Annotated in this window: 64 protein-coding genes, 1 tRNA gene, 1 pseudogene and 2 other annotated features (1 of these 68 running past the window's edge); of the genes and pseudogenes, 58 read left to right on the top strand and 8 right to left on the bottom strand. The window is 42.9% G+C overall.

Features of this window, described 5'->3' with window-relative positions; all coding sequences use genetic code 11:
* A protein-coding gene (locus AR442_RS01475; RefSeq protein WP_053285513.1) for a hypothetical protein crosses the window boundary here: on the top strand, positions 1-513 show its 3' portion. It extends 198 nt beyond the left edge of the window; the window shows 513 of its 711 coding nt (coding positions 199-711); its start codon lies beyond the left edge, outside the window; its stop codon occupies positions 511-513.
* A gap of 27 nt (positions 514-540) precedes the next feature.
* Here the strand turns inward: AR442_RS01475 and AR442_RS01470 are convergent, their stop codons facing one another.
* Entirely contained in the window at positions 541-1,524 is a 984-nt protein-coding gene (locus AR442_RS01470; protein ID WP_053285514.1) for a zinc-binding dehydrogenase, read from the bottom strand.
* Between the two features lie 115 nt (positions 1,525-1,639).
* Here AR442_RS01470 and AR442_RS01465 point away from each other — a divergent pair, with 115 nt between their 5' ends.
* From AR442_RS01465 to AR442_RS01450, 4 genes are all read left to right on the top strand, one after another.
* Positions 1,640-2,506: a LysR family transcriptional regulator gene (locus AR442_RS01465; protein WP_053285515.1), complete on the top strand. Its 867-nt coding sequence runs from the start codon at positions 1,640-1,642 to the stop codon at positions 2,504-2,506.
* A 107-nt stretch (positions 2,507-2,613) separates the two neighbouring features.
* Positions 2,614-2,838: a binding site (T-box leader), on the top strand.
* A gap of 34 nt (positions 2,839-2,872) precedes the next feature.
* Positions 2,873-3,098: a binding site (T-box leader), on the top strand.
* Between the two features lie 52 nt (positions 3,099-3,150).
* The gene (gene thrS / locus AR442_RS01460; protein WP_014418080.1) at positions 3,151-5,085 is read left to right on the top strand and encodes a threonine--tRNA ligase; all 1,935 of its coding nucleotides are present in this window, start codon (positions 3,151-3,153) and stop codon (positions 5,083-5,085) included.
* Positions 5,086-5,116: 31 nt separating this feature from the next.
* The gene (locus AR442_RS01455; protein WP_007407355.1) at positions 5,117-5,419 is read left to right on the top strand and encodes an ArsR/SmtB family transcription factor; all 303 of its coding nucleotides are present in this window, start codon (positions 5,117-5,119) and stop codon (positions 5,417-5,419) included.
* Positions 5,420-5,562: 143 nt separating this feature from the next.
* Entirely contained in the window at positions 5,563-6,738 is a 1,176-nt protein-coding gene (locus tag AR442_RS01450) for an MFS transporter (protein WP_014418079.1), read from the top strand.
* A gap of 46 nt (positions 6,739-6,784) precedes the next feature.
* On the opposite strand, the gene ggt is transcribed toward AR442_RS01450, so the two are convergent.
* Positions 6,785-8,560 (bottom strand): gamma-glutamyltransferase, encoded by a 1,776-nt coding sequence (gene ggt / locus AR442_RS01445; protein ID WP_014418078.1) that lies wholly within the window; start codon positions 8,558-8,560, stop codon positions 6,785-6,787.
* A 243-nt stretch (positions 8,561-8,803) separates the two neighbouring features.
* Here ggt and AR442_RS01440 point away from each other — a divergent pair, with 243 nt between their 5' ends.
* The 3 genes from AR442_RS01440 (at position 8,804) to AR442_RS01430 (ending at position 10,011) form a co-directional block, all read left to right on the top strand.
* Complete coding sequence (locus tag AR442_RS01440; protein WP_003153848.1) at positions 8,804-9,034, top strand: excisionase family DNA-binding protein; 231 nt, start codon at positions 8,804-8,806, stop codon at positions 9,032-9,034.
* 316 nt (positions 9,035-9,350) lie between these two features.
* Entirely contained in the window at positions 9,351-9,896 is a 546-nt protein-coding gene (locus AR442_RS01435) for a site-specific integrase (protein WP_003153850.1), read from the top strand.
* A gap of 42 nt (positions 9,897-9,938) precedes the next feature.
* Positions 9,939-10,011 (top strand) — tRNA-Arg (locus AR442_RS01430).
* 127 nt (positions 10,012-10,138) lie between these two features.
* On the opposite strand, the gene AR442_RS01425 is transcribed toward AR442_RS01430, so the two are convergent.
* The gene (locus AR442_RS01425; RefSeq protein WP_053285516.1) at positions 10,139-11,272 is read right to left on the bottom strand and encodes a tyrosine-type recombinase/integrase; all 1,134 of its coding nucleotides are present in this window, start codon (positions 11,270-11,272) and stop codon (positions 10,139-10,141) included.
* 242 nt (positions 11,273-11,514) lie between these two features.
* Between AR442_RS01425 and AR442_RS01420 the strand changes: the two genes are divergently transcribed.
* Entirely contained in the window at positions 11,515-12,615 is a 1,101-nt protein-coding gene (locus AR442_RS01420) for an AimR family lysis-lysogeny pheromone receptor (RefSeq protein WP_046559670.1), read from the top strand.
* A gap of 431 nt (positions 12,616-13,046) precedes the next feature.
* Here AR442_RS01420 and AR442_RS01415 read toward each other — a convergent pair whose 3' ends face one another.
* Positions 13,047-13,445 carry a helix-turn-helix domain-containing protein gene (locus AR442_RS01415; RefSeq protein WP_014305167.1) on the bottom strand — a complete coding sequence of 133 codons (399 nt, stop codon included), beginning with the start codon at positions 13,443-13,445 and terminating at the stop codon, positions 13,047-13,049.
* 164 nt (positions 13,446-13,609) lie between these two features.
* Between AR442_RS01415 and AR442_RS01410 the strand changes: the two genes are divergently transcribed.
* From AR442_RS01410 to AR442_RS01215, 45 genes and pseudogenes are all read left to right on the top strand, one after another.
* On the top strand, positions 13,610-13,816 hold the full coding sequence (locus AR442_RS01410; RefSeq protein WP_032858779.1) for a helix-turn-helix domain-containing protein: 207 nt from the start codon (positions 13,610-13,612) through the stop codon (positions 13,814-13,816).
* Between the two features lie 63 nt (positions 13,817-13,879).
* Positions 13,880-14,203, top strand: coding sequence for a DUF771 domain-containing protein (locus AR442_RS01405; RefSeq protein WP_017417255.1), 324 nt, complete (start codon positions 13,880-13,882; stop codon positions 14,201-14,203).
* A 17-nt stretch (positions 14,204-14,220) separates the two neighbouring features.
* Positions 14,221-14,451: a hypothetical protein gene (locus tag AR442_RS20525; RefSeq protein ID WP_053285517.1), complete on the top strand. Its 231-nt coding sequence runs from the start codon at positions 14,221-14,223 to the stop codon at positions 14,449-14,451.
* On the top strand, positions 14,444-15,310 hold the full coding sequence (locus tag AR442_RS01395; protein ID WP_053285518.1) for a hypothetical protein: 867 nt from the start codon (positions 14,444-14,446) through the stop codon (positions 15,308-15,310). Before AR442_RS20525 ends, AR442_RS01395 begins: the two co-directional genes overlap by 8 nt.
* Entirely contained in the window at positions 15,294-16,124 is an 831-nt protein-coding gene (locus tag AR442_RS01390; RefSeq protein WP_053285519.1) for a P-loop NTPase family protein, read from the top strand. Before AR442_RS01395 ends, AR442_RS01390 begins: the two co-directional genes overlap by 17 nt.
* Before the next feature lie 13 nt (positions 16,125-16,137).
* A complete protein-coding gene (locus AR442_RS20520; RefSeq protein ID WP_160315671.1) occupies positions 16,138-16,296 on the top strand; it encodes a type VI secretion system contractile sheath protein TssC in 159 nt (52 codons plus the stop codon).
* Complete coding sequence (locus tag AR442_RS20580; RefSeq protein WP_024085440.1) at positions 16,283-16,441, top strand: DUF6906 family protein; 159 nt, start codon at positions 16,283-16,285, stop codon at positions 16,439-16,441. Before AR442_RS20520 ends, AR442_RS20580 begins: the two co-directional genes overlap by 14 nt.
* Positions 16,438-16,986, top strand: coding sequence for a hypothetical protein (locus tag AR442_RS01385; protein ID WP_053285520.1), 549 nt, complete (start codon positions 16,438-16,440; stop codon positions 16,984-16,986). Before AR442_RS20580 ends, AR442_RS01385 begins: the two co-directional genes overlap by 4 nt.
* Before the next feature lie 108 nt (positions 16,987-17,094).
* Positions 17,095-17,235 carry a BH0509 family protein gene (locus AR442_RS20410; protein WP_015387918.1) on the top strand — a complete coding sequence of 47 codons (141 nt, stop codon included), beginning with the start codon at positions 17,095-17,097 and terminating at the stop codon, positions 17,233-17,235.
* A gap of 12 nt (positions 17,236-17,247) precedes the next feature.
* Positions 17,248-17,403: a hypothetical protein gene (locus AR442_RS20575; protein WP_162838278.1), complete on the top strand. Its 156-nt coding sequence runs from the start codon at positions 17,248-17,250 to the stop codon at positions 17,401-17,403.
* Between the two features lie 79 nt (positions 17,404-17,482).
* Positions 17,483-17,686: an XtrA/YqaO family protein gene (locus AR442_RS01380; RefSeq protein WP_024085436.1), complete on the top strand. Its 204-nt coding sequence runs from the start codon at positions 17,483-17,485 to the stop codon at positions 17,684-17,686.
* A gap of 140 nt (positions 17,687-17,826) precedes the next feature.
* A pseudogene (locus tag AR442_RS19695) lies at positions 17,827-18,069 on the top strand (hypothetical protein); the annotation flags it as partial.
* A gap of 281 nt (positions 18,070-18,350) precedes the next feature.
* Positions 18,351-18,725, top strand: coding sequence for a YopX family protein (locus AR442_RS19690; protein WP_044053314.1), 375 nt, complete (start codon positions 18,351-18,353; stop codon positions 18,723-18,725).
* On the top strand, positions 18,722-18,979 hold the full coding sequence (locus AR442_RS01365; RefSeq protein WP_043867112.1) for a hypothetical protein: 258 nt from the start codon (positions 18,722-18,724) through the stop codon (positions 18,977-18,979). The genes AR442_RS19690 and AR442_RS01365 overlap by 4 nt, the downstream gene beginning before the upstream one ends.
* Positions 18,980-18,983: 4 nt before the next feature.
* A complete protein-coding gene (locus AR442_RS01360) occupies positions 18,984-19,808 on the top strand; it encodes a DNA adenine methylase (RefSeq protein WP_053285522.1) in 825 nt (274 codons plus the stop codon).
* Positions 19,809-20,014: 206 nt separating this feature from the next.
* Positions 20,015-20,380, top strand: a complete 366-nt coding sequence (locus AR442_RS01355) for a hypothetical protein (RefSeq protein ID WP_053285523.1) — start codon at positions 20,015-20,017, stop codon at positions 20,378-20,380.
* Entirely contained in the window at positions 20,377-20,811 is a 435-nt protein-coding gene (locus AR442_RS01350; protein ID WP_053285524.1) for a hypothetical protein, read from the top strand. Before AR442_RS01355 ends, AR442_RS01350 begins: the two co-directional genes overlap by 4 nt.
* 105 nt (positions 20,812-20,916) lie before the next feature.
* Positions 20,917-21,093: a hypothetical protein gene (locus AR442_RS20570; RefSeq protein WP_162838279.1), complete on the top strand. Its 177-nt coding sequence runs from the start codon at positions 20,917-20,919 to the stop codon at positions 21,091-21,093.
* Positions 21,094-21,147: 54 nt separating this feature from the next.
* Positions 21,148-21,600, top strand: a complete 453-nt coding sequence (locus tag AR442_RS01345; protein WP_053285548.1) for an ArpU family phage packaging/lysis transcriptional regulator — start codon at positions 21,148-21,150, stop codon at positions 21,598-21,600.
* Positions 21,597-22,139 (top strand): tyrosine-type recombinase/integrase, encoded by a 543-nt coding sequence (locus AR442_RS01340; protein ID WP_038458303.1) that lies wholly within the window; start codon positions 21,597-21,599, stop codon positions 22,137-22,139. The genes AR442_RS01345 and AR442_RS01340 overlap by 4 nt, the downstream gene beginning before the upstream one ends.
* 230 nt (positions 22,140-22,369) lie before the next feature.
* The gene (locus AR442_RS01335) at positions 22,370-22,837 is read left to right on the top strand and encodes a hypothetical protein (RefSeq protein ID WP_053285525.1); all 468 of its coding nucleotides are present in this window, start codon (positions 22,370-22,372) and stop codon (positions 22,835-22,837) included.
* A 297-nt stretch (positions 22,838-23,134) separates the two neighbouring features.
* Entirely contained in the window at positions 23,135-24,469 is a 1,335-nt protein-coding gene (locus AR442_RS01330; RefSeq protein ID WP_044053308.1) for an AAA family ATPase, read from the top strand.
* Entirely contained in the window at positions 24,469-24,999 is a 531-nt protein-coding gene (locus tag AR442_RS01325) for a hypothetical protein (protein ID WP_053285526.1), read from the top strand. Before AR442_RS01330 ends, AR442_RS01325 begins: the two co-directional genes overlap by 1 nt.
* Positions 25,000-25,080: 81 nt before the next feature.
* A complete protein-coding gene (locus tag AR442_RS01320) occupies positions 25,081-25,446 on the top strand; it encodes an HNH endonuclease (protein WP_053285549.1) in 366 nt (121 codons plus the stop codon).
* A 229-nt stretch (positions 25,447-25,675) separates the two neighbouring features.
* Entirely contained in the window at positions 25,676-26,191 is a 516-nt protein-coding gene (locus tag AR442_RS01315; RefSeq protein ID WP_014418488.1) for a phage terminase small subunit P27 family, read from the top strand.
* Positions 26,188-27,894 (top strand): terminase large subunit, encoded by a 1,707-nt coding sequence (locus tag AR442_RS01310; protein ID WP_044802486.1) that lies wholly within the window; start codon positions 26,188-26,190, stop codon positions 27,892-27,894. The genes AR442_RS01315 and AR442_RS01310 overlap by 4 nt, the downstream gene beginning before the upstream one ends.
* Positions 27,895-28,082: 188 nt before the next feature.
* Positions 28,083-29,363, top strand: coding sequence for a phage portal protein (locus AR442_RS01305; protein ID WP_053285527.1), 1,281 nt, complete (start codon positions 28,083-28,085; stop codon positions 29,361-29,363).
* The gene (locus AR442_RS01300; protein WP_053285528.1) at positions 29,326-29,955 is read left to right on the top strand and encodes an HK97 family phage prohead protease; all 630 of its coding nucleotides are present in this window, start codon (positions 29,326-29,328) and stop codon (positions 29,953-29,955) included. Before AR442_RS01305 ends, AR442_RS01300 begins: the two co-directional genes overlap by 38 nt.
* Positions 29,956-29,993: 38 nt before the next feature.
* On the top strand, positions 29,994-31,286 hold the full coding sequence (locus AR442_RS01295; protein WP_053285529.1) for a phage major capsid protein: 1,293 nt from the start codon (positions 29,994-29,996) through the stop codon (positions 31,284-31,286).
* Positions 31,287-31,313: 27 nt separating this feature from the next.
* Positions 31,314-31,712 (top strand): collagen-like triple helix repeat-containing protein, encoded by a 399-nt coding sequence (locus AR442_RS01290; RefSeq protein ID WP_053285530.1) that lies wholly within the window; start codon positions 31,314-31,316, stop codon positions 31,710-31,712.
* A gap of 17 nt (positions 31,713-31,729) precedes the next feature.
* Positions 31,730-32,032, top strand: a complete 303-nt coding sequence (locus tag AR442_RS01285; protein ID WP_053285531.1) for a head-tail connector protein — start codon at positions 31,730-31,732, stop codon at positions 32,030-32,032.
* Complete coding sequence (locus tag AR442_RS01280; protein ID WP_053285532.1) at positions 32,022-32,339, top strand: phage head closure protein; 318 nt, start codon at positions 32,022-32,024, stop codon at positions 32,337-32,339. Before AR442_RS01285 ends, AR442_RS01280 begins: the two co-directional genes overlap by 11 nt.
* Entirely contained in the window at positions 32,336-32,734 is a 399-nt protein-coding gene (locus AR442_RS01275; protein ID WP_053285533.1) for an HK97-gp10 family putative phage morphogenesis protein, read from the top strand. The genes AR442_RS01280 and AR442_RS01275 overlap by 4 nt, the downstream gene beginning before the upstream one ends.
* Positions 32,731-33,114 carry a tail completion protein gp17 gene (gene gp17 / locus AR442_RS01270; RefSeq protein WP_053285534.1) on the top strand — a complete coding sequence of 128 codons (384 nt, stop codon included), beginning with the start codon at positions 32,731-32,733 and terminating at the stop codon, positions 33,112-33,114. Before AR442_RS01275 ends, gp17 begins: the two co-directional genes overlap by 4 nt.
* A gap of 14 nt (positions 33,115-33,128) precedes the next feature.
* Positions 33,129-33,743 carry a major tail protein gene (locus tag AR442_RS01265; RefSeq protein WP_053285535.1) on the top strand — a complete coding sequence of 205 codons (615 nt, stop codon included), beginning with the start codon at positions 33,129-33,131 and terminating at the stop codon, positions 33,741-33,743.
* A 58-nt stretch (positions 33,744-33,801) separates the two neighbouring features.
* On the top strand, positions 33,802-34,170 hold the full coding sequence (gene gpG / locus AR442_RS01260; RefSeq protein WP_053285536.1) for a phage tail assembly chaperone G: 369 nt from the start codon (positions 33,802-33,804) through the stop codon (positions 34,168-34,170).
* 206 nt (positions 34,171-34,376) lie between these two features.
* On the top strand, positions 34,377-38,864 hold the full coding sequence (locus tag AR442_RS01255; RefSeq protein WP_053285537.1) for a phage tail tape measure protein: 4,488 nt from the start codon (positions 34,377-34,379) through the stop codon (positions 38,862-38,864).
* Positions 38,858-39,706 carry a phage tail domain-containing protein gene (locus tag AR442_RS01250; protein ID WP_053285538.1) on the top strand — a complete coding sequence of 283 codons (849 nt, stop codon included), beginning with the start codon at positions 38,858-38,860 and terminating at the stop codon, positions 39,704-39,706. Before AR442_RS01255 ends, AR442_RS01250 begins: the two co-directional genes overlap by 7 nt.
* Before the next feature lie 14 nt (positions 39,707-39,720).
* Entirely contained in the window at positions 39,721-41,424 is a 1,704-nt protein-coding gene (locus tag AR442_RS01245; protein WP_053285539.1) for a phage tail spike protein, read from the top strand.
* Positions 41,425-41,472: 48 nt separating this feature from the next.
* Positions 41,473-44,037 (top strand): peptidase G2 autoproteolytic cleavage domain-containing protein, encoded by a 2,565-nt coding sequence (locus tag AR442_RS01240; RefSeq protein ID WP_053285540.1) that lies wholly within the window; start codon positions 41,473-41,475, stop codon positions 44,035-44,037.
* Positions 44,038-44,053: 16 nt separating this feature from the next.
* Entirely contained in the window at positions 44,054-45,286 is a 1,233-nt protein-coding gene (locus AR442_RS01235; protein WP_053285541.1) for a phage baseplate upper protein, read from the top strand.
* A complete protein-coding gene (locus tag AR442_RS01230; protein ID WP_053285542.1) occupies positions 45,283-45,645 on the top strand; it encodes a hypothetical protein in 363 nt (120 codons plus the stop codon). The genes AR442_RS01235 and AR442_RS01230 overlap by 4 nt, the downstream gene beginning before the upstream one ends.
* Positions 45,642-45,830, top strand: coding sequence for an XkdX family protein (locus tag AR442_RS01225; RefSeq protein WP_014305127.1), 189 nt, complete (start codon positions 45,642-45,644; stop codon positions 45,828-45,830). Before AR442_RS01230 ends, AR442_RS01225 begins: the two co-directional genes overlap by 4 nt.
* Positions 45,831-45,881: 51 nt before the next feature.
* Positions 45,882-46,304 carry a phage holin family protein gene (locus tag AR442_RS01220; RefSeq protein ID WP_053285543.1) on the top strand — a complete coding sequence of 141 codons (423 nt, stop codon included), beginning with the start codon at positions 45,882-45,884 and terminating at the stop codon, positions 46,302-46,304.
* Positions 46,305-46,346: 42 nt separating this feature from the next.
* Positions 46,347-47,360 (top strand): N-acetylmuramoyl-L-alanine amidase, encoded by a 1,014-nt coding sequence (locus AR442_RS01215; protein ID WP_053285544.1) that lies wholly within the window; start codon positions 46,347-46,349, stop codon positions 47,358-47,360.
* 105 nt (positions 47,361-47,465) lie between these two features.
* Here the strand turns inward: AR442_RS01215 and AR442_RS01210 are convergent, their stop codons facing one another.
* The 4 genes from AR442_RS01210 to AR442_RS01195 form a co-directional block, all read right to left on the bottom strand.
* Positions 47,466-48,146, bottom strand: a complete 681-nt coding sequence (locus AR442_RS01210; protein ID WP_053285545.1) for a hypothetical protein — start codon at positions 48,144-48,146, stop codon at positions 47,466-47,468.
* 194 nt (positions 48,147-48,340) lie between these two features.
* Complete coding sequence (locus tag AR442_RS01205; protein WP_053285546.1) at positions 48,341-48,781, bottom strand: SMI1/KNR4 family protein; 441 nt, start codon at positions 48,779-48,781, stop codon at positions 48,341-48,343.
* Between the two features lie 14 nt (positions 48,782-48,795).
* A complete protein-coding gene (locus tag AR442_RS01200) occupies positions 48,796-50,622 on the bottom strand; it encodes a T7SS effector LXG polymorphic toxin (RefSeq protein ID WP_053285547.1) in 1,827 nt (608 codons plus the stop codon).
* 342 nt (positions 50,623-50,964) lie between these two features.
* Positions 50,965-51,507, bottom strand: a complete 543-nt coding sequence (locus AR442_RS01195) for an IseA DL-endopeptidase inhibitor family protein (protein WP_014418077.1) — start codon at positions 51,505-51,507, stop codon at positions 50,965-50,967.
* A 228-nt stretch (positions 51,508-51,735) separates the two neighbouring features.
* Here AR442_RS01195 and AR442_RS01190 point away from each other — a divergent pair, with 228 nt between their 5' ends.
* The 4 genes from AR442_RS01190 to AR442_RS01175 all read left to right on the top strand — a co-directional run.
* Positions 51,736-53,124 (top strand): MATE family efflux transporter, encoded by a 1,389-nt coding sequence (locus AR442_RS01190; RefSeq protein WP_014418076.1) that lies wholly within the window; start codon positions 51,736-51,738, stop codon positions 53,122-53,124.
* A gap of 114 nt (positions 53,125-53,238) precedes the next feature.
* Entirely contained in the window at positions 53,239-54,207 is a 969-nt protein-coding gene (locus AR442_RS01185) for an aldose 1-epimerase (protein WP_014418075.1), read from the top strand.
* A gap of 18 nt (positions 54,208-54,225) precedes the next feature.
* Positions 54,226-55,701 (top strand): D-alanyl-D-alanine carboxypeptidase/D-alanyl-D-alanine endopeptidase, encoded by a 1,476-nt coding sequence (gene dacB, locus AR442_RS01180; RefSeq protein WP_014418074.1) that lies wholly within the window; start codon positions 54,226-54,228, stop codon positions 55,699-55,701.
* A gap of 480 nt (positions 55,702-56,181) precedes the next feature.
* Positions 56,182-57,671 (top strand): condensation domain-containing protein (locus AR442_RS01175; RefSeq protein WP_239689774.1); only part of this gene is annotated, 1,490 nt, incomplete at its 3' end.

The raw sequence follows: 57,671 nt of genomic DNA, 5'->3' as shown, positions 1-57,671 counted from the left end.
GCTGACAAAAGTTATCTGGAAGCGCTGATTTTATTTATTCAGGAAGAACAAAGGCATGCGGGTGAATTGGAAATATTCATGAACCGGCACAATATCCCAAAGCTGAAAAAGCATTGGGTTGATCAAATCTTCCGCAGACTGAGACGATTTGCAAGCCTTGAGCAGTCGATCACGGTGCTGCTGACGGCGGAAATCATCGCCGCCGTTTATTATGACGCCTTAAAAAACGTGACGGGCTCTGTGTGTCTGCGATCAATTTGCGGGCAGATTTTAATTGATGAAGAAAAACATATTGAATTTCAAGCGGAAGCACTGCACAAGTTCGGCCGGCGCCGCTTAAAGATCACCAATACGTGTGCTGTGTTTTCCCGCTTTATTTTATTGACGGGCACTTTACCCGTCGTGTGGCTCTATCATCGAAAAGTTTTAAAAGCCGGGGGTAAACACTTTTTTGTTTATTTGAAAGAAGCCTATCAAGAGTATGTCAGAGCGGAAAAACTCATAAACAAATAAGGAAACGGACGGGTCCGCTCCTCTTTTTTAGACATCTATACGAAAGCCGATATTGCCGAACTGCCGTCCTTCCCGCATTCTGTTAAAAGCGGCAGCTGCTTCACTGAGAGGGTACATGCGGTCGATAATGGGACGGATGCCGCAGCGGTTTATCAATTCCAGAATATCCGCGAATTCCTCATTGCTTCCCATTGATGTACCGAGAATATGAATCTGCGGAAAAAACAGCGAACGAATAGGAAATCCGAGCTGATCGCCTGAACTGGCGCCAAATGTTACGATCCGGCCATTCGGTTTCATAATGTCAAGATAGTGTTGAAACAAGGCGGGGCCTACACCGTCAAGTATGATATCTGCTTTTTCGCCATTCAGCGCCTCATTCCAGTCACCGTAGCTGTCAATCGCCCGGTCTGCACCGTATGACAGTGCGGTTTGTTTTTTGTTTTCGCTGCGGGAAGTGACGCTGACTGTCGCTCCGATAGCTTTTGCCATTAATAAGGCATATGTTGCCACGCCGCTTCCGATGCCCGGAAGGATAAGGTGTTCGCCTTTTTTTAATTGTCCTTTTGTAAATAAGGCGCGATAAGCGGTTAATGCTGATAACGGCAGCACGCCCGCTTCCTCCCAAGTCAGGTGTTCCGGTTTTAAAACGGCATTTTCCGCAGGAACAATGACATAAGGTGAAAATGTTCCGTCGCTCGGACCTCCTAAAATATCAGGGACGGCTGGTACGTCCTCAACAGTCTTCCAATTCAGCACCGGGTTGATGATGACTTCTGCATGCAGTAAATGAGACCGGACGCCATGTCCTATTTCGGTTACGATTCCCGCGCCGTCTGAACCGAGAGTAAATTCATGGTTTCCGGTTTCGTGTTTTTTCATTAAAAACAAATCACGATGGTTTAATCCGGCTGTTTTCAGCTTTATTTTTACTTCGCCGTTCCCCGGCCGTTTGTCAGGTGCCTGCCTGAAATCAAAGCCATTTTCGTGTATGATAAGAGCATTCGTCATTCTTCTCTCCTTTATGATTGATGAGAAAGATTTTACAGGCTGTATCAGCTGCAGTAAACAAATGAAAATTGATAGCCGGCTATCAATAAAAATCATAGCAAGAAGGTGCCCTTACATGGAAAGCGGAGACTTAAAGATTTTTCAGGCTGTCGCCCGCAAAGGAAGTATTTCAAAGGCGGCAGAAAGCCTGCATTATGTTCAATCAAATGTGACAAACCGGATTCAGCAGCTGGAACGGCAATTGCAAACACAGCTTTTTTACCGCACAAATCGGGGGATGACGCTGACGCCCGCAGGTGAAAACTTATTAAAAGACGCAGACAGAATCCTTCAATTGCTGCATGAGGCGCAAAAAACGGCGCAAGAGGCAGGCGATCCGAACGGCCCGCTTCGAATCGGTTCTCTTGAAACGGCGGCAGCCGTCCATCTCCCTCAATTTTTCACGGAGTATTGCAGCCGTTACGCGAAAGTACAGCTGTCTCTGTCAACCGGTGATACACATACCTTAGTGCAGCGCGTCTTACACTATGAGCTGGACGGCGCTTTTGTTTATGGACCGGTCGAATACGAAGATCTTGAGCAAGTCGCTGTATTTCAAGAAGAATTGGTCTTGGTCTCAAATAAGCGGGAAGGCAGTTTGCAAGACTTGTTGCGAGATCCGATTCTTTATTTTGCCGCGGGCTGTTCGCACCGCCGCAAAATAAAAAACATACTGAAAGAAGAGGCAGTGCCCGCACATAAAATCATTGAATTCGGTACGTTGGAAGCCATTATTGGGGCGGTGCAGGCGGGGATGGGGGTTTCCTTTCTGCCTGCATCAGCCGTCCGTTATTTTCAAAACAGGAAAAATCTTTTTCTTCATGAGCTCCCTGAACATTTTCGGGATATGAATATATCATTCATCTACCGGAGTGATTTATTTTTGACATCGGCGTTTGAAGAACTGCTGAATGGATTAAAAGCATTACCGAACGGAAGATGAGAAAACAGGACAGCTGTGTACGCCAATTTTTTTCGTTCTAGTTTTTCTTAAAAAAACTTTCTTTTTCGGAAAATTTATGTATAATAAAAGAAAGTTTTTCGGATAAAGTATCTGCAATGATAAGGACATGAGACATTTTAACCGGCCATACAGAGAGGGAGGGCGCGGCTGAGACCTTCCCGGCACGAAGAATGAGCTTACCGCCTTTTGAGCTGTATCGGTGAACGAAAGCAGCCGATACCGTATAGCCGCGTTACGGCAAAAATGAGCCGTCACTTAAAGTGGCGGGAATTTGGGTGGAACCGCGGGTCTGACACACACTCGTCCCTTTCTTTGGGATGAGTGTGTTTTTATGTTTATATAAGAAAAATGGCAATGATAAAGGACATGAGACATTTTAACCGGCCATACAGAGAGGGGAGGCGCGGCTGAGACCTTCCCGGCACGAAGAATGAGCTTACCGCCTTTTGAGCTGTATCGGTGAACGAAAGCAGCCGATACCGTATAGCCGCGTTACGGCAAAAATGAGCCGTCACTTAAAGTGGCGGGAATTTGGGTGGAACCGCGGGTCTGACACACACTCGTCCCTTTCTTTGGGATGAGTGTGTTTTTTATTTTATTAAAAATAAAGGAGAGATCAGACCGTGAAGAAGCCACACATTGTGATTACTTTTCCTGATGGAAAACAAAAAAAATACCGGAAAGGCGTTACGTTAGAAGAGATCGCTCAATCAATCAGTCCGAGTCTGAAAAAGGCGTCTGCCGCCGGAAAGGTAAACGGATCGTTATATGACCTTAGAAGAAGCATTCATAAGGATGCGGCGATTGAACTGTGCAGTTTTCAGTCTGAAGCAGGACTGGAAGTGATGAGACACACAGCAGCACACGTATTGGCGCAAGCGGTAAAACGTCTGTATCCGAAGGTTTGTTTAGGGATCGGACCCGTTATTGACAATGGCTTTTATTATGACTTTGATATGGATGAAACGATTACTGAAAAAGACCTGGCCGTCATTGAAAAAGAGATGAACCGAATCATTTCGGAAAATCCGGAAATTATCAGAGAAGAAATCCCCAGAGAAGAGGCAGAGCAGCTGTTTGCTCATGAACCGCTGAAGCTTGAGCTCTTAGCGGGTATTCCGCAGACTGATACAATCAGTATATACCGCCAGAGCGAATTCATTGATTTATGCCGGGGTCCGCACTTGGCGTCTGCCGGACAGATAAAAGCTTTTTCGCTCACTCATGTATCAGGGGCTTATTGGCGCGGCGACAGCAACCAAAAAATGCTCCAGCGCATCTATGGGAAAGCATTTTCCTCAGAAAAGGAGCTGAACAGACATTTTCAGCTGTTGAAAGAGGCGGAGATGAGAAATCATCGGAAATTGGGAGCGGAGTTACAACTTTTTATGTTTTCGGAAGAGGCGCCGGGTATGCCTTTTTATCTGCCGAACGGTCAGTTTATCCGAAACACGCTTGAATCATTTCTGCGTTCAAAGCAGGATGCCTATCATTATCAGGAAGTGCGTACCCCTATGATGATGAACCAGCGTCTTTGGGAGCAATCCGGCCACTGGGATCATTATAAAGAGAATATGTATTTCTCAGAAGCCGATCATCAGCGCTTCGCGTTAAAGCCGATGAACTGCCCCGGCCACATGCTCATATTTAAAGAAAAGCTTCGTTCTTATCGTGATCTTCCGATTCGGATGGCTGAGTTCGGTCAGGTGCACCGTCACGAATTCAGCGGGGCGCTTAATGGCCTGCTCCGCGTCAGATCTTTTTGCCAGGATGACGCACACATTTTTGTAACGCAGGATCAGATCGAGAGTGAAATCGCTTCGGCGCTGCAGCTGATTCACGAGGTGTACACCGCATTTGGTTTTTCCTATGATATTGAGCTGTCAACAAGACCGGAAGATTACATGGGAAGCGAACGCTTGTGGGACAGGGCTGAGAGCGCATTAGAAAAAGTATTAAAAGAACAGGGATATCGTTTTCGGTTTAATCGGGGAGATGGCGCATTTTACGGACCGAAAATTGATATTCATATAAAAGATGCGCTGAACCGGAGCCATCAATGCGCCACTGTCCAACTGGATTTTCAAATGCCGGAGAAATTTGATTTAACATATATTGATGAAAAAAACCAAAAAGTCCGTCCTGTTGTCATCCACCGGGCGGTATTCGGATCTCTCGACAGATTTCTCGGAATCATTACAGAACATTTCGGGGGAGCGTTCCCTTTATGGCTTGCACCGGTACAGGCAAAAATCATCCCAGTATCAAACACCGCACACCGGGACTGCGCAGAACAGGTGCACTTGCAAATGAAGAAAGCGGGTATCCGGGCTGAGCTCGATCAGCGCGATGAAAAACTCGGCTATAAAATCAGAGAAGCACAAATGAAAAAAATACCGTATATTGCTGTTGTGGGAGATCAAGAGTGCCGCCATCAATCTGTACATGTACGGCAATACGGGCGGGAAGACACATTTGAAGAGAATGTGAGTGATTTTATGTCCCGGATCATAAGAGAGGCAAAACAAAAAATAGAGATTGAAGAAAAACTACATTGACATATCGTAAAATCACGATATAATAAAGCGTATGAAACCTATTGATGTTTTTAAAGCGTTGTCTAATGAGTCACGGCTTGAGATTTTACAATGGCTGAAAGAGCCGGACCGTCACTTCGCCCCGCATGATGGCATTGATATGAATGAGATCGGAGTATGTGTCAGCCAGATCACCGATAAGCTTCAGATGACACAGTCAACGGCGTCTCAATATCTTTCCATTCTTCAGCGGGCGGGCCTTATCCAAACAAAACGGATTGGCAAATACACCTATTATAAAAGAGATGAAGAAGCGATAAAGGCGATGGCCGATTATTTTCAGCGCGAAATGTAGGGCTGAATCCTTTAGAAGAGGGATTCAGTTTCTTTTTCCGGATACACATCGACATATTGCGATTTGTTTCTGTTTGTTCAACCTTTTATATCGATATATCACAATATATCTTTATATAAATCATCAATGAAGGAGTGTGTCAGGTGCAAAATACCTGGAAGATTTACATTTTGGCAATTATCAGTTTTTTAGTGGGGACGTCTGAATATGTGATATCCGGGATGCTTGATAAAATTGCAGGTTCCTTGGGAGTTACTGTGGCAGCGGCAGGGCAGCTGATTACGATTTTTTCACTTGTTTATGCAATCGGAACGCCTGTCATGATGGCCCTTACAGCAAAACTGGACAGAAGGAAGCTCATGATCTATGCTCTTGGATTGTTTGTAATCGGAAATATCATTTCTTTCCTTGTGCAGGGATTCGGCTTATTTGCGGGAGCGCGGGTGATCATGGCGCTTGGAGCAGGAACTGTGGTGGTCACCGCGCTTACGATCGCAGCAAAAATCGCTCCCCCGGGAAAACAGGCAAGTTCTCTCGCAACCGTCATTATGGGGTTTACGGCGGCGCTCATTATCGGTGTTCCGATCGGAAGAACCGTGTCTGAAGCTTTCGGCTGGAAGGTGGTTTTCGCCGGAATTGCGGCAATCGGAATCATTGCCATGCTTATTATACGTTTCGCGCTGCCTGAGATAAAAGGAGATAAACCGGTGCCGCTCATTCAGCAATTTTCTCTTTTGAAGAAACGAAAGGTGGCTGTCGGGCTGGCCATTACGTTTTTTTGGCTCGGAGGCTATTCGGTTGCGTATACGTACCTTTCTCCGTATTTACTGAACGTCACTCATATCGGCAGCGGAATACTGAGTACATTGCTGCTTATTTTCGGTGTTGCAAGTCTTGCCGGTTCTAAAGCAGGCGGTTTCAGCGCAGACAAATGGGGGGCGCGTATGACATTAATCGGCGGAATGGCGCTTCATGCTATCATGCTCATGTTATTGCCGTTTGTCACACATTCTGCTTTCGGAGCGGCGGCAGTGCTTATATTTTGGTCCTTCGCAGCCTGGTCATCTGGGCCTGCTCAGCAGTATCATTTGGCAACGATGGAGCCTGAATCATCGGGTGTATTACTTGGCCTCAACCAGTCTGTGATGCAGCTGGCTATGGCAGCCGGGGCGGGCATCGGGGGCATTGTTGTCACTCATCTGTCTCTTGCGTCAGTGACATGGATCGGATCAGCGGGTGTTGTCATCGCGATGTGCGGTGTGCTTTCGCTTGCATCATTAACGTCTGAAAAAACCTCATCTGAATACAGTGCAGAATAAACAAAAGCCTCATTTCTCAGCTTGAGAAACGAGGCTTTTTGTCTTGTTATTTTTTATAATTTTTCAAGTTTACGCCGATTGCGGCTCCGTTTCGGCTTGAGTCGGCGACTCCGGTGAAGGTGCCGTTTTCACGGTCGATCAGGATGCTTTGCACATTACCGATATCAACCGGGCTGCTGCCGAATTTATGCCCCATTTCGTTCAGTTTTGTGCGGGCTTCTTCCGGCACTCCTTTTTCATATCGATAGGATGTCATGCTGTTTGTGTAAATTCTCGGCTCTTCGACTGCCGCTTTCAGATCCATGCCGTACTCAACTTTGTTCAGGATCGTTTGCAGGACGGAAGAAATAATCGTTGCTCCGCCGGGGGAGCCGACAGTCAGGACAGGTTCGTTATTTTTGAATAAAATAGTCGGAGTCATGCTGCTGAGCGGACGTTTATTCGGCTGCACTTCATTTGCGCCGCCAGGCACCGCATCGAAGTCTGTTAACTCATTATTCAGCACAACGCCGTATCCGGGAACCATAATGCCGGAACCGAACAGCTGTTCAATTGTTGTCGTATAAGATACGACATTGCCGAAGCGGTCGGTTACCGTGAAGTGAGTCGTTTGACCTTCTTGTTTGTCAGTCGGCTGCTCCACTTGTTTATAGTTTGCAGAACCTTCCTGATAGGCCCAAGGATCGCCGGCTTTCGGTTTTTTATTGACTTTATCAATATCTATCAGCTGTCTGCGGGCATTGATATAATCTGGATTCAAGAGACCTTTGAGAGGGACGTTGACGAATTCTGGGTCCCCGGCAAATGCGGCGCGGTCAGCATAAGCCAAATGCATCGTTTCTGCGAGAAGCTGATATTTTTGCCAAGAACGGATATCATATTGAGAAAGCTTAAAATCATCCAGGAGGTTCAGCATTTGCAACAGGAAAACACCGCCCGAGCTTGGAGGAGGAGCAGTTGCGATATGATAGCCCTGGTAATCTCCCCAGATCGGTTCGTCAATCGTCACATTGAAGTTTTTAATGTCTTTTTCTGTCATTGAGCCGCCGAATTCCTGCACTGTTTCTGCAAGCTTTTTGGAGAATGCACCGTCATAGAATGCTTTTGTGCCTTTGTACTTAATAGCTGTAAATGTTTTGGCTAAGTCTTTTTGGATGAGTGTGTCTCCTTCTTTCAGAGGTTCTCCGTCCGGAAGAAACACGTCTTTTGCAGCAGTGTGTGATAATTTGTCTTTATAATCTGAGATGGCATCAGCTAAAACCGAATCGATCGGAAAGCCTTTTGAGGCAAGTTTAATGGAAGGGGTGATGAGTTGTTTCATGGAGCGTGTGCCCCATTTGTCTAGCGCTTTTTCAAGTCCTTTTAATGTTCCCGGAACACCGACTGCAGTCCCTTTCGTAACGCGTTCGGAGAAAGGAATGGCTTTGCCGTTTTCGTCAAGGAACATATCCGGTGTTGCGCCTGCCGGTGCGCGTTCCCTGCTGTCGATAATGGTGGTGTCTTTCGTCTTCGCATCATAAACCATCATAAATCCGCCGCCGCCGATTCCAGACATCATAGGTTCAGTTACGTTTAATGCGAATTGAATGGCAACCGCGGCGTCAATTGCATTGCCGCCTTTTTTCAGCACGTCGGCACCGATTTGTGAAGCGAGAGGATGGGCGGTGGCAACCATGCCGTCTTTGCCGACATCTACCTGTTTGTAGTCGTCATAGGAAAACGGGTGTTTCTTAGCCTGAGCGTGATAAGGGATGCTTCCGGCCGCGAGCAAAGTACTGAGCAGAACGATAAAACAGAGATTCATAAACTTTTTCTTTTTCATAGTCTGCCTCCTTTGTTTTCCGCTTACAATTATAGAGTAAGTAAAATGTGCTGTTTTCACAAGTGACAAACGGAATAGTCCGGTGTGCAAAAAGTTGGGGTTTCTGTGTGAATGTAATCAGTCGCAAATAGGCTAAATGGGAAACCGGACTGAAAAAGCTGTGAAACAAGCATAAAGACAAAAAATAAGCTACAATAAACAAAACAGAATTCACTCACATGACATATGAAAGGAACGTGAGCCATGTATTTAACGATCAAAGAGACAGCTGAGTTTACCAGTCTTCCTGAAGAATATGTGCACAATCTTGTTTTGACGAATAAAATAAGAGCCGTCCATGACGGACAGCAATATTTAATCAACAAGGAACAATTTCAAACACATCTCGAGCAGCTGGAAAAATATAAGGAAATGATTCAAGAGTTTTTAAATGAGCCGCTTCCTGAGGACATTGATGTAAAAGATGAAGATTAGGACACAATTTCATATTGTGTCTTTTTTTTGCATTTTTTTCGGTTGCTCACAAAAAAACGGATGCTCAGATTTCATTTTAAGGCCGTCGTTTTCATTTTTTAATACCTTAAGTATCTATTTGTTTAAAAGCTTGTCAACGGGCTGAAAATGATGTTTTTGAGGAATTCGTTGAAACTGCTTATCTGATTCACCTTATGTAACACTATGTATATTATGTTACATAAGACTCTTTACCCTTTATCATTCAACGGGTTTCGGCTATAATAGTAACATAATGCTCAATATGTTACTTTACCAATTATAAGGGGTTTTTTTGATGCATATCGTACAGCCGATCCGAAGTTTGGAGAAGATCCAGGAAGTCAAACAGTATTTAATGAAAAAAAGTGATCGTGATTATTTTTTATTTATTTTCGGCATGAACAGCGCACTGCGGATTTCAGATGTTCTGCCGCTTCGCGTGAGGGATGTAAGGAACAAAGACCATGTGTGGGCAACCGAAAGCAAAACGAGAAAGAAAAGAAAAATTCTGATACTGGAGTCTTTAAAGGCCGACATATACGCTTATACAAAAGACATGAAAGAGGATGACTATTTGTTTAAATCAAAACGGACGAATAAGCCCATATCCCGGATTCAGGCATACAGAATATTAAAGGAAGCGGCTGCCGCTTGCGGGTTGGAGGAAATCGGAACGCACACGCTTAGAAAGACGTTCGGGTATCATTTTTATCAGAGGACAAAAGACATTGCTGAACTGCAGAGGATTTTGAATCATTCTTCTCCGTCTATTACAATGCGTTATATCGGAATAGATGAAGATACAACGAGAGCCGCCTATAAGGTGTTCGGAGGGCTGTAGACTTGAAAAAAACGGCCGCCAGCGTTACTATAATAGAAGCAGGCTCTAGTAGCACAGCGGATAGTGCAGCAGTTTCCTAAACTGCAGGTCGGGAGTTCGAATCTCTCCTAGAGCGTTTTTTGTATAAGATAGGCGCGGATTAATAATGTCGGTAAAACAGAAAAACCCTTGTCACACAAGGGTTTTCGTCGTTTTTGCAAGCTTTTTATTTTTGTGAGAATCCGCTGAAAAACGATGCGATTTTATTTTTTTTTGCACATTTTTTGCACATTTCCGGATGTTTTCACGTCAGGCATTTTTTCAAATAAATCAAGGGTGTTTTGGTTATCCTCTTCACGTAGTTCTTTAATTACGTGTGAATAATAATTATGCGTGGTATCTATCTTAGCATGCCCTAAACGCTCTGAGACATAATAAATTGAAATCCTCTTGTAGAGTAACACGCTGGCATGTGTATGTCTTAACCCGTGTATCGAAATTGGTTCTATTTTCAAGTCCGTCAATGTCTTTTTCAATATTTTGTTGACAAATTCATTAGTGATGACTTTTCTAGAACTGCGAGGACTATAAAATACAAGATTATGTATGTTATCAGGCATTTCGGATAACAACTTTTTGAATAAATCCATTGTATTAGAATCCATTTTAATGGTCCTATTTGAAGACGCATTTTTTGTCGTAGCAAAACCCGTTCCTTTTTTATAATCCCAGGTTTTGTTGATTGTAATCTCATTTAATTCAAAGTTGAAATCCTCGAGTGTTAATCCCAACATTTCAGAAAATCGCATTCCTGAAGTGAGGGCCAGTATTAATAAATAATACCCGATAGACTGATCCTTGCGCACATATAATTCATTTAAAAGCTTTTGACTTTCAACATAATTCAAGTGTTTTTCTTCCGGGCGTTTTGATTCCACGCTTCCAATCAATTTTGCTTTTCTGGTAAAATCAAACGGAATAATCCCTTCTTCAATTGCCTCTTGCACACAAGCTCTAATGTGCGTATTTATTTTTCTAACAGTTTCTTTTGCGTGTTCAGATCCAAACTTATTTAAAAACTCTTGATATTCTCGTTTAGTGATGTCATTGATATATCTTCCTGCAAAATTCTCTGAAATTTCTCTAAGTGTAATATAGTAACCTTCACGAGTGATGGCACCAATATCAGCTCTATAAACATTTACCCAACTTTTAAAGTATTCATCAAAGAGGACTTTTTTTGTGCCCGGCGTTTTATATTTCCTCAATTTTTCTTCAACCTCTGCGGCAGCAACTTGAGCTTCCTTCTTAGTTTTAAATCCGCCTTTCCTGATGGGCTTGGGTTTAGCGCTAACGCAATACTGCCACGTTTTACCGCGTTTTAGGAAACTAGCCATTTCATTCACTCCTATAGGGGGAACTTTAATTCTCCAATAATAGGATAGCACTATCTTAATTTATTTAAAAGATTGTTCCAAATAAGGCTTTTCGCTTAGTTAACCATTGTAAAATAAGGTATAATAAGTATTGAAAGGAATAAATTATAACGTAAAAAATCAAAAAATTCTAAATCTTATCGCCATCGTTCGACAAAATTTTCTTTGTGATTATGTTAAATTTGAGGTGAAAAGGTGATCATATGGAAACAGTAGCAGCTAGAGATATAAGGATCCATCTAAAAGAATTAATAAAATCCTCTGATGAAAAGCAGAATGTTATAGCTGCTAAAATCGGGATTAGCGAAGGCTATTTAAGTAAGTTTCTTAGCGGAAAAGAAATTAATTTTTGGATGGTTCGAGAGATCATAAGGTATGTTGATCCAGAAAATGAAACTGCATTGATGGAACAGCACTGCTTAACTGGAGTGAAAAAGAAAAATTATGCTTCCGCTTTGGAATATTGCTACACTAAGCAATTATATTCTGTTATAGAGGCATTGATAAGCGCCCAGATTGAAAGGGATGGCAAATACGATCTATGGTCTAATATTTATAGATTTATTCTTAATTCAAGATTCTCTTTTGGGAATATTGAGTATACCGAAGGATTAAAGAAGTTTAGTCCTTCTTGTGACGAAATGAGAACGTTGTTGAGTATACTAGAAATGTATGGGTACTTTTATAATGGCAGGTATGAGATCACTCTATACCATATTCGATCCATTCGAAGTCTTATTAAAAATTTATCAGATCCATTTTTGAAAATCGCATTTACTGCTCGTATAGAAGAAGTCTTAGTGAATATATATTTAAAACAAAACAACGACGTTAATAAGGCGAGAGAGGCGGCCTTCTCTCTCCTTGAAAAAGACCTCAGTATCAATTTGAATATGACAGCTTTGTACATATTGGCATTGTCTTATATGAATGAATCATATTGCCATTCTTATAGGTACTATTTGAGGTGTTTGAACTTACTTGCAAATTTCCCTGATCGCAGTGAGGAAATGGTCCAGAATAAAGAGGAAATAGCCATATTACAATATTATTGGAACAAAGAAATTTCAAAGGAGTTTCAAGTGACTGAATTCGCAAAGGCTTTAGGAAGATCCGAGCCATTAAACTCTTTCTATTCGGATTCCTTTTATAAAAAATATGCTCTTCTTTTTGATGGGAAAAGAGAAGAAAACGCTGAAAAATTATTGCTATCCCTTTATTATTTTTCTCAACAGCAAGATCAATTTAGAGCAACTCTTCCTAAAATTGACTTGATAAAATTAGGATTTAATTTTAATATTTAGAAGTGGGAGGTGTTGCAGATGAGAAAAATGTCATTGATCTTAGTTTTAGCGTTCGGTATACTGACTACTGCTTTTGTGGGTGTTTCGTTAAACCATTCTGAAGCAGGCGGAAGTTTTCAAACGACTGAGATAAGAGTAGGCATGTAGTATATCTGACTCCCGAAAAGTACATAAAAAAACAAAAAGACGCTGCCATGACTGGCAACGTCTTTCGTACTTTTCGGGGATATTTCCTGTTTTCCAGAAAAACGAAAATAGGAAATTCCTGAAAAAGTATTTATTTTAAAATTGTTATTAAATATAATAGGAACAAACGTTCTATTTTGGGAGGGGAAACACATCATGCATATTACATTCGAGAACATCATCGGGAATCTAAAAAAGGAAATTGAAAAGGAGAAAAATGTGGACACAAAAAAACTTAAAGTTGGTTAATTTAAATCTTTCAAATGTCGTTCTTTTAATTCCCTTAATTCCTTTAAATAATTTATAACCATTTGCAATTCTTCTTCTGTTATCTTACTTCCGTTATCGTGGACAATGTTTAGCTTCTTGAGATCATCTATTGTTATACTCTTCTGTGAAAGAAGCTGCTTCTCTGGTTCTGAATACTTTTCTAGGCTCTCTTCATCAAAAAACAAGTATGATTTGTGGACGCCTAAATAGTCAGCGATTTTTTCTATTACTTGTATTGATGGCTGTTGTAAATTTCTTTCTATTCTTGAAAGGTAGCTGTGTGTAATTCCCACAGCTTCGGCAACTTCATCTAATGTTTTTTTCTTTTCCTTACGAATACGCCGAATCGCTTCTCCCATTTTCATATTTCCCATAATAACACCTGCTCTTTTGAAAAATTAACCTTATTCCTCATAGGTAATTATACCATATCGTGTACCTCACGAGAAAATTCTTTTAAAAAGCACTTGTGTAAAAAAAATCGCTATGTTAAGATCAAATTGTTCCTTTCAGGTACAAAAAGGATGTGTTAAAACAAATGTTCGATCTGAAAGAGTTTGGACGTCTGCTCCAAAAAATCCGAAAAAAGCGGAAAATGTCTCAAATCGAATTCGCTCAATTCTTAGGGTACACAGCTTCATACATCTCAAGAGTTGAGAGAGGGAAAGCGAATCTTTCTATGCAGGCGATTGAAAAGGTCACGAAGAAACTTAATATTAAGATCCGATTTTTTTTTGAACAATAATGGTACTGACAGGAACAAAATAAAAGTGAGTAAAATTTTTAAAAGACATGAGAGGAGAAACTTATGGAACAACTTCTTGATGTTAGCCTGTCAATTCCGATCCCTGCTGACAAAATTCTCATCAGCAAGGTGGAACTCCAGGAACTAAGAGAACAATCGTTATCCGGGGTCTATTGGAACATGAAAGACCTTGAGAAAAAGACAGCACGTAAAAGCGAGTGGATCAAAGAAAACATTTTATACCCAAGTCGGTTCCGCAAAGTTTTAGATTCGGTAAACGGGGGTTTTGTATTTTACCCGCAAGCTAAAGGGCAAAACTGGAGCTTTCAAGCTTCTAAAATGGCTGCCTTTTTAGATAAACACTTTGCTGAGATTTTCAACAAATAACTGAAAGGAGAATACATGTGTTTTTAGAAAGCCACGTCTGGCTGCATAATCAAATTCACGTAATTATAAGCGAGTCTGTTAATACTCACGAAAAGGCAATTGCCGAACTAAAAGCTCAAGGCGGCACCTGCCTGTCTGATCAATGTCAGCAAAACACCCTCGGCTCTGTAATTGTCAACGGTAAGCGGTCTGTATGGTCTTTGACGAAGGCAGAGACCGCAACGCAAGGAGGGAGAAACAATGGCTAAATATCGCCACGTAAGAACCGAATTTTGGCAAGATCCGAAAGTGCTTGAGGAAATGACACCAGAGGATAGGTACTTTTATCTGTATCTATTGACGAATCCATTCACCTCACAAATAGGCATTTACTCGATCACCAAGAAGCAAATGGCTTTTGATATTGGACACTCTATTGAGTCCATAAACAGCCTTATGGATCGGTTTCAGCATCATCATCATTTGGTCGAATACAATCCGGGTACCCGAGAAATTGCCATTTTAAAATGGGGGCGTTACAACCTCAATAAAGCCGGGAAGCCTATGCTGGATTGCATAGAAAAAGAGTTGCGAGAGGTAAAGGATCGTTCACTAATCGAATTGGTTTATCCGCATATACCGAACGAGTCTATCAGGGAACTGTTTTCACGATACGTTGACGATACGTGTCACGATACGTCGACGTCAAGGGGACAAAAAGAAAAAGAAAAAGAAAAAGAAAAAGAAAAGAATATATATGTCCCCAAATTGAAATTTGAGGACGTCCACATGAATTTGGCAAAGCTCTTATTTTCTCTTATTCAGCGGAACAACCCAAAAGCGAAGGTCCCTAACCTTGAAAAATGGGCTAATCGTTTTCGCTTGATGATGGAGAACAGAGAGCAGCCGCGAACATACGAAGAAATTAAAGACATGATCATATGGACGCAAAACCATGACTTTTGGTTTGCGAATATCTTATCAGCTGATAAGCTCAATCAAAAATTTGATGACCTTACTATGCAAATGAAACGCGAACGGGGGAATGGACCACATGGAGGACTTCACAAAGGAGCAAGCAGCAGCAGTAGAGGGCGAAATATCTCGCAGGATGATATTCCATACTGACAAGCACGGCAACCCCATTTACTGTGACAAACACACTCGGATAATAGGCGGAGAAGAAAAACCGTATCCAGTTCAGCTCATGAAACTTTGGAACGGCTCTGTAAAGTGTCCTATGTGCGAAAGGGAGCAGCGCAATAAGGAGATTGAACAAGAAGCTGAGGTTTGGCGCCGTCAGGTAGAGAGAAGGGTTCTTTCTACACACTCACTCATTGCCGATCCAACTCTGGAAAAGGCAACGTTTGAAACATATCACTGTTACAACCAGGAGGATGAACAGAACAAACGCCGGATGCTTGAACTGGTTGATCAGATCAAAGCGGGCGTAATCATGAACATATTTATAACCGGTGTGTCCAATGCCGGCAAAAGTCATCTGGCAATATCAGGGCTTAAAGAACTGAACAAAAAGAGTCAAGAAGCATATGCAAAATCAGCCCTTTTTGTTAATAGTGACGCACTTATGCGGCGCATAAAAAATTCTTTCAACGATGATTCTGAAAAACTTACGGAGTCCAAGGCGATCGAACTGCTTACACGAGTCGATTATCTCGTCATCGACGACTTGGGGAGCGAAGTGGGCGACACAGATAACGAGAAAAGGACAGCACCTGATTTCATTCAGAGGGTCTGGTATGGGATCTCTACTGGTAGGCAAGGCAAGGTGACGATTGTAACAACAAACCTTACCGGATTGGCTTTAGCAAAGCTTTATGACAAAAAGACCGTTAACCGCCTTACAGCTCATCTTGAAAAAATCGAGTTTAAAGAGGCGCAACAAGGCAAAGGCCGCAAGACACCGGCATCGCTGGTTTAAGGAGGTGAAAACGTTGATACAGGCAATCATGCCCGGCGTGCTGCAAATCGTCCCTGAACGCAAATTAACGGATGACCAGCGCAAAAAAGAATTAGACGAGCTTATCAAGGTTCTTGAACAAAAAATAGCAGACTATCAAAACTTAGGGGGAATGCAGTGTGAAACGTGGTAAATGTCCGACGCGTGCGCAAAAAGCAATCATTAAGGCAAACGGCCTGACCATTGAGAACTGGCTTGTCTTAGAGCACTTACAGCACGAGCACCGTCTCATACTGGTTCACCGCTATATGAATTACAAAAGGGAGTGTTTAGCATGAGTCAGGCGGTCAATGCCGAACGGTTTGAACTGGCTTTAGAAAATATGAATTATGAGTGGTCAATGGTCCAGCTAAAAAAGGTCGTTCAATACTGGCATGATGGGAAATCAATTCTTGATATGTCGGAATTATTAAACAGGGATTCGAATGAAATCATTTTGCTGGTCATGGACTTTGCAAGAAAAAATATTCTGCCCGCCCGCAAGAACGGTTTACGCGCTAACAAAAGAATAAGAATATCTGAGAAAACAATGAAAGATAAAATGTATCGACTGCGCTATTTGTTTGAAGAAAGCCCGGTGTATATCCCATTTCAGGAGCTAAACTTCATGTTTTATGACAGCGAAATTAGGCGTTTCCGGGAGCTATGGGCGGCAAATGAGTCATATCTCAACATAGCAAAAGAGCTGAAACGGAATGAAGATGAAACGTTATTCCTTGTCATTGACCAAGCAAAAAGAGACCTCATAGAGCCTCGGGAATCCGGCTTGCTCGGAAAGGAAGCGTCAGAAGATGAGCGCAACAAACAAAAGCTTCCGTTTTGAAAAAGCAACCGTCCATCAACTTATGGTCATCGTGCGTTATGAAGACTGTGCCCCGGAGGTACGGAACGCAGCTTTACAAATGCTGATTATGAAGGGAGTGGCAGACGTTTGGGACAGGCAGAACGAAAGCATTTAATGGAATGGCTTTTGCTTATCGGCTCTTATGGCAGAGATTTTTTAAACCGCCAGACAGATGAAGAGCTTGAGCGCTTATATAATCTTCAAATCAAAGGCATGAACAAAGAATAGGAGGACAGCACCATGACAGAAAACAAAAACTTGCGTCGGCACGGAGAAGTTACAACACGGGTAATGAGCGAAGAGGAACGCGTTGAGTATATAAAAAAACACCCAATCATTCCGACGGAAAAACCAAAGGTTGGCATACAGCTATTCCCGTCAAACTGTTGGATGTAAGGACGGCCGCTAAAGCAAACGCCACCGTATGGTAAATAAAACCTAGACACTTTTATTATACCATACGGAGGCTTTGAACATGCAGCCAAAACATATATCACTCAATCAAAATACAAGTGTTTCTCAATTTATTGAGCCGGGGAAGGTGTCTGTCATCGTGTTAGACGGCAACCAAAACGCCGCGTATGTTGTTGAGGCACCTGAACACGGTAAAACAATCATTCAAACAGTAAAAGGCGGCTTGGCTCGTTGTGATTACGAGATCGGCCACAAATTCAATTAGCAGGGGTTTTCCCCTGCGGGGGAGGAACGGAAAATGTATCAAAATGAAATTGCCCGCAAGTGTGAACGCTGCGGAAAAATATATTATTCAGCTCAATGGGTTGTATGCAAAACATGTCTTTTAGACCGGGAGGCCCGGGCATGAAAGAATTCAAAATCAACTTGTCAAAAGGTGAGGTTTTATATACCGGCTCTTACATTTGCGCCCTTTCAAAAACGCCAGCCAGTACACCTGAGCAAATTTCTTTAGAAGCAGCAGCCGAAAAGCTCGCGGAAGAGTTAATCATGCAACAGGCTATGAATCGGGAGCACCAGCGCCAACAGGAAGTCACGGTCATTCAGTTTCGGCAGGCTCAGGAAGAGATCAGTAGGCTACGAGGGGAATTAAAACAAGCTCATGAGAAATCCAGCAACCATCTTGATGAATGGCGGAGAGCCGAAACCCAGACCGCGAAAATATCGGATGAACTAATGAATATGAAAGTCTTACTGCGAATGGAACAGGGGAAGGTTCGGCAACAGAAGACTAAAAACGAGCAGATGAAAGAAGCGTTGACTTTTTATGCGATGGAGACGAATTACACAAAAGAATTCGAGGACTGTCCACCAGCTGTCGAACTCGACGGAGGGCAAACGGCCAGAAAAGCATTGGAGGGGGCTGCGGAATGAATAACATCAAAATCCGATATGTATTCCGACATAAGGAAACAGGCAATGTCGAATTGAAAACGTACTATATCAGTCAGCTTGAAGAACGCCCGGCGCGCAAACTGTCTCCCGTCTTTTGTGAAGAGTTTGGTTACGAGTTGATCAGCCGCGATTTATGGACGGGCAAAAAGCTTATGGAAAAAGAAATATATGCTGGAGATATTATCTGTTATAAATCACACGGCCGGGTGTTTAATCTAGTCGTTAAATGGTCAGAAGATGATTCCGGATTTTATGCGGGTGGAATACGTTGGGATTTTGTTCAAATGTATGGTGAGTTAATCGGCAACGTACATCAGAATCCCGAAATGTTAGGCGGTGCTGCAAAATGATGCCATTACAAGTAGAACTCCAGCGGAACGTGAAGGCCACGAAGGACGAAGCAATGACCGTCGAGCAGGCAGCCGAGCTTTTAAAGGTCCACCCGGACTACATCCCCACGCTGGTCGCGCGGTCTGACGACCTGAAAATGATTGGCGATCATACCATTATCGCTAAACGGGATAAAACAAATATCTGGCTGGTCGGGGCTTGCGTGGGGCTTTTCTTCTTCGCTGTCGCTGTCCTGCCGGGATTGATGGGGTGACGGGATGGGATTTCCGCGGATTTTACACTATCCGGGCAGTAAATGGTCAATGACAGACTGGATCATCAGCCATATGCCCGAGCATAAAACATACGTTGAACCATTCTTTGGATCCGGAGCATTGTTTTTTAATAAACAGCCCTCGACCATCGAAACAATCAATGATCTGGATAGCAGCGTGGTCAATCTATTCAAAGTCATTCGGGATCATCCGGAAGAGCTTGCGGGATTAATTGAATGGACGCCGTTATCCAGAGAGGAATATTACGCCTCCTATGATTCTGAATCAGGCGATGAAATAGAGGACGCCCGACGTTTTCTCATTCGTTGCTGGCAGGCCATAGGAGCGAAAACAAGTGACCGGACAGGATGGCGGAGCTTGATCAGTAGTAACGGGCCTGACACAGCAAAAGAGTGGGGTAAACTGCCTGCAAAGCTATTGTTAGTAGCCAAGCGACTGAAAGAGGCTCAGATTGAACATCAGCCGGCAGTCCAGCTGCTTGAAAGGTATAAGCGAAAAGAGGTTCTTGTTTACGCGGACCCGCCTTACATCATCGAAACGCGGACAAAGCGGCATTACAAACACGAAATGACAATTGATGATCATGTTGAGTTGCTTGAGACTTTGGACAAGCACCCTGGTCCTGTCCTTCTCTCAGGGTATGCACATCCAATATACGATGAACGACTCAGGCATTGGAAAAGAGAAATACGAGAAGTATCAGCGGAAGCCGGGGCCAAACGCCAAGAAGTGCTATGGATCAACCTTGTTGCTGCTGAACAAAGTTATTTTCAACAATCTTTATTCAACTTGGAGGCGCAGTCATGAAAAGCATCGTGATGGTTAGTAAGAAAAGCAAAACCCGCTTGAGTGGCGGGCTTTGAGATTGAACTTTTTATTAAAGGATACTTTGTTTTGAGAATTTCTAAGGTTGAAGCAAACGACAGTTTTTATCTTTGAAAAAAACAATGTTATCTGGTGAAAATACAAGATTTGACTTGGATGTATCATCAGCGGCAGCAGGAGGGGTATTGATGAACCACACTGACAACCTGATCATTTCAGCCGTCATCAGCAAACTAAACGCACAACAGGAAAAGGCGCTTGCCAAGTACGGCCAGCCCGTCCAAGTTAACGCCTATGAAATACGCGGCTGGTTGCAACATGCACTCGAGGAAACTCTTGACCAGGCAGTCTATCTGGAAGCGGCTATCCAAACGCTGGACGACAATCAAAATATCAAAGAAGTCATCAAAGGATTCAATGAAATGGAAGCAGGTAGGGAAGACATCAAGAGACTATATCGTCCCTGTCATTACGACGGTTGGGACCATGCAATGTCACATTTTAAACAGATTCTCAAATCAGCTCAATTATTGAAGGGGGAAGAACAATCATGAAAAAAATATTCAAATCAATCATTCTATCGGCAGTATTACTTACGGGAGCCGCGGCCGTTGCGCCGTCTGCTTCCGCCGCATGGTCCGGCTGGCAAAATGAATCCGGGTACAGCGGCCGGGTGTTTACAGATGCCGCGAATTACACGGCCGGTGCCTCAACGGTGGACTGGAAAGCCGAAAAAAAAGGATCAAGCACACTTTATTACACGGCCGGCGTATACAAGAAGCGCAGCGGCGGCGGGCTTACTGATACGAATTTGGTACAGCGGGGCAGCTTCAAAACGGCAACGCCTCTGAAATCATTCAACGTGAAAGCGATCCGGAATAAGACCGGGAAAGGAAACTATGTCATTCAGCTGGACTGCTACTCTGATTCCGGCAAGCGGAACTATATCGGAACATTTGAATCAGCAAAATTTTACGTGAAGTAATCAAAAATCAATATGTCCAAGACGGAGAGCCTGCGGACACTGATCATTGCACAGAATCACTGTGCTCTGATTGGTGTCCGTTTTTTATTTGAACGGAGGGACGGCATGAAAGCAAAGAAAAACGCCACGCTGAGCATTGGTTTTAAAGAAAAACAGCCATCGTCACGCAAAAGTATCGAAAAAACGCCACAGAAGCTTACTGAGAGAGATTTAAAGAACCTAATGGGAATAGACAGGCCAATATACAAAAGAGGCCGTGGGGGAGCTTTTAGACAGCAATAATAATGGGAGGGAAATGCTATGGATAAAAAAGATAAAAACAACAATGAAAATAAAATGGACCAGTTGAGATTGAACATACCTCAGATTGACGAAGAAGCAACGAGAATGAAAGCAGAAAAGCTGCTCGAACAATATCGCATGTACTTGTTACAAGTGCCGGAAGATTTTTTGCCGAAAGTGACCGCAACATACAGCCTTGTTCCGCCCAGCTTTTCGAATGAATTTCATTCCTCCACAGAAGAAGCAGCATTAAAACGCATGGATTGGGAGATTGAAAGGGATCGGTTTTTAAAGAGAATGCAAAGAGCGGTTAACCGGCTTTCTCAAAAGGAGCGGCAAATACTTGTCATGCTCTACATGCAGAATGAAGAAATGTATGATTATGAAGTCTATGGAGAAATGAGACTCAGCCAGCGTAGCTACTACCGGACGAAAGCAAAAGCATTTTACCGGCTGGCCTTTGCTCTTCGGGCGGAAGTCTATAAGGACGGGGGGGCGCCGGAATGAATTTTGTTCAGCCGATAAGGGACCCGGAATGCATTTTCTATATCAAACGGTTTTTAAAAGAACAGAGCGAGCGGAATTACATGCTATTTGTTACCGGGATAAACTCAGGGCTTCGCATATCAGATATACTGGAACTGAGAGTAAGGGACGCCAAACGGCCGTATTTCAACCTTATAGAGAAGAAAACCAAAAAGAAAAAGAGAATTGAAATGACGCCGGAACTTCAAAGAGAATTAAAGGCATATATTGAGGGGAAAGAAGATCACGAATATCTTTTCAAAAGCCGCGAAGGGATCAACAAGCCCATCTCCCGGTCGATGGCTTATAAGATTCTGAGGGCTGCTGCTGAGTATGTCAATTTGGATGATATAGGCACGCACACGCTGAGGAAAACATTCGGATACCATTTTTACAAGCAAACAAAAGACGTTGCCATGCTGCAGGAAATTTTTAATCACTCAGATCAGCGGACAACCCTTCGATACATTGGAATCAATCAGGATGCCATGAACAACGCTATGAAGAAATTCAAGATATAAGCAGGCTCATCTCATAAACCGGATGAGTCTTTTTTTCTGCATATTTTTATTGATTCCCCTCAAAAAGCAAACGTGGAATTCATTTTAGGGATATTGCTTGAAAACAAGGGTGGAAAGGGCTGACGGCACTTCGGGCAGTTGCACAGTATATAACATATGGGTAATTCGTGGATAATGTGGATAAATGGAAAAATATGCGCTATTATGTCATTAGAAAGGGGCGGATTAATATGTCACTAGATATTGATAAAATATTAGAAGAATTAGAGGAAGATAATAAGGAAATCCAGAAAAATATAAACACACTTTCTTCTCTGCGAGAAAAACAAGTAGAAGCTGTTGAAAATCTTTTAAAAGAGTATGACAAAATAATGTTGTGGTATGTAAATAACCAAATCAGCTTTACTCATCCAAGATTAAAAGGAAGAGGATTTATGAATACAGGCGGCCCTATAGTAGGTTACGATGAGCATGAAGAACGGCTGTTTATTTATAATTATCACCTTAAAAGATTTGAAACGGTAAACATTCGCAAAAGATCAGACGCTAAAACTAAGAATATGCGTATTCTAATTGACCAAGGTTACTTCGAAGATATTGTTGCGGGTATAAAGCACACACTAGTTCACCAAAAAGAAGTTTTAACATCACAATATAAAATGATAGATACCTTAGAAGCCCAATTAAACAATTGTTAATTTTGGCACACTTATGGCAGAATAACGGCACACCATTTTGTTTTAGATAAGGTATTATGGTAATAGGTAATAAACAGGCAGGCGCTTTCCCAAGCGGGAGGGCGCCTTTTTATGTTCTCTGTAAACAGCGTCCGGTAAATCTCAGGATAGACAATCGGCGGTTAACGGCTTGAGTGTTGGAAGAATACATCAACAGACCTTTAAGACATAAAAATCGTTCGACAAATTTCGCAAACACTTCCATTTTTATGATTAATTATAGATAATTAGATCCACAGAGTAAGGGAGGTCTTTTATATGTCACTTAAAAAGCCTAAAATGCGTAATACATTAACTAACATTTCTATAAGAGGATATAAATCAATCAATGAGGAACAGGAAATTGAATTAAAGCCTTTAACAATTCTAGCAGGTACAAATAGTTCGGGAAAATCGAGTTTTATACAGCCTATATTATTATTAAAACAAACAATCGAAGAGAGTTATGATCCGGGCGCTTTATTATTAAATGGACCTTTAGCAAAGTTTACAAATTTTGAGCAGCTATTACATAAATCAAAAAAAAATGAAGCTGATAGCTTTGAAGTTGGTTTTAAAGTTGATAATAAACACACATGTAAATTTACATATGCTAAAAAAAATGACGAATTAATTGTAAAAAATGCAACTTATTTTATTACAAACCATAAAAATGATAAGCCGGAATATGAACATGTGAGAATCGACCATGATATGAGCACAGAAGAAATGAGAAAACAAATACCTAATAGAATAAACAAACTGCTTAATGAGTTGGTAGAAGGTGAGAAAGAAAAACCTAAAATACGCTTACATAGAAATAGATGCTTTTTAAGATTAGAACTGATTTTTGATTTAGAGGAAGATTTAGAACGAGGTGTATCTTTTCCGGGTGCTCGTCCAGAAGCAGTGATCAAAAATCTTATTCACTTACCTGGGTTAAGAGGTAATCCTGAAAGAACTTATCCAGTTACAAGTGTAAATCGTGAAAATCGTGTTGTTAATCTACCAGGTAAATTTGAGAGATACGTAGCAAGTATATTGCATAGATGGAAAAATGAAAACGATGAAAAAGCTAAAGAAGTAGAGGGATATTTGAGTTTATTAGATCTAACTAATAAAATTGGCACAAAAAAAATAAACGATACTCAGATTGAGATAAACGTCAGTACAAACGTCGATCAAGGAGAAGATAATTTTGTGAATATTGCTGATGTCGGTTTAGGAGTATCACAAACATTACCGGTTCTTGTTGCGCTAGTATATGCAAAGCCAGGACAGATTGTTTATATTGAACAACCTGAAATACATTTACACCCTAGAGGTCAATATATTTTCTCACAGATAATCCAAAAGGCGGTGTCTAGAGGAGTAAGAGTTGTTATTGAAACTCATAGTTCGTTGATAATTAAGGGAATACAAACAGAGGTAGCAAATAAAAAAATAAACCATAAGCATGTCAGCTTAAATTGGTTTAAAAGAAATAGTTTAGGAGAAACAGAAGTTAAAAGTACAGAGTTAGATGCTGAAGGTACATTTGGTGATTGGCCTTTAGACTTTGCTGAAGTTGAAATAGAAGCAGAAATGAATTTCATTCAGGCTGGTGACTTTTAATGGAAGAATGTTTTATCATAGATGCTTGTGTAATAACTTCTGCTTCCCCAAAAACTCCAGTTTCTAAACGTGTAGCAACTTTTTTAGAAATGTTTTTAGAAACGAAAAATAAAATTGGTATGACAAAAACTTTAAAAGAAGAATGGTTAAGGCACCCATCGCCATATACCGCTAAGGTTTATGGGTTACTAAAAAATCAAAGAAGAATTATTAAAATTTCAGATCATGAAACAGTTGAGGATCTTCGTATAAAGATACAAAACATTAAAGATAAACAACGTGTTGAGGCGATTTTAAAAGATATACATCTATTAGAAGCTGCGATTGTAACAGATAAATTCATTATTTCTCTCGATAATAAGGCTCGAAATAACTTTAATCATTTTTATGATTGTATTTCAGGTATACCAGATGTTTGTTGGGTAAATCCTTCTGTAGAAACCGAATTTGCATTAGAGTGGCTCCTATGTAAAGAAAAGTATGAACCAACTAGATTTATTATTAACTTTAAAAATGGTGTTTACGCTTAAATAAGTATAGTCAAAAACTCTCCAAGTTGTTTACGAGGAGAGTTTTTTTTATTATCCTAGCAAAAGATGAAAGGTGGAATTATGCCTCCTAAGCCTTTAAAAATATGTGCTGTCCCTAAGTGTCCTAGCCTTACCCGTAACCGATACTGCGATACACATAAGACACAGCAACAAGAAGAAATAAAACATTACAACAAACATTCAAGAGACAAAACAATAACAAGTTTTTATAAATCAACTGAATGGAAACGAACAAGACAATTTGCTTTGATACGAGACAATTATCTCTGTCAGCATTGTTTGAAAGATCATTGCTTCACTCCGGCTGACATGGTGCACCATATTGTGGAAGTAAAGGAAGATTGGTCGAAACGATTGGACATAAAGAACCTTGAAAGCTTGTGTAACGCCTGTCACAACAAGGCTCACGGTAGTAAGGGCAAGTGACTCTCCCCCCCCTAACAAATCTCTGGAAGGGAAACGAACGGAGAACGGCGATCCCCCTTCTGCAAACAAACACCGCTTTTCAAAGTTCCGGAAACAACAGAAAGCCCCCTCGGCAAATTTGCCGAGAGGGCTTGGTGCGACTGGTTTTGTTGTTGATTTCATCGTATCACGATTGGCGAAAAAAACAAGCGAAAAATGCAACTTTTTTGACATGAAATGAGGTGAGTATATGCCGAGGCCTGCAAAATCAGCGACGCTTCAATTGATACAAGGCAACCCAAATAAAAAGAATACGGAAGAGCTGGCCGCCCGGGCAGAGCACGAGAAAAAGCTGAAAATGCGATCCGATAATATAAAACCGCCAACGTGGTTGGATAAAGTCGGAAAAAAAGAATTCAAACGAGTTGCTGCTTTACTGGCTGAGGTCGAGATCATCACGGAAGCGGACATCAGCATGTTGGCCGCCTACTGCAACGCCTACTCTCAGTATATTTCTATATCAAAAGTGATTGAAGAAGACGGGATTATGGTCCATACAGAAGGCGAGGATGAAGAGGGCAATCCTATCAAGTTAATAGGGGAAGAACATCCTTTATTAAAGCGGCAAAAAAACTATTATGATCAGATGAAATCGGCCGCTAATGACTTCGGCCTGACTCCATCTGCCCGGGCAAAGCTTGCTATCACTCGTACACAGGAAGAACGAGAGAAAACAGCTGCAGAAAAGGAGTTTAAAAATGTATGAAGACAATCAAACAGTTTCTACTTGATTACTCGCGCGATGTGATATCGGGTGAGATTGTGGCATGCGAAAAACACATATGGGCTTGCCAGCGTTTTTTAGAAGATATTAAAAAAGAGGCGACCGAAAATTTCCCTTATTACTTTGATGACGAAAAAGCGCGCCGGTTCCTATACTGGATGACTCAGTTCAAGCATACAAAAGGTCCTCTTGCTGGGGAAAACATCGTACCAGAACCAATCCAGATTTTTATTTTCGGCAATGTATATGGCTGGATTCATAAGGACACTGGCTACCGTAGGTTCACAAAAGTCTATTGGCAAGTCGGCCGTAAGAATGCAAAAACACAGAGCTTGGCTTGCGTTGCTTCATATGAGGCTATGGCCAACGGTGAAAATATGTCAGAGGTTTACATTGGTGCTACAAAAACAGAGCAGGCTCAGATTTGTTGGAAAGAAATAAAAGCTCAAATTGAAGGCTGTGACCTTCTTAACAATCCTAAGAAATATAATATTGCCTATAGCACTATCCAACATCCAAAAACAAATTCAACTATTAAAGCATTGTCTAAGGATGCTGGGAAAACAGGGGATGGTTTTAACCCCCAATGTGGAATTATTGATGAATATCATGCCCATAAAACTTCAGAGATTTATGACATTCTTGACTCAGGTATGGGCGCCAGAACACAGCCTTTAATGGTAATCATCACAACAGCTGGACATGAGTTAAACAATCCTGCTTATAGGGTTGAATATGATTATGTATCGCGTCTTCTGGACCCAAACAAAGTAGAGACAAATGAACAGTATTTTGTCATGGTGAATGAATTAGACAAAGATGATGACATAAAAGATGAGAGAAATTGGATAAAAGCCAATCCGATATTAGCCTCCCATGAAGTTGGGAAAAAATATTTACGAGAACGCCTTGAGATGGCACTTGCTATTCCTGAAAAAATGCGTGATTACCTCACAAAAAATATGGATGTATGGGTAAACATGCGGGATGGTGGCTACATGGATATGCAGGCATGGACAGACTGCGGATCTGATCAACTTCCAGACTTGAAAAACCGAGAGTGCTATGTCGGTATTGACTTATCAAAAACAATCGACTTAACCGCAGCATCTTTTGTTTTTCCTTTGGATGATGGGCGGGTTGCTGTGGAAAGCCACAGTTTTATGCCGGAAGATACTTTTTTTGAGCGAATGAAAACCGACAACGTCCCGTATGACACATGGAAAGATAGGGGATGGCTTACGACAACTGACGGGGCTGTTGTTGATTATGATTACATCAGGGCTTACATCAAAAAGATGGAGCAGGAAAACGGCTGGCGTATCAAAGAAATTGGATATGATCCATACAATGCGACGCAGTTTGCTCAGCAGATGGAGGCGGACGGATATGTAATGATTGAAATTCGTCAGGGGGTTGCTACTCTATCGGAACCGACTAAAGGCTTCAGAGCTAAGGTGAAATCAAAAAAAGTCATTCATCCGAAAAATTCACTGCTAACTTGGGCGATGGGGAACGCAGTAACCAAAGTAGATGCTCAAGAGAATATCATGCTGGATAAATCCAAATCAACACAACGGATTGATCCTGTAGCCGCATTGATTAATGCTTATGTACGAGCTTCTCAAACTGATAATGAAGTAGACCTGAACTCATATATCAAATCAGCGTCATTCTCTTTCTAAGGGCGGTGTAATCGTGAAAAAAATATTCGCATTCATGCTGCTTCTGTTAAACGATTTTCTTTTTATCACAGGTGCAGCATTTATAGCGTGCGCCGCATATCGCTTGCATACAAACATCGGTCTTTTGACGACGGGTGTCTTTTTTATATTTTATGCGGTGTTAATTAGCCAAAAAAGGGGGTGATTGATTGTTTTTGGAAGGGCTGTTTTCAAAAAGATCAAATGAATCAGAGACTTGGAATCTTGCGAACCCTCCTGACTGGATCATTGATATGTTCGGCGGCTCAAAGACGGCCAGCGGTGAACGTGTGAGCGAATCAACCGCCTTAATTCATCCTGATGTCTATTCCTGTGTGAATGTATTGTCTGATGACATTGCGAAGCTTGCCATCCATACATTCAAAAAGAAGCAAGGAAATATTATAAGCCGTATGGATCATCCTGTTGCCCAATTGCTTTATCTCAAACCGAATCAATACATGACGGCTTTTACTTGGAAAAAGCTAATGATGATCCACGTCTGTCTTTGGGGAAATGCTTACTCTTATATCAAAGTAGATAAAACGGGTAAAATCATAGCCTTATTACCGTTAAATCCGGCTAATACACAACCCTATGTAAACCCGAACAACGGCCTGCTGTGGTATGAAACTGTCATTAATTCCAAAAGTGTTGAATTGTACGCAGATGAGGTCTTGCATTTCAAGGGTATGACAGAAGACGGAATTAACGGCAAAAGCCCGATAGGTGTCATACGGGAACATATCGGAGCGCAGTCTGCTGCAACCAAATTCAATGCGAAATTGTATAAAAATGATGCTACTCCCCGAGGAATATTGAAAGTCCCGACATTAATTGATGAAGATGCAAAAAATCGGGCTAGAGATGAATGGGAAAAAGTCAATGCGGGCCGCAACATCGCAATTATTGATGCCGGTCTTTCATATGAATCAATTTCAATGCCTTTACAAGAAGCGCAATTTGTGGAGTCGATGAAATTCAACAAAGCACAAATTGCGTCTATCTATAAAGTCCCTCCGCACAAAATTAATGAACTGGATCGTGCTACTTTCAACAATATTGAGCACCAGTCCATTGAGTATGTGAAAAATACGCTGCATCCTTGGCTGGAATCCTTTGAACAGGAAATCATCACAAAGCTTTTTACTGATGATGAAATAAGTGAAGGATTTTACATCAAATTCAATGTAAACAGCGAGCTGCGCGGTGATGCAAAATCAAGGGCGGAGTATTACGAAATTATGGAGCGGATCGGCTCCTTAAATATCAATGAAATTCGTGCACTGGAAGAGAAAAATGCGATTGAACACGGTGATAGGCACCTTGTGTCGCTTAACTATACCTTCCTTGATTCATTGGAGCAGTATCAAATGAACAAAGCTGGCTCAAGTAAAGGAGGTGATGGCAAACATGAGCAAGGAAATACGGCACCTGACGACAAAGATTGAGATGAGGGCTGCCGATGATGAAGGAAAAGAGAAAAGGGATTATGTAGAGGGATATGCCTTGAAGTTCGAAAAGTGGTCAGAGCGCTTGGGAGGATGGTTTAAAGAAATCATCAGCCGAAACGCTTTAGATTCTACAGATTTTTCTAATGTTGTGGCGCTTTTTAACCACCGTCAGGATTATCCGTTAGCGAGAAATACGGTTTCTGGTGAAACTGGGAGGCTTGAACTGGAAATAGATGCTATCGGTCTGAAATTTCGTTTTATCCCCACAGAAACGACGTACGCAAAGGATTTAATGGAGAATATCAGAAGCGGAGTCATCAATCAATGCTCCTTTGTTTTCTCTTTGGATTACAGTCAAGGAGATCCGGACGAATGGCGTCATAATGATGAAGAGGACATTTATGAACGCCGCATCAATAATATCGAACGTATCTTTGACATTTCTCTCGTAACGACGCCCGCTTATAGCGATACGGAGGCAGTGATTGGTGAACGCAGTTTAGAAAAAGTGGAGCAGTTAAAAGAAATGAGGACTGCTCCAATTGAAAAATTGAAAATGGAACTTGAACTTTTAGACCTCACATTGTAGGTCTATTTTTTATGTTCAAATATAAGGAGGATACCTGAATGCCAGTAGCAATGACAAAAAAGGAACGTGAATTAAGACAAAAATTCACACAGAAAAAACAAGAAGCATCCAACCTTTTGGATGAAGGGAAATCCGAAGAAGCCCGCAGCATGCTTGATGAAGCGAAGGCGCTGCAAAGACAAATCGAACTGATGTCAGAAGAACGCGGCTTGGAACTGCCGGCTTTGGGTGAAGAGCGAAACTTTGTACCGGAACTTGAACGAAAACCTGATGAGGAACCGGAACAGCGCGACATCTTAACAGCCACAAATGAGTACCGGGATGCTTGGTTTAAAGTGTTAACCGGACGCAGCCATGACCTTGGCGAAGAAGAAAGAAGCATGATGCAGCGTGTTCTAAAAGAAAATCGCTCTTTGTCTGCTGGAAGTGATAAAGACGGCGGATATACTGTTCCGGACGATATTTCAAAAGAGATTTTGAAATCCATCAAGGAATTAAATTCCGTTCGGAATCTGGTTCGCGTTGTGCCTAAGACTGCTCCATCAGGGAGTTATACAGTCCGAAAAGGTGTAGCCGGAAAACTCTATAATACAGCCGAGAAAGAACAAATTAAAGAACTAAAAAACATGGAATTCGAACAAATCTGGTACAACGTTAAAAAGTTCGCCGGATTTTTGCCTGTTTCTAGCGAGCTATTAAATGATTCTTTTGTAAACTTTGTTCGCGAGATCGTAGACTGGCTCTCTGAATCCGCTGTAGTAACAGAAAATGATGAAGTCTTTTATGGAAAAGGTGGGGAGACGAATGTTGAAGGCATCATTACCAGCGGCAAATACAAAACGCTTAAAGCGCCATCTGTAATTACGATTAAATTTCTACGCAAGGTTAAAAACCAGATTAAACGCGGATATCGTAAAAATGCAAAGTGGGTTATGAATACTGAAGCGTTTGAAACTCTGGCAAATATTGAAGATAAAAACGGCAGAGGCATCTTAGCTCAAGATCCTAGGGACGAAGACAGCTTCCTTTTGTTCGGACGTCCGGTTGAGGTTTATGACGAAATTGTAACTGACGACAAAACACAAAAGACTCATATTCTTTTCGGTGATTTTGAAAGTGCATATTTCATGTTTGACCGTGAAAAATTCGAAATCAAATCTACAGATGTAGGCGGAGACGCTTTTCTTACGGATCAGACATATTTCCGTGGTATTGAACGATTTGACGGAAAAGTGGTAGATCCGGAAGCGGCCGTCATTGTCACTGACCTTGTTGTTGGGGAAGACGCAAAGGTAGAAACGCCTGAACAGTCTGCTGATCTTGGAAAGTAAAAATAAAAATTGAAAGGATTGATCGACATGGCGAAATTAGACAATATTCTGAACGAAAGTAACGGTGTATTAACTTCTGCGAGGGACAACGGTAAAGGAGTACCGATCACTGACATTTCGGTTGCTGATAACAGCGAAGAAAATCCTCTTTACGTAAAAGGCCTAAAGGGTGATCCGGGTGAACCAGGACCAAAAGGCGAGAAGGGAGAACCCGGCGATCCAGGCCCGAAAGGTGAAAAAGGTGATCCGGCTGTCATTGAAGAGGGCAGCATTGCACATGAAATGCTGGGCGAAAAATCAGTTCGCAGCAAGAACGTTGGGACTGGCAGCATCATGTTGGATCATCTGAACAGTGAAGTGAAGGCTGTGCTTGATGGTATGCAAAAACAAATTGATGAACTGAAATCCGCCACTCCTGCAGAATGAAAGGCAGGTGATGCCAGATGACAGAAGCTGAAAAAATAGAATTAGAAAAAGCGAAAAAATTCCTCCGGGTTGATGGTGATCTGGAGGACGATTTAATTCTCGCGTTCATTGCCTCCGCAAAAGAATACATCACTTCGGCAACGGGACTTGCTTTTCCCAATCAATCAGCACGGGCCGCCATGTGCGTAAATTCTTTTGTGGCACATTGGTATGAGAACAGGGAAATAGCTGGTACAACATCTAATTTAGACGGTGTGCTGACCTCGTTAATCAATCAGCTGAAATATACATTGCCGGGGAGGGCGTCAGATGCTGAATGATATGCGTTACCGCATTCAATTTCAAAAAAAGAAGCCCGGCGGCCGCCTGCCTGTGGAGGGAAATGATAGCTGGGAAACAGTTATTGAATGCTGGGCAAAGGCGGAGGGCTTAAAAGGCCGGGAATATTATGCTGCAGCGGCCATACAAAAAGAAAAAACAGTTCAATTTACAATCCGGCACCGGGAAGATATTAATGAACATATGCGAATCGTCTTTCAGGGCGTTTCATATGAAATTGAGGCTATCTTGCCGAATTATTCGCGGCGGCATTTCATTACGATTAAAGCGAATGTGGTGAGCCGATGAACTTTGAATTGGAATTGAAAGGGTTTAGAGAGCTTGAATCTACTTTTGCTGATCTGGCCCGTAAGGATGAAAAGATTCATAAAGCAGCAGTGAAAGCCGGAGGGGCTGTTTTGGCTGCGGAAATTAATGAGGAAGCTCCACGCTCTTCCATTGGCGGAAGTCATCCGCACATTGAAGATGATATTATAGTCGGCAGCCGTATCAGGCGGGACGAAGACGGAGAGATATACGCAGTTGTAGGCCCTACAAAAGATACAAAATTCCGTGTTCACTTGCCGGAATTCGGCACGCTCCATCAAGCTGCCAATCCATTTATTCACCGGAGTATGGTAAAGGCGAATGGCAAGATGCTTGATGCTATGGAAAAAGTCATAAAGGCGGGATACAAGCTGTGAATCTTATCGAACGGGCTGAACAATTGAAAAACAGTTTATTTGAAGCGCTGGAAGCCCATCCGGCGCTTTTATCATTGGTTGACCCCGGCAATATCTATGAAATGGCAGTGCCGGATGGGATAAAAAGCCAGCCGCCTTATATTGTCGTACAAGAATTAGATTATCGAACAACCAAATGGGCAGACGGTAAGCCTATTCAGGACAGCACGCTATATCAGATTGATGTGTACCACAATCAGTCTTGTGAATCCGTAATGGCTGCTGTCGTCGATGTAATGGGAACTTTTGATTTCCAGACTTATGGTCCTATTAATGAATTTTTACAATCTGAGCGCCTCATCCGAAAAGGATATCGGTTTGAGGCCAATATTTTACTATAATTGGAGGTTTTATCATGCCCGAATACAGTTCTATGGTGGGATTGGAAGGCGTTAAATATTCACCATTAATCAAAAAAGATGGCTTGTGGATCGCCAGTAAGATCATTGATTATCCACATGCTATCAACGCAAAGATGGCAACCGATTCATCTACAGAAAAACAGTACGCAGATAACAAAGTAGTTGATTTAGCTGTCTCGACTGGCTCAACGAAACTCGATCTAGAAATGCGAGACGTACCGCCGGAACACCTTGTCAATTTATTTGGGATAGAGGAAACCAAAGACGGTTTATATCTTTTTAAGAAAAACGTTACTCCGCCGTGGATTGCGATGACCTTCTTTGGTGTCAAAGCAAACAGTAAAAAACGTTATGTAGGCTTAGTTCAAGGCCGATTCACTTTGCCTGATGATGACTGGAGCACAAAAAAAGAAAAAATAGACTTCCAGACCTCTAAATTGTCCGCGGAGTTTCTCGAAAGAGATCAGGATGATGTGTATAAAATCATCGCAGATGAAGACGCACCTAATTTCGACTTAGACAAGTTTTATGAAAAGGTATACGGCAACGCCTACACTTCATCTAAAGATGAACCCAAAGCAAGTAAAAGCACTGATCTTGGCGCTTAAAAAGGGAAGCAGAGTGCTTCCTTTTTTATTTCTATAACAATTAAAAGGAGGAGTCGACATGGCTCAAAAACATATTTCAATCAAACTATGGTTCGAAGATGAAAAGAAATTGAAAACATTTATTGCACCTCGAACAAGTACGAAAACACTTATTGAAGCATTACGGTTGAACGCAGAAGCTGAAAAAACAGCAGAAAATTTGGAGAAAAGCATCAAGATTCTTGAAAAACAGCTGCAATTTATTGTTGGGCTATTCCGGAACCAATTTACTTACGATCAATTATTTGAGGGGCTGGAATCTTTTGAAGTGACTAAGGAAATAAGCCGCATTCTCTCGGAAGTTGCCGGCTATAAAAAAATTGAGGATGCTGATCAGGATTTTTTGCCGGAACAGACGGAGAAGAATACACCTACGAGCGCGGAATAGAGCAGATAAATGAAATTTACGCCACTCTCCTGCAACAAGGGTGGAGTATGAGTGCAATTGACGAGATGGACATATATCACTATTTAGAGATATTGACCGAAACCAATAAACCAGAAGAAGTGAAATTTGAAGATGTCTTCTTTTAGACGGGCTTATAGCCTGTCTTTTTTTGTTGAATCTTTGCCAGGAAAGCGGGGTGGATACATATGGCTCAACCAATAGGAAATATGGTCGTTAAGGTCGGCCTTGATGATACAGGATTTAACCGGGGTATTGAAGGCTTAAAAAGGCAGATGCGTCTGGCCAATTCAGAAATGAAGGCAGCCGGAAGCATCTATAAAAATGCTGGCGATCAATCAAAGATCCTGCAATCGCAGATGGAGGGCTTGAGTAATAAGTATAAGATTCAAGGCCGGTTGGTCCAAGAGCACCGTCAGCGGTATGAAGAACTGGTCAGACAAAAAGGAAAAGACAACCGAGAGACACAGATTCAGGCGCGGCGTTTGAATGATGCTATTGCGGTTCATGAGAATCTCGGCAAAGAACTGAATAAAGTCAGCAAAGAGTTTCAGACCATGTCAGACAGCAGCGGTCGGGCTGCAGGAATTTTTTCTGTTTTTAAAAAGGATTCAAAGAATGTATCAAAAGAGCTAAACGCTGTTTATAAATCTGCAAAAGCCACAGGAAAGGCATTAGTGGGAATTGGTGCCGCCGGAGCACTTGGGATCGGTGCAACCGTTAAGGCCGCAGCAAGCTTCGAGAAAGATATGAGCCGTGTCGCCGCCTTGGCGAACGCAACGAACGATCAAATGGCATCATTAACAGAAACAGCCCGTCATCTTGGCGCCGTCACACAGTATACGGATGGGCAAGTAGCCGAAGGCATGCAGTATTTAGCGATGGCCGGCTATAAGACGAATCAAATTATCGGCGCTATGCCCGGCTTGCTTGCGACGGCAGCCGCCGGACAAACCGACCTCGGCGTAACGGCTGATATCGTTTCTGACATCTTAACCGAATTTCATATTAAGGCAGAGGACACAAACCGTGTTGCCGATGCAATGACGTATACGTTCACGAACTCCAATGCCACTTTGCAGGAGATTGGTCAAACGATGAAATATGCGGCTCCGGCTGCTAAAACAGCAGGTCTCAGTATGGAAGAGTTGGCCGCGGCAACCGGTATTCTGGCAAACAGCGGAATAAAGGCAGACATGGCAGGTACAGCACTTCGATCGACGCTTACTCGTTTAGCGGCTCCGCCTAAACCTGCGGCTTCGGCTATTGAAGAATTAGGTTTAAAAGTGACAGACTCTACCGGAAAGATGCGCCCGCTGGCCGACATCATGGGGCAGATCACAGAGAAAACAAAAAATTATACTGAAACAGAACAGATCCGGATCGCTAAACAGCTGGCCGGACAACATGCTATATCTGGATTTATCACGCTCATGCATGCAGGTAAAGATAAGCTGGAAGAATTCACAAAGGAAATAGAAAACAGCGGCGGTATTGCTGAAAAAGTGGCTGACACGCAGATGGACAACCTGGCCGGATCTGTAGAATATCTGAAATCTGCAACAAACAACGCCGTCATCACCATGGGAAACCAGTTTATACCGATCATCAGAGCTGCTACTGATGGCCTGACTTCATTAGTGACATGGTTCGACGCCTTACCGAACTCCGTCGCAAGCACAATTGCTATTACGGCCGGAGCTGTAACAGTATTTTCTCTTTTTGGCGGGGCTGCCTTGCTGTTAATCGGGGCATTACCGAGGATCGCAGCAGGATGGAACATGCTCCGCACGGCGGGGGGATATTTAACTGGTAACGTCAATCGAGCATCTGCAAGTCTCGGCGTTTATACGACTGAAGCCGTTGCTGCAGGTGCTGCATCCCGAACAGCGGCAGCTGGTATTGCGACAACTTCCACTGCGGCAACGGTAGCAGCTACCCGAATGGAAAGGCTCAACCAAACAAACACCGTGGCAACGACACGAGTTGGCCGGCTGGAGCAATCGGCAACTAAAAGCTCGAAAGCGATGCGCGGGCTTGGCGGCGCCTCTCGTGTGGCCGGTACTGGGCTTACTCTTTTCGGCGGTCCAATCGGAACAATTGCGGGCCTCGTTCTTACTTTTGCTCCTGAACTGTTAAAGTTCGGCGCCGGAATTATCAAAACCGGATTAAATGCCGTAAAAGGGGCCGGCGGATTTACGAAGCTTGCAAAAAGCGGTTTCGGCCTGTTTAACATACTTAAAAAAGGCACTGCTGTTGTCGGTCTTTTACGTGGTGGACTCGGATTGTTAGGCGGACCAGTCGGCGCGCTCATTACGGGTGTGACCCTCTTAGCTGATGCCGGATTTAAGTATTATGACAATTTAAAGAAACGAGTGCTTCCGGCGACAATTGATTTTGGAGACGGTGTATCAAAATCCACAGCAAAAGCCGTCAATGCCTATGAAGACATGAACATTGAGGTTACAGCCAAGCTGAACACCCTGAAAGCGACCAACGCTACCATCACGAACGATATCGCAGATGACATGTCAAAGCGCTTTAAAGACATGGGAGATTCTTTGAAAAATGGATACAAAACCAGCGCGACCAATGCAACTAAAGTGCTGAAAGAATTTTATGCTTCTAATAACGAAATGTCTGATAAAGAAGAAAATAAAATCATTGGCAAAATTGATGCTTATAACGAGAAAAAACAAAAGAAGATCCAAAAGTATGTTGATCGAGTAGATGAAATTTATAAGACTGCCGCCCGCGAGAATCGAAAAACCACGGAAAAAGAGAATAAAGAAATAGCAAAAATCCAAATTGCGATGCTCTCAGAAATGGAGACTGCGCTCTCACGAAGCAAGGCTGAGCAGATAAAGATATCTAAAAAGTTAAAAGAAGAGACGTCTAATCTTTCTGCTAAACAAGCGGCTGCTGTTATAAAAGACAGTAACAAGGCAAAAGAGAAAACAATTAAAGCAGCTAAGAAACAACGTGATGCCGTTATTGATGCCGCGGATGAGCAACGTTATGTAAAAGGGTCAATTTCTCAAGAAGAACACGATAAAACCGTGGAAAACGCAAGGAGTCAGGCTAAAAAGACAATTAAAGAAGCAAAAGAAACTCATAAAGGTGTCGTAGAAGAGGCAAAAAAACAAGCTGCTGGGCATATTAGCGAGGTTAATACAGAAACTGGAGAGGTACTCGGTGTATGGGATCTATTTAAAGTAGACTTGGCTGAGAGAGTTAATGCTGTTACTGGCTGGATCAATAACATTTTAGAATTTATGCACATGGATACTATCCCAGAGTGGAAGCCTGCTGGATACAATAACCGTCAGCCTTCCTCTATGCAAATTGCACCGGGAGTAGCCTATGCCAAAGGAACAGACTTTCACCCCGGCGGACGGGCATTAGTCGGGGAAGAAGGATGGGAGCTTGCTCACACGCCCGGTATCGGCACTTACATTGTCGGAATGGGCGGCCCGCAAGTGTGGGATCTTCCGCGCGGCACGTCTGTTCTTCCGCACGCTCAGTCGAAAGAAGCAGCTGCCACAGGGCTTCCCGGTTATGCAAATGGGGTCGGAAACTTCTTCAAAAATGCGTTTGAGGGATCAAAAAAGCTGGTGAAAGGCGCTGTCTCTGTCGGCAAGAATGTCATTGGCAAAACGAAGGATGTTGCTTCTAACGTTATGGAAATGATTATGAAAGGGCCGCAAAAGATAATCAGCAGCATTTTCAAAGGCATGATCCCATTTAAAACAGGAACCGGAATAGACGGGTTAGGGACTGGTATTCTCAAAACGCTAAAAAGCGGTGCCCTTCAATTCTTAAAAGGGGTCTTGCCGGATGTGGGATTTTTTACGGCAGATGCCTATAAAGGCGCAACCGGATCTGCCCAGGTCCAAAAATGGGTAGCAGAAGCCGTCGGCATCGCTGGTGTCCCGTTTTCATGGGTTCCCGGCTTAATCACGATTGCCATGAAAGAGTCAGGAGGAAATCCAAATGTCGTCAACAGGTGGGACTCTAACTGGAAGGCAGGTAATCCTTCACAGGGACTAATGCAGACGATTCCAAGTACGTTTGCCTCAAATGCATTTCCGGGTCACAACAACATTTTGAATCCCGTAGATAGCGTTTTGGCGGCCATTAATTACATCAAAGGGCGATATGGAGATATATCAAATCATCCCGGCTTGAAATCAATGGCGCGCGGCGGCCCGTATGTGGGGTATGCAAAGGGCGGTACTTCTCCGGGGCGCGGCGGCTCCAAGCTCGCCGTCCTCAACGAACGAGGGTACGATGAAACCACCATTACGAAAGATCCGGCATACCGCGAAAGGAACATCGGATTGTGGGCGCGGGTTGGGCGTGAGCTTGGCGTCCTGCCTTCTCTGCAGGAAGGGATGATCTCGAAAGCTTTACTATTGCTTCAAAAAGCGTCCGCGGCACAGCCTGAAAATGATAAAAGCGTCAATATTGATATGACTCGGGTCGTGGAGAATCAAGAAAGGCAAATCAGTATGATGGGGCAGCAGATCGACGCTCTCCAGCAGAACATTCAGCTATTGCAACAACTGGTCTTAAAAGATAACAACACCTATATTGACGGTGCTCGAGTAGACCAAACGAGTGCTGACCGATATAGAAGAAAACAATATAGAAACGGGGGTAAGCCGGCTTGGTAAAACTATTTTTGGATTTTGATAACGGATTGGGGGAGCAGAGCCTTGACAGCTTGCTCCCTCAACTCCCTCAATTTGAAGTGTTGAGTTTTTTAGCGGAAGCGCCGATTATCAATCGGGAAACGATCACTATTCCGCGGCGACATGGTGTTATCTCAGCCCAGCACCCACGCGACGTGACCTATTCATCAAGAAAGGTCACTGTAGAAATATATTTGAATTCGAAAATTCACAATAATTTTTATATGCTTAGGCATCAGCTCTATGCTTTATTGGTGAAGCCATTTGCCTATTATATTTCTACTGACTTATGGCCGAATCGCCGTTTCCTTGTCATGTGTGATGGAAATTTCAGCATTGCCAAAGAAAAGGAGAAAACACATGCTGTTTTTTCGGTCGAGTTTACCAATATTACCGGGATGGCAGAATCAACCTTTACAACGAAAGATAAGCAGTATTTCACACGGGCAAAGCGAACTTTTGGTATGAACATCCCGCCTAATGATCAATTGAATTATTCTTTTAAGAATCAGAAACATTTCTCTGTGTTTAATCCCGGAGACGTCCAAATCAATCCTCTTGATCACGCGTATAACGTCCTATTGAACGCCAAGGGGAAGAATGTAACGCTAATTAACCATACCAATGGCGAGAAATTAACGATTGAACAGGAGTTGAAGAAGTCACAGCATGTATCGTTTTTAAAGCAATACGCGCTGCTCAATAATAAACCGATAAAAACATCTGGACGTCTGCCGAACCTCGAAATTGGCTGGAATGAGTTTGAAATTCAAAATGCCGATGATTTTGTCATAGAATTTGACACGCGGCTCTACTACTTGTAAGGCAGGCGGTTTATATGGCGAATACAGATTTTATTAAAGAGATTGCCGGCGACGCCCAGCAAATATATAAAAAGCACCGTATTCTCGCATCACTGATCATTGCGCAAGGATGCTTAGAAAGCGCGTGGGGCACAAGTGAGTTGGCGACAAAAGGACATAACCTTTTCGGTATGAAAGGCGAATACAACGGCCAATATGTCATTATGCAAACATGGGAAGTTATCAACGGAGAAAACGTACAGGTACCGGCTAAATTCCGGAAGTACCCTTCATGGAAAGAATCTATACAAGACTTGGCAAACCTGTACTTGAATGGCCTTAGCTGGGACAAAAACCATTATAAAGCTGTCGTCGGGGAAACAGATTATCAGAAAGCAACTGCGGCTCTCGTCAAAGCCGGGTATGCTACCGACCCAAATTACGCAACAAAATTGAACAGCCTCATTTTCACCTATAAATTAACGAAATATGATACAACCGATGGAGTACCAGACGAACCGAGTAATCCGAGCACACCAGATCCTGAGCCGGACATACCAAGTAAAGAATATGACGGTAAAGACATTACGCTGAATCACAACTTGCCAAAAGACGTTTATTTCCCTCAGCTCCATGTTTCCAGTCAAGACGGAAATCAAGTTGTCGAAGTCATCGGTGCTGATCCGGATTTATTAGATGATACCACCGGAAAAAAAGATATTGAGTTTACGATCACTCGGACTGCTGATAACGGCATTGAATATGACTTACTCATAAATGACAATATTCTTTACCTGGACGAAAAGAAATTTAACCATCAAAAATACTTTATTACGGTGGTTGAGGCTGCTCAGGAAAAAACACTCAGCAAGAAAGTTTCTGCAAGCCATGTTTTCGTTGCCGTTTTGAATAATCATTATGTAGAAGAGACGATCAGCGGCACATTGACTGTACGAAAAGTGCTTGATTTTACATTGAAGGGGACAAAATTCTCTTACATTTTCAAAGACAAGGAAAGTGAATTTAAAAGTGTGGAGCAGGAGAATTTTGGTGATAAGTTCGCGAATGAGCTGATAAGCGAAAGTGTGGAAGACTACGGCTTAGAGCTTGATGTAGATAATTACAAGATTTACGTTTATAAAAAGATGGGAAAGCGTATCAATCACACTCTTGACTCTCGTTACAATATGCCCGGCATTAAAATTAAAACATCGACAGAAGGTTGCTCTACCCGGGCGCGGGGATTCGGAGCTATTAAGGAAAACAGCAGCACCGACAGCAAAAAAACGGAGTACGTCTTTGAGCCAGTCCTTTACAAGCACCCTGACGAAGATAAGTTCCTGCTTGATGGCATGCCGAGGTGGGCGGAACCGTTGCGCGACGAGCGTTATAAAAAAGAATCCAGCATGATGACGGCGCTTAAAAAATACGTGAATCCTTACCCGAAGATGGAGATCGAAGTGGATTATGAATACATCTATGAGCCGAAGCTTCTTGAAATACAAGATGATTTTTGGAAAGGAGACACACTTCACGTATTGGCTGATACAGCATACGGTGTGACTTATGAAGACGATGTCCGACTGCTTTCCATTCAATACAAGCCCTTAAATCCATATGCAAAGCCAACATTGAACTTTGCTAATTTCCGTAAAGATATCCAGGATATCCGCATGGAGCAAGAAAAGAGATTGAAAGATCAAAAACGTTATGTGCAGAAATTAAGAATGATGATTTAAAGCACCTCTCTTGGGGTGCTTTTTGTATTGGTTGAAAGGAGTGAGAGGATGCCAACGAAACTATTAAAAGATTATGATACATCCATAGATTCACGTTATCTATCTCAACAAAGAGAAGACCTCGAAAGAATTGAGAATGGATTAAACGAAATTGAAGATACCGTATTATTCCACAAAAACGCGAAAATTGCCCACACGTCGGATCAAATCGATCACGACGGTTTTTCACTGCGTGTATATATAAATGGTTTGTATAACAGGGTGCGGAATCTTATTTTAAACGCAGATGGCACCAACGTAAAAGAAGTAGTGGACGCCCGTGTTAATGCTGAGGGGGAAATTGCCCCACTGTTGAAAGAGCGTCTTGATAAGGAATATAACAAACTTCTGCGTAAGATCACCAGAAACGTTAACGTAGACGACTACGGGGCGGACCCTACCGGGGAGACAGACAGCACAGAAGCATTCAAAAGAGCGATCGGAAACGGAAAGGTGCGGCTCAATCTATCAGCCGGCGAATATGTCATAAGGGGCATCAAGCTGCCGTCATGGACGTATTTGATCGGCCAGGGCATGGGCGTCACCACTCTAAAGCTGCACGAGGACACGCCGGCCAGTGAGTGGGTTGTCACAAATGCTGATCATGCGAAAGGTAACCGGAATATCGTGGTGGAGGGTATGTCGCTTGACTGGAACCCTGATCGCCAAGGCGGCGTAGGCGCAACCGGCGGTGTGCATTCAAGCTGTCTGCTTTTCGCACAAGTCAAGTTTGGTATTGTACGTGGGGTTGAAGGCATTAATCCCGGCTTACATTGTTTTGATGTATCAGCGCCTTCGTATAACATCACGGCAAAAGATTACACGGCAACGGGGAGCAAATATATTTGGATCGACAAGTGTGTCGGCTCGGGGTATGGTGACGACGGCATTACGACCCATTACAGCGAGTATATTTTCATCTCAAACAATGTGATGATGAACCCGCGTGGCACTGCACACCGTAAAGGCGGAGCCAATTCAAACGGAATTGAAGTGGATGACGGCTCCAAGCATGTTTGGGTTATAGATAATTATACAGAGGGGAATGTGCGGGGCGTAGAGGTAAAAGCCCATAAGGAATGGCCGGCGCCGTGTGACGTTCACATTCGCGGTCATGAATCTTTTCGTGACGTTCGCTCATTTGATTTACGGCATATTGATCACCATCTTGTAAAAGACCCTTGGAGCGAGACGGCTCGCGATGTGACGTTAGTAGATTGCACATCCCGGGAACCCGTCTATAATTCGCTTTATGAAGGATTAGCTCCGAAAGCCCTTGTTGTATCGGCGTACCAGCGTGTTCAGATAATCGGTTTTAAAGCGATTGGCGATCCGACATATGACTACAAAGACGGCTCGATCATTGCCTTCCAGTATAAGAGCAGGAAGATAACAGTAAACAACTTGCACATTACCGGATTTAAAAAGGCTGATTGTGATATTTATATCACTGGCGGCGATCAGATGACCGACGATGTATTTATTTCTGATTTTGTTATTCATGATTCCGCAAGAACCGGCATCGCGATAGGGGGCGGCGTATATAATGTCAACTTGTTAAATGGGCTTATGCATGTGGCAAGCGGAACGGCCGGCATTACATCCCCGAACACCCAGACCAATATTTTTCTTGTCAGAGCTTACGGCTATAAAGATGCGGCTGTCATTGCGGGGGAAAAGCATTCAGTCGTTCCGAATAACGTCAAGGGAGGCTTTCGAGCAGCTTCCGGATCCGGCCATGCACTGACGAAATACAGTGCGATTATTGCGTGTACGGGGGCGACGTACGCGAAGGGTGAGCGCAATCTGCTTGCAGGAAATGCGGGAGGTTCTTCCTCGGAAGGATCGCGCAACGGTGTCATGTTTTCATATGATTCTCACACAACAGGAGACGGGGCGTCCTCGGGTGTCATGTTCTCGAAGGCTACCAAGAATAGTAAATCTTACACATTGGCTTTAGGCCATGGAAACGGCAAAGCCTCGGAAGCCAACAAAAAAATTGAATTAAACGCAAAGAATGGAACAGTCAAGGCTACTGGCGCAATAGAAAGTGTATCGAATTTAAAAGACTTGGCGGAGTATTTTGAATCAGCTGACGGAGCAAAGATAGAGGCATCTTATCTTGTAGCGTTAGAGGGGGACAAAATCCGAAAAGCGCAAGAAGGCGACAAGATACTCGGGGTCGTTTCTAAGACTGCCGGCGTTGTGCTTGGCGGAGCTGCCTTCTATTGGAATGATCGTTTTCTTCGGGATGAATTTGGCGGCATTATCTACCGGGAAGTATTTGACGGTGAGGACATCATTACGATTCCAGCTGAGAACCCGAACTATGATCCGGAAGCTGAGTACAAGCCACGAGAGGAACGAGACGAGTGGCATATTATTGGATTGATTGGTCAAGTGTTCGTGCGCGTTGATGATACCGTTAACGTCGGTGACAGTGTTTCAGCAGTTGACGGCATCGCGACAAAGGCGGAAAGCGGCGGATACGGAACCGTGATGAGATTTGAATCCCCGTACGATGCGGAAAAAGGGTACGGTGTGGCGCAAATGATGGTTACACCGCAGCACTAAGGAGGGATAAGCGACGATGTATAAAACGGGCAGCGTGCCGATCAACATTAATACAAATCCAATCAATGGCCGGAGTACAAATATACAATTTATGACGCAAGACACGGGCAGCGCAAAGCTGTTTTTTTCTTTTACAAAGGATGGTGTACCGTTGCCTCTGTCAGCCGTAGATGCAAAAATTGTCTTACTGTATGATGATGGATCGTTTTATAAAAAGAGCCTCACCATCACTGACAAGGTAAACGGCACAGCGGAATATGTGTTGTCCAATGCAGAACTCAAGCATTACGGAACGGTTAAGGCGGAAATCAAACTATATTACACGAACGGCCAAGCGCTGGCGACTTCATTTTTTACTTTCTCTATCGCCAAAACGTTAGAGGATCAGAACATCGTTCCGACAGCTGATTATTACATTGATGATTTTGAAACGCTGAGAGACGGGATAAACCACATCGTCGAAGAAATCAGTCAGACTGTCGAGGAATTACAGAAGAAATTTGCCGATCTGGAAGCTATTGAAACGAAAGAGGGCGCGCAGAAAAAAGCGGATGCTGCAGAGGAAAAGGCCAAGGCTTATACAAATGAACATGCGAATGATGAAGAAAAGCATATTGCGGCTGCCGAAAGAAAGGCGTGGAATGCCAAGGAAACCCCCTCCGGCGCGCAAAAGAAAGTAGACGCCCATGCGAACGATCAAGAAAAGCATGTTTCTGCAGCTGATCGGAAAGCTTGGGACAGTAAGGAAACAGAAGACGGAGCGCGAGATAAAGTCAATATCCATGCAAGTAACACGGACATTCACGTTACGGCCGAAGATCAAGCTTATTGGGATGACATGACCCGGCAGTTCAAAGCGCATAACTACAATCAAGAAAGGCATATATCTGCAGCCGAGCGGAAGACATGGAACGGAGCTGTCACATATGCCAATATCATGCTGAAGAACGGAGCCGCAGCAGGGACGCGGACACCGATGTATGCAAAGTGGGGGTCATTTTTAATCTTACGGGGGCATGTGAAAACAGACGCCGAAATCATATTCGGCTCCATCCCCGCGGCATACGCGCCCGCTGGCGGTTCCGTTATAACAGTGCCGTTAAGTGGTACAGGCGGCACAGCAAATTTGATCATTTATGATGATGGAGACTTGAAAATAAAATACCCGGACCCGGCGGACTCAAGTAAGATGGGCGGAGGCTACTATCTGGATGTGGTCGTGGGCTTTCAGGAAGGAGGGACAGCATGATTCAGATTTATGAATACGATGAAAATTTCATTTTGACTAAACCCGTTCCGGTTGAGCCTGATGAAGAAGGAAACTACACAATCCCTGAGAATTGTACAACCGTCCAGCCTCCGTCTTTCATAAAGGCGATGTATCATCCCGCTGAGAAGACATGGACGGAGGCGGCCACCCAGGAAGAGAAAAAAGCACTGGAAAAGCAAATTGAAAGCGGGCGGGTGCCTTTTACCGTTGATGAATTGAAAGCTCAGAACGCGGCCATTACAGAACAACTTGCGGAAGCGCAAAGCCTTGCCGAGTCACAAGCGCAAATGATTGCCAATCTTTATCTAATGCTGGCGGAGGGAGGGAAAGGGGTATGATGGATTGGTTTAAAAGCGTTAAAACCATCTACGGATGGGGGCCGCAGTATTACAGTAATGCGGACGTGGCCCGTTTTGTTGAGTGGGGAAGAATTACAGAAGATCAATATAAACAAATAACCGGCTTGACCTATCCGATGACAAAACAGCCTGTCAGTGTGGATTTAGGCGGCGCCGCAAACTGATCAACACCCGGAGAGGTGTTTTTTATTTTGCCTCGAAGGAGGTGATAACAATTGGAGGGAATATACGTGTGGATGAATTTTGAGAGCTTACAGATTGCAAGAACATATCTTTTCGGGGAGGTGAAATATCTTGATTTAATGCTGGTGCTGAACATTATTGACATCATTACCGGTGTGATAAAAGCATGGAAATTCAAGGAGCTTCGCAGCCGGAGCGCATGGTTCGGCTATGTCCGTAAAATGCTCAGTTTCCTTGTGGTTATTGTGGCGAATGCTATTGATACGATTATGGATCTGAACGGCGTCCTGACCTTTGCGACCGTTCTTTTTTATATTGCAAATGAGGGCCTTTCCATCACAGAGAATTTAGCGCAGATCGGCGTTAAAATTCCGGCCGCCATCACTGACCGGCTTCATGTAATTGAAAGTGACAACGATCAGAAAACAGAAAAAGATGAAAAAGCTGCTGAGTAAATCCAGCGGCTTATTTTATTACTCAAAAGGAGACGATGAAACATGGTGAAAATCACAAAAGACTTTATTCCAGTAGGACACAATAACAGACCGGGATATGCAATGGACCCCGCATACATCACCGTTCACAACACGGCGAACACGGCGAGAGGGGCAAACGCAGCCATGCACGCCCGTTATGAGAAAAATCCAGAAACACCTACCAGCTGGCATTTTACGGTTGACGAAAAAGAGATATATCAACATCTGCCATTGAATGAAAACGGATGGCACGCGGGAGACGGAAACAGCGGAACCGGCAACCGGAAATCTATCGGTATTGAAATTTGTGAGAATAGTGATGGAGATTTTGAGAAAGCCGTGACGAATGCTCAATGGCTGATCAAAAAGCTCATGAAGGAACAGGGCATTTCCCTTGCAAACGTGGTCCCTCACCAGCACTGGTCCGGCAAGTATTGTCCACACAAGCTCCTTGATAGATGGGACTCATTTAAAGCCGGTATCAGCGGCGCCCCGTCTAAAACGGTAAATTCTCCTGTTAATAAAACAAAAGAATCTTATATTAAAAATACAGTTGTTGCTGACAGTCTTAATGTGAGAACTCAACGCAATGCCAACTCGTCTATTGTGCTTGCTCTTCCTAAAGGTTCGGCTGTTCAATATAAAAAAGGATCGACTCAAAATGGTTGGGGTTACATTAAATATACCAATTCTAAAGGAGCCACATACAGCGGTTACGTTAATGTAAGCTATATCAAGAGCGATGCAGAGTTAGGGAAAACCCCTTCAAAATCTGCTCCTGCTAAACCTTCAAACAAGACTAGCGGGGGTATTAAGTCTGTAGGCAAAATTAAAATTGTTGGTGTTAAAAGTGCAGCCATTATTATGGACAAACCAGACCGTAAAAACGCCAAGAATGTAGATACAATTGGTCTCGGCAAGACAATTAACATCTCAGGTTCTGTTAAAGGTTCAAACAACTCTAAAGGCTATTGGGAAGTCATCCACGGGGGCAAACGGCGGTATGTGTCTGGACAATATGGAAAAATGGTTTAAGTAAGTTGACGCTTGCTACGGCATTTACGGCTGAAGACAAAAGCAAAGCCGAACGCTTTAAATATAATTGAACCCCCTTCTATTTGGAAGGGGGAGTTTTATTTTTCACCAGGCTAGATTAATATCAAAATCTTGAACGTTTGTAGTAACATCTTTGTCCGGCCAAAAATCCCACTTAACTCTGATTGATTTGATATCATTGGGATCATTTAATTTCTTTATTGGATAAAGGACATATCCCTCTTTTTTTGCCCCTGACATAATTTCTCCGCCTATATCTTCACTGAGCGACAAACTGGCATCTATTTGTTCCTTTGTATTGGTAAGTAGTGTGCCTTGGTTTGGAAAAGTTGAAATATCCTTTTTGCTTCCATTGTCAATAACAAAGTGTACAGCTATAGCCCCTTCAGCACCAGATTCCATTTCGTTTTTAACGATCCCAACACGATCAATTTTAAATGTGGTGTCATTTTTCTTTTCTGACCAATTTAACTCATGAACCACGGTAGAGTCATCTTCAACCACGGTAGAATCATCTTCATCGCTATCTTCTTGAGCATCAGAATCCATTGGCTCGATATTTGCTGATGAAATGGGTTGTTCTTCCCTTTCATCTAGCTCTTCAACTGGTTTAGACATAAAAGAAAAACCGATGATCGCGAGTATCAAAGTTGAAGGAACTAGCCAATAAGCTTTTTTTCTTGTTTTTCGAAAAACTAAAAATATCAATCCAACTATAAAGCCGATCGTTGAAAAGATTGTAAGAAAACCCATAAATAAAATCATAATAATCCCCCTATTGTTCAAAACAGATACTTACATTTTAAAGCAAAGGAGGATACATTTCTATGCTTTGTAAAGGATTTGATAATGATTGGAATTGCGAAACGAAGACAAAAGCAATACTGGAAATATTATCGAAATAACAAAAAGCCCTTCTCAAAAGGGGAAGGGCTTTGCTTTATATGGACTTTTTGTTTCTATTCTTCGTAGAGCTTATCTACCAATTCCGTAAACGAATTACATATATGACTCAGAGCACTCTCTGGATTTTCAAATGCAATTTCATGATCCCAAAAAACAAGAGGGGGATTACTATGATTCTTTCTAAAATCGAAACAGATCTCATTACCAAACACATCATCCGCAATAGGAATTACTTTATCTGGCATTCTGCCGTCTCGATAACGATTAGAAACGTTAATTATGTAAGACTCACTATCCTCATGGAAACTATGTAAGTATCCGAAAGCAATCCCTTTTCTTCCTTCAAAATCAAAAGTCTCAGGAGTTGGAGTTGCGCCAGAATAACTTTTGACATATTTTAAGTAATCTTTTGGGAACTTTACTTGTAGCGTATTTTCTACTTCTTGAATTTCTTCGTTACTGATAGGATGTTCTCCGAAATCCCATTCAACCATGTTATAACTCTCCTTTATCTGTATTCGGAACCTCCGCCCCAGATGTTTCTTCCACCAGTGTGCCCTGTCTTACCATGTATATCTGCATCAACTAGCTGCATTATACCTTCATTTTGATGGTGATGCCACGTAAACCCTTTTGGTTTTTTCCCTTTTATAATTTGCTTCAACTGCATTTCTGTAAAGTGATTTTTCAACTCGGGATTTTTGTTGATTTCTTGCAACAGGAGTTCGGTTGCTTTTTTAAACTGTACAGTATCTTTTTCAAGATATAATGATTTATCAATTTTTACTTCTACAACGGGATCAAATATTGGAAAACCATCTTTATCATAAGGTATGCCTGTTATAGGATGAACATCATTTTTTAAATGACCATTTTTTAAGTTGGTTGTTACTGTATTTCCAAAGGCATCTTTATGTGTGAACGGCGCGGCCTGTGTCAGCATATCTTGCTTTTTTTGAATTTCTTTCTTTAAAAGCGGGGTGTTTTTTACGTTATGGGTGTTTTCAATATCTTTCGCTATTCCAACAAGGGCAGGTTCGTTTTTATTTTTCAATAAAGAGTTGATATAGTCTGTTCCGTTTTTTATCCCTGTGTGTACATGGCTTGCAGCGCCAGGCTCCAATACTTTTCCCACCTTGGATAAGCCTGTTTTTGCGAGTTTGCTTGATACTTTAACCGTCGAGCCCACACCTTTCAGGCCGACAAGGCTGCCCACCGCATAGGAGACGTAGTGCGCTCTAGAGTACGTATCACCATTCACCATTTGATCATTCCACGAATCGGCTAGGTTTGTCCATATGATTTTTGCGTAAGACGGAGTATTCAATACAGTAGAAATCGTTTTAACAACCTTTTGTTCATCAGAGAGCTGATAAAAGTCCCAGGCGCCGACAGCGAGATCTTTCAACCCTAACACAGTATCTTGCCCAACATCATAAAGGCCGACTGCAACTCCTTTGAAACCGTCTGTGAGTTCTTGCGTGTTTTGAATTTGAGTAAAGTATCGCTGCTGTTCTTTTGTCAGGTTTTCATAACCGATCGTTTTGGCCATTGAGTAGAACTCAGCAGCATTCTCATAGTCGAAATTGTTCAGTCTATCTTTCAGTTTTTCAATCTCACGTTCCCTTGCTTCTTTTTCCTTAATCGTAAGATAAGCATCAGAGTGTCTTGCAATCTCGCCTTTTTTCTTATGGATGTCGCTTTCACGGTACGCCTTGGCGTTGTAGTGAAGGGGAGTGGCGTTTTTCCCTTTGCCTGTGGCGTTTTGAAGCTGCTGGAAGTCAGCTTGGATGAACTGTTCGTTCGCTTCGGTTTCTGCGTATTCTTTCGTTAGATCGTGATCAAGTCTGCCGAGTTTATGTATCGTTTCGTTTCTCTTTTTGTCGGCTGATTGGAGCTTGTGATCCACGCTTTCGGTGGAAAAGAGATCAAGCGAGATGATGTCTTCGATCTCTCCGAGGATGGAGCGCATGTCTTTTTTCTGTTCTTCCATAATCGCCTTTGATTTATTCAGGGCGTGTGTGAGCTCGTGCTCCAGAAATGATTCCTCCACATGCGAATTAGAAAGTCCGGCATCTTCGACTTTGCCGGGAAGGCTTGAGAGAAATGCGATTTTCATATCGATCAGATCAAGCCAGCTGTCTGTGACGCCGGCGTGGTCCTGGAAAAAGGCTTTGATGTTATCTGCGCCCCGGCCAGAGAAATCGCCGTCACTGAGATCAGCCATGCCTTGAAATGCTTTTTTCAGGTTAACCATCTGGCCGCGGAGTTCTTTGTATTCGTTTGCGCGTTGTTTAGCGGCAGAAAGCAGGGTGGTTGCTTCAAAGATTTTCATAATCATATCCTTTCGCGATAAAATATTATTCAAAATTTTACCACGTTAAAACTCAGAGTAAAATGAATATCTTTAAGAATTCGAAATTTGCACAGATAAAAACACTTAAAATATTTTACACAAATTTAGCACAAGTGTTGTCAGGAAACCTTATATATCAACGTATATATAGGTATATTGTACGTTCTCCTAGAGCGTTTTTTGTATAAGATAGGCGCGGATTAATAATGTCGGCAAAACAGAAAACCCCTTGTTATACAAGGGGTTTTTGAGTTGAATATTTTGTGAGAACCTGGTGGAAATGATGTGAAAAAAGCCCGCTGTAAGTAAGCGGGCTTTTTCTTATATGACAGCATCAAATTGATTGACTTTCCAAACGTTGTTTTCTTTTACGAATGTTACATCGCGTTTTGCTGACGGAGAACCGTCAAGAGTCGGTACAGTGAAGCGGTATGTTTGGACGCTTCCTTTTTTAGAGAGCAGAGTCATTTTTGCTTTTTTCCAATTCAGGAGGTTATCTCCGTCGCCGACCGGAACAGCCAATTTGCCGTCTTTTACAGTGAAGTGGTAATCTTTGAGCCCTTTGTCAATCGCTTGCTTTGTAAAAGCGGGTGTCAGATATTTTACGGCTTTCGCTTTTGTTCCGAGGTCTTTGCACATAAATACATATTGCAGATTTTGATATTCAAACGGTTCAGAAGTGCAATTTGCGTTTGATTTAAGCGCACCGCCGCTCATCGTGTTCCAGAAATGTTCTCTCGCTGACAGGGCCAGCTGAAGCGCTTGTTTTTGTGTAAGGTCATTAGGTGCATTTTTTGCGGTCGCCGCAGTGCCCAATGACAGAATCAATGTAATAGTAGTGAGGAATAATAGCCATTTTTTCATGATATAATCTCTCCTTCAATCAATCTCTTTCTCTTATGTTACAAATGTTACAATAATTACGGTAAGATTACAATACCTTTTCAGAAATATTTTCCGGACTTTTTATTTTTATGGTTTATTTCCATGTAAGACGTGAGAAAAAGATAAAGAGTTTCATTGAACAAAAGGTTTTTACAAGCTGTCTGCTGAATAATAAAATGGAAGAAAATCAAAAAAGGAGTCCTACATATGGAAGTACAAGATCATTTAGAAACAGCGGAAGGCCGCGGCCAGTCTGTCTGGCGATCGATGTCACTGTTTTTAGTGCCGCTGCTTTTAAGCAATGTATTGCAATCTGTCGGCCAATTGGTCGGAATGGTATTTGTCGGAAGGTGGCTCGGAGTTGATGCGCTTGCCGCTGTATCGTCTTTTTTTCCGCTGTTTTTTCTGCTGATCTCCTTTACGATCGGAATCGGTTCGGGAAGTTCCATTCTGATCGGGCAGGCTTACGGCGCGAAAAACGAAGAGAGGATGAAGGCGATTGTCGGCACTACACTGACTTTTACCTTTATGCTCGGTGTTGTTCTGGCAGTTGTCGGCAGTGTGTTTACGCTTGATATTCTGCGGCTGATGGGAACGCCGGAAAACGTAATAGATGTCAGTGTCCGATATGCGCGCATTTTGTTTTGCGCAATGCCGCTGATGTTTTTATATTTTGCGTATACGACATTTTTACGCGGAACGGGAGATTCAAAGACCCCGTTTTATACGTTAATCGTCAGTACAGTCATAAACATCGGGCTCTTGCCCTTATTGATTCTCGGGCTTTTCGGACTTCCGAAGTTCGGCATTTACGGTTCGGCGTATGCAACCGTGATTTCAAACATCGTGACATTTATCGTACTCATGGTTTATTTACGGAAAAGAAAACATCCATTGGCATTTGACCGGACTGCGCTCCGTTCTCTTAAAATGGACAAAAAGCTGCTCGCGCTTTTACTCCGTCTCGGTATTCCGTCGAGCATCAATATGATTCTCGTGTCACTTTCTGAAATTGCGGTCATTTCATTTGTCAATCATTACGGATCAAACGCGACGGCTGCTTACGGGGTCGTCAACCAAGTGGCGAGTTATGTGCAGATGCCGGCGGTAAGCCTCGGTATCGCCGTTTCAATTTTTGCCGCCCAATCCATTGGCGCCAATCAATTCGGCCGGCTGAAACAGGTCATCAAAGTCGGCATCGGCCTGAATTATTTGATCGGCGGGGTGTTGATCCTGCTGATTTACACCTTCTCCCGGCAGATACTGGCTTTGTTTTTAACAGATCAGGATACACTCCACATTGCCCGCAATCTGATTATGATTACCCTTTGGAGCTATTTGATTTTCGGTCACGCTCAGATCGTTTCAGCAACAATGCGGGCGAGCGGTACGGTGTTATGGCCGACGATTATCAGCATTTTTGCGATTTGGGGAATTGAAGTGCCTGTGGCCTTTATTCTTTCTCATTATACGAATCTCGGCATTCTCGGCATTTGGGTCGGTTATCCGGCGGCTTTTGTCGTCAGCCTGCTGCTGCAATACGGATATTACCGGTTTGTATGGAAGAAAAAACAGATTACCCGGCTGATTCAATAAGGTTTTACCGCACATCGCTCAGTTCATACGGGCGATGTTTTTTTAGAGCAGGAAAATGAGTTTAGAAAATGGAATTCCTATACATGCTAGAAAACAAGGAAAGGGCAGGTGCTTATGACGATTGAACATACGACTTATTTAGGGGTTTCAGCCATAAAAGCGGAGACTGATCAGGCTGAATGCATCATTGTGCCGGAGTGGGGATCAAATGTCATATCGCTTCGGGATAAAAGAACCGGTATGCGGCTTCTGAGAGAACCGGAAACTGCGGAGCAATTCCGCGCAAAACCGATGCTGTACGGCATTCCCGTTTTATTCCCGCCGAACCGGATTACGGACGGGACGTTTCGTTTTGACGGCCGCGCGTATCAATTCGAGATAAACGAAGAGGATAAACATAATCATATTCACGGCTTTCTTCACAATCAGCATTGGAAAGCGGCGGCAGCGAAAGAAGAGGGGGATGGAATGACAGTCGAAACAGAAATTGATCTTTCAAAGATTCCCCGTGTTCATAAACAATTTCCGCACGATGTCATTGTCCGGATGACCTATACACTAAAAGACAATGTGTTTACGCAGCGGGCGCTGATTATCAACAAGGGAACGGAGGCTTTTCCTTGGGGGCTCGGCTATCATTCAACTTTTGTTTTCAATGAAGAGCGATCCCGTCTTTTTCTGACGGCTGACCGCATGTGGGAATTAAATGAACGTTTCGTGCCGACGGGCCGTTTATTGGATGTGCCTGATAAAGAAGCGTTCCGTCATGGGATGTCTTTGAAAAATAAACAGTTTGACGATGTTTTTCTTTCTTCCGGACGGAACGGCGGCAATAACGAAGCTGTTATTTATCATCCGGATGAGAAATTATCCGTTTTGTATCAGGCAGACACGTCTTTCAAGCATTGGGTGGTATATAACGGTGACGGAAAGCAGGGGTTTGTCAGTCTTGAGCCTTATACTTCCGTTACAGATGCATTTAATCTGAATCAGCCTGCATCACTGACAGGGCTTCAGATTCTGAAACCGGGCGAAGAAGCGGCTGCGTCATCCAGGATCACCATTTTGCATGACGAAGAATAGGAAAGAGGCGGGATAACATTGAAAACATATGTGAAACGCTTGAGCGCGGTGATTCTGCTTTTGATCATTGCCGCAGTTCCTTATATTGATGATGCGGCTAAGGCGGCTGAACAAAAAAATACTTTACAAAAAGAGCTGGAACACATTCTGGATGAAGAACCTGCTTTAAAGGGGGCTTCATCGGGCGTCAGTGTCCGGTCAGCAAAAACAGGGGAGGTGCTGTTCGGCAGCCGGGAAGATATGCGGCTGAGGCCTGCATCATTGATGAAGCTGCTGACGGCATCTGCGGCGCTTTCTGTTCTCGGAGAAGATTACACCTTTAAGACAGAAGTACGGGCAGACGGCGCCGTGAAAGGAAAACAGCTGCGCGGAAACCTTTATCTCAGGGGAAAAGGCGATCCGACCCTATTGGTTTCTGATTTTGAGAAGATGGCTAAACAGGTCAAAGCCAGGGGCATCCATGTCATTAAAGGAGATCTGGTCGGGGATGACTCGTGGTATGACGATACCAGGTATTCAGTTGATCTTCCGTGGAGCGATGAAGGCCAATATTATGGAGCGCAAGTATCAGCTCTTACCGCTTCCCCAAATGAGGATTATGATACCGGAACGGTGATTGCGGAAATCAGCCCGGCGAAACAGCCCGGTAAAAAGCCGCGCATTTCGATTTCTCCCCATACGGACGTCGTTCGTGTGAAAAATGAAGTGAAAACCGTCGCTTCTGATGAAAAGAAAGAATTGACGGTTGAACGGGAGCACGGTGGCAATGTGATTACGATAAAGGGAACCATACCTGTCGGCTCGGCACAGGCAAGAGAATGGGCGGCGGTGTGGGATCCGTCGTCCTATGCTTTAGATTTATGGAAACAAGCGCTTACTAAACAGGGTATAACTGTAAAAGGGAAAATCAGAACAGGGCGAATGCCGCACCGCACCCAACTTGTCACATCACGGACATCCATGCCTCTTTCAGAATTATTGATTCCGTTTATGAAACTGAGCAACAACGGGCACGCCGAAATTCTGATCAAGGAAATGGGAAAAGTGAAAAAAGGGGAGGGCAGCTGGGAAAAGGGCTTGGACGTGATGAAATCGGAGCTTAAATCGTTCGGGCTGAATCCGGATGAATTGATTGCAAGAGACGGATCCGGCGTTTCTCATATTAACGGCGTATCCGCCGGCCAAATCGGAGAGCTTTTGTATGCGGTTCAGAAAGAAAAGTGGTACCCGGCTTTCCTTCGGTCGCTCCCTGTCGCCGGCGCAAGTGACAGAATGACGGGAGGAACCCTTCGGAACCGGCTGAAGGGCACCCCGGCGGAGGGCAAAATTAAAGCGAAAACCGGGTCGCTAACATCAGTCAGTTCGATTGCCGGCTATGCAGACACAAAAACAGGAGATACGCTTATTTTTTCCGTGCTTCAAAACGGGCTGCTTGACGAAGATGACGGAAAAGACATTGAAGACAAAATCGCAGTCGTGCTGGCAAATCAATAAGAAGGGCCGAATCCTTAGAGGATTCGGCTTTTTTCGATGTCTGTAAAACATTATATTGCGATTATGAATCAATCTTTTCAAAAAGTAATATCGGCAATATCCTTCCTTTTTTTTACATGATACTTTCTTACTTGTTCACCGATTTTTCATTTTTTAACGTAAAACTTCTTTTAAGGAGACAAAACCTTTTTAAAAGCGCAATTAATTATACATTTTATTCCTTATTATAGTGTTTAAGAACCAGTTTGTAGTGTGCATACATACCGTTTTACATGGTATAAAGATTATAGAAATGAAGAAATGAAGTGAGGAATATATACTATATTCTAAAAAATGTTAGAGAAAATTTAATTTTTTATTGTGATTTCTAAAATATGTTTTAAAATAATGCTTATATGGATGATTTAGTCATATGCTGTCGAAATTTAATTGTAATTATTTCACTTTCTTATCCTCTTAAATTGAAATGGAGGGATTCCATTGAAGAACACTGTTTATTCTTTAACTCACGCCCAAAGAAGAGTCTGGTTTACAGAGCTGCTCGAGCCGGGCACAAGTATCTGCAATCTCGCGGCGTGCGTCAAATTCAGGGGGGACATCGATTTTGACGTACTGCGCCATGCTTTAGATTTTTCTATCTCGCAAAATGATTCACTCAGGTTTCAACTGACAGAAGGGGACGGATCAGAACCCCAGCTGTATCTGGCGGGGCATCGGCCGATTTCTCTAGAGACTGTTGATTTTACTCATACTGATCAGGCAGAGCGGGACGCATGGATTGACACGCAGACCCGTGTTCCGTTCAAGCTGTTTCATTCACCTCTGTATCAATTTACTCTGCTTGTCATGTCAGACGAAGAAGTTTGGCTTTATTCAAAATTTCACCATATTATCATGGACGGCATCTCGCTCAACCTGCTCGGCAACCAGCTCATTGATATCTACCAAAAGATCATGCGGGGCGAGGATTTAGCTGAACATCACAGACCTTCCTATCTCAGCTACATGGAAAAAGAACAGCAATACTTACAGTCTTCCCGTTTTCAAAAAGACCGTTCATTTTGGACTGAAACATACCGAACCGTTCCGGAACACCTTTCACTGGCGGAACGAACCTCTCATCTTAGACAAAGCACTGCGGCTTCCAGAGATACAATCACTCTTTCTCACTCCTTAGAACAATCTATCCGGCGTTTTTGCAAAGAAAATAATATCAGCATCATCTCTCTGTTTATGGCTTCGTTATACATATGCATCAGCCGTCTGACGGCTAAAAAGGATATTGCCATCGGCACTTATTACGGAAACCGGGGCTCCAGGCTCGAAAAGGATATGCTCGGCATGTTCGTCAGCACACTGCCGATCAGAATGACGGCAGATCCTGATGCGGAGTTCCTGTCCTTTGTCCGCAGCGTAGGAAAAGAGCAGCTGTCTGTTATGCGGCACCAGAAATATCCTTACAATCTTTTTGTGAATGAATTAAGGCAGACTCATCACGACCTGCAAAATATCATCGGGATTTCGATGCAATACCAGCCTCTCGCGTGGCGTCAGGCAGAAGGTTTCGATTATGAAACGGCGATGTTTTTCAGCGGACATACGGCAAATGAGCTGTCCATTTTAATTAAGGAGCGGACAGATACGGGATTGATTGAGCTGAATTTTGATTATCAATCCGCTTTATTTACTAAAACATCGATTAAACGAATTCAAACTCATTTGCTGACGATCGTTGAAAATGCCGTTAGAAATCCAAACCAGCTGATTCGGCATATTGATATGGCGGATGAAAATGAAAAGAAACGGGTGTTAACTGCGTTTAACCATACAGAAGCGGTTGAACCGCCGGCTCCGACGCTTCACGGGCTGTTCACCCGCCGCGCCGCGCTTTCGCCGCATCGTCCTGCGCTCCGTTTTCCGGGCGGTATGCTGACGTACGCTGAGCTCGATCAGTACACAGACAGGCTCGC

This window comes from Bacillus velezensis, from assembly GCF_001461825.1.
Taxonomy (GTDB): domain Bacteria; phylum Bacillota; class Bacilli; order Bacillales; family Bacillaceae; genus Bacillus; species Bacillus velezensis.
Note: the sequence above shows the minus strand (reverse complement) of the source record. Positions and strands in the feature narration are given on the sequence as shown.

Excerpts from the sequence above, each read along its gene's own strand:
- AR442_RS01315 (WP_014418488.1), top strand. The coding sequence starts at position 25,676 with ATGCCGAGGCCTGCAAAATCAGCGACGCTTCAATTGATACAAGGCAAC.
- AR442_RS01465 (WP_053285515.1), top strand. The coding sequence starts at position 1,640 with ATGGAAAGCGGAGACTTAAAGATTTTTCAGGCTGTCGCCCGCAAAGGA.
- AR442_RS01290 (WP_053285530.1), top strand. The coding sequence starts at position 31,314 with ATGGCGAAATTAGACAATATTCTGAACGAAAGTAACGGTGTATTAACT.
- AR442_RS01280 (WP_053285532.1), top strand. The coding sequence starts at position 32,022 with ATGCTGAATGATATGCGTTACCGCATTCAATTTCAAAAAAAGAAGCCC.
- ggt (WP_014418078.1), bottom strand. The coding sequence starts at position 8,560 with ATGAAAAAGAAAAAGTTTATGAATCTCTGTTTTATCGTTCTGCTCAGT.
- AR442_RS01235 (WP_053285541.1), top strand. The coding sequence starts at position 44,054 with ATGTATAAAACGGGCAGCGTGCCGATCAACATTAATACAAATCCAATC.
- AR442_RS01335 (WP_053285525.1), top strand. The coding sequence starts at position 22,370 with ATGTCACTAGATATTGATAAAATATTAGAAGAATTAGAGGAAGATAAT.
- AR442_RS01285 (WP_053285531.1), top strand. The coding sequence starts at position 31,730 with ATGACAGAAGCTGAAAAAATAGAATTAGAAAAAGCGAAAAAATTCCTC.
- gpG (WP_053285536.1), top strand. The coding sequence starts at position 33,802 with ATGGCTCAAAAACATATTTCAATCAAACTATGGTTCGAAGATGAAAAG.
- AR442_RS01380 (WP_024085436.1), top strand. The coding sequence starts at position 17,483 with ATGCAGCCAAAACATATATCACTCAATCAAAATACAAGTGTTTCTCAA.
- AR442_RS01455 (WP_007407355.1), top strand. The coding sequence starts at position 5,117 with ATGAAACCTATTGATGTTTTTAAAGCGTTGTCTAATGAGTCACGGCTT.
- AR442_RS20575 (WP_162838278.1), top strand. The coding sequence starts at position 17,248 with ATGACAGAAAACAAAAACTTGCGTCGGCACGGAGAAGTTACAACACGG.
- AR442_RS01245 (WP_053285539.1), top strand. The coding sequence starts at position 39,721 with ATGGCGAATACAGATTTTATTAAAGAGATTGCCGGCGACGCCCAGCAA.
- AR442_RS01360 (WP_053285522.1), top strand. The coding sequence starts at position 18,984 with ATGGGATTTCCGCGGATTTTACACTATCCGGGCAGTAAATGGTCAATG.
- AR442_RS01390 (WP_053285519.1), top strand. The coding sequence starts at position 15,294 with ATGATATTCCATACTGACAAGCACGGCAACCCCATTTACTGTGACAAA.
- AR442_RS01300 (WP_053285528.1), top strand. The coding sequence starts at position 29,326 with ATGAGCAAGGAAATACGGCACCTGACGACAAAGATTGAGATGAGGGCT.
- AR442_RS01440 (WP_003153848.1), top strand. The coding sequence starts at position 8,804 with ATGTATTTAACGATCAAAGAGACAGCTGAGTTTACCAGTCTTCCTGAA.
- AR442_RS01425 (WP_053285516.1), bottom strand. The coding sequence starts at position 11,272 with ATGGCTAGTTTCCTAAAACGCGGTAAAACGTGGCAGTATTGCGTTAGC.
- AR442_RS01355 (WP_053285523.1), top strand. The coding sequence starts at position 20,015 with ATGAACCACACTGACAACCTGATCATTTCAGCCGTCATCAGCAAACTA.
- AR442_RS01275 (WP_053285533.1), top strand. The coding sequence starts at position 32,336 with ATGAACTTTGAATTGGAATTGAAAGGGTTTAGAGAGCTTGAATCTACT.
- AR442_RS01405 (WP_017417255.1), top strand. The coding sequence starts at position 13,880 with ATGGAACAACTTCTTGATGTTAGCCTGTCAATTCCGATCCCTGCTGAC.
- AR442_RS01340 (WP_038458303.1), top strand. The coding sequence starts at position 21,597 with ATGAATTTTGTTCAGCCGATAAGGGACCCGGAATGCATTTTCTATATC.
- AR442_RS01185 (WP_014418075.1), top strand. The coding sequence starts at position 53,239 with ATGACGATTGAACATACGACTTATTTAGGGGTTTCAGCCATAAAAGCG.
- AR442_RS01215 (WP_053285544.1), top strand. The coding sequence starts at position 46,347 with ATGGTGAAAATCACAAAAGACTTTATTCCAGTAGGACACAATAACAGA.
- AR442_RS01435 (WP_003153850.1), top strand. The coding sequence starts at position 9,351 with ATGCATATCGTACAGCCGATCCGAAGTTTGGAGAAGATCCAGGAAGTC.
- AR442_RS01470 (WP_053285514.1), bottom strand. The coding sequence starts at position 1,524 with ATGACGAATGCTCTTATCATACACGAAAATGGCTTTGATTTCAGGCAG.
- AR442_RS01295 (WP_053285529.1), top strand. The coding sequence starts at position 29,994 with ATGCCAGTAGCAATGACAAAAAAGGAACGTGAATTAAGACAAAAATTC.
- AR442_RS01350 (WP_053285524.1), top strand. The coding sequence starts at position 20,377 with ATGAAAAAAATATTCAAATCAATCATTCTATCGGCAGTATTACTTACG.
- AR442_RS01415 (WP_014305167.1), bottom strand. The coding sequence starts at position 13,445 with ATGGGAAATATGAAAATGGGAGAAGCGATTCGGCGTATTCGTAAGGAA.
- AR442_RS01195 (WP_014418077.1), bottom strand. The coding sequence starts at position 51,507 with ATGAAAAAATGGCTATTATTCCTCACTACTATTACATTGATTCTGTCA.
- AR442_RS01240 (WP_053285540.1), top strand. The coding sequence starts at position 41,473 with ATGCCAACGAAACTATTAAAAGATTATGATACATCCATAGATTCACGT.
- AR442_RS01265 (WP_053285535.1), top strand. The coding sequence starts at position 33,129 with ATGCCCGAATACAGTTCTATGGTGGGATTGGAAGGCGTTAAATATTCA.
- AR442_RS01190 (WP_014418076.1), top strand. The coding sequence starts at position 51,736 with ATGGAAGTACAAGATCATTTAGAAACAGCGGAAGGCCGCGGCCAGTCT.
- AR442_RS01330 (WP_044053308.1), top strand. The coding sequence starts at position 23,135 with ATGTCACTTAAAAAGCCTAAAATGCGTAATACATTAACTAACATTTCT.
- AR442_RS01325 (WP_053285526.1), top strand. The coding sequence starts at position 24,469 with ATGGAAGAATGTTTTATCATAGATGCTTGTGTAATAACTTCTGCTTCC.
- AR442_RS01345 (WP_053285548.1), top strand. The coding sequence starts at position 21,148 with ATGGACCAGTTGAGATTGAACATACCTCAGATTGACGAAGAAGCAACG.
- AR442_RS01230 (WP_053285542.1), top strand. The coding sequence starts at position 45,283 with ATGATTCAGATTTATGAATACGATGAAAATTTCATTTTGACTAAACCC.
- AR442_RS01210 (WP_053285545.1), bottom strand. The coding sequence starts at position 48,146 with ATGATTTTATTTATGGGTTTTCTTACAATCTTTTCAACGATCGGCTTT.
- AR442_RS01365 (WP_043867112.1), top strand. The coding sequence starts at position 18,722 with ATGATGCCATTACAAGTAGAACTCCAGCGGAACGTGAAGGCCACGAAG.
- AR442_RS19690 (WP_044053314.1), top strand. The coding sequence starts at position 18,351 with ATGAATAACATCAAAATCCGATATGTATTCCGACATAAGGAAACAGGC.
- AR442_RS01395 (WP_053285518.1), top strand. The coding sequence starts at position 14,444 with ATGGCTAAATATCGCCACGTAAGAACCGAATTTTGGCAAGATCCGAAA.
- AR442_RS01205 (WP_053285546.1), bottom strand. The coding sequence starts at position 48,781 with ATGGTTGAATGGGATTTCGGAGAACATCCTATCAGTAACGAAGAAATT.
- AR442_RS01385 (WP_053285520.1), top strand. The coding sequence starts at position 16,438 with ATGAGTCAGGCGGTCAATGCCGAACGGTTTGAACTGGCTTTAGAAAAT.
- AR442_RS20570 (WP_162838279.1), top strand. The coding sequence starts at position 20,917 with ATGAAAGCAAAGAAAAACGCCACGCTGAGCATTGGTTTTAAAGAAAAA.
- AR442_RS01225 (WP_014305127.1), top strand. The coding sequence starts at position 45,642 with ATGATGGATTGGTTTAAAAGCGTTAAAACCATCTACGGATGGGGGCCG.
- AR442_RS01255 (WP_053285537.1), top strand. The coding sequence starts at position 34,377 with ATGGCTCAACCAATAGGAAATATGGTCGTTAAGGTCGGCCTTGATGAT.
- AR442_RS01410 (WP_032858779.1), top strand. The coding sequence starts at position 13,610 with ATGTTCGATCTGAAAGAGTTTGGACGTCTGCTCCAAAAAATCCGAAAA.
- AR442_RS01310 (WP_044802486.1), top strand. The coding sequence starts at position 26,188 with ATGAAGACAATCAAACAGTTTCTACTTGATTACTCGCGCGATGTGATA.
- AR442_RS01420 (WP_046559670.1), top strand. The coding sequence starts at position 11,515 with ATGGAAACAGTAGCAGCTAGAGATATAAGGATCCATCTAAAAGAATTA.
- AR442_RS01200 (WP_053285547.1), bottom strand. The coding sequence starts at position 50,622 with ATGAAAATCTTTGAAGCAACCACCCTGCTTTCTGCCGCTAAACAACGC.
- AR442_RS01320 (WP_053285549.1), top strand. The coding sequence starts at position 25,081 with ATGCCTCCTAAGCCTTTAAAAATATGTGCTGTCCCTAAGTGTCCTAGC.